Origin of the sequence: Reyranella sp., from assembly GCF_044224635.1 — a bacterium.
Classification (GTDB): domain Bacteria; phylum Pseudomonadota; class Alphaproteobacteria; order Reyranellales; family Reyranellaceae; genus Reyranella.
Window position 1 is genome coordinate 1 of the sequence record NZ_JBGAKA010000035.1, and the last position, 56,209, is coordinate 56,209.

Here is a 56,209-nt window from a genome sequence, read left to right on the forward strand (position 1 = left end):
CGGGCAAAATTGCGGTCGCCCTGGGCCATGAACTCGGCCAGGGTCACGGCACCGTCCTTGTTGGCGTCGAGCAGCAGGAAATAGGTCGATTGGCGCTGGGCCTGGCGGTCGGTCGGCAGGACGCTGTTGGCGCCACCGGGGGTGCGGGCGAACAACTCGTCCTTGGTGAGCTTGCCGTCGCCGTTGGCGTCGAGGCGGCGGAAGCGGGCTTCCTGGCCGGCCTTCCATTCGGCCCGGTCTACGGCGCCGTCCTTGTTGGTGTCGTAGCGCATCAGGCCGCTCGGCGCGCGGCCGCCACGCTCGGCCGGGCCCGTTTGCTGCGACGCCGGCGGCTGCGGCGACGCCGGTGCGGGCGTGTCGCCGGGGGCGGCGAGGGCGGCGCAGCTTGCGAGCACCAGGGCGGCGGATGCGGAGAACAGCTTCAGCATGGGACATATCCTTAAAGTTGTATCAGGAAGTGGTTCAGAAACCTCCAGTTCCCTTACTTTGGCGTCTAAGCCCCGATATAGTCCGACGCGCGACCGAATTGGGGCCGTGTTGTGGTTTTGTTCTCGAGGTTGTCCACATGGCTTATGACTACGACCTGTTCGTGATTGGCGCCGGCTCGGGCGGCGTGCGGGCGTCGCGGATTGCCGCCGGCCATGGCGCCCGGGTCGGAATCTGCGAGGATTACCGCGTTGGTGGTACGTGCGTGATCCGGGGCTGTGTCCCCAAGAAACTTCTGGTCTACGGCTCCAAGTTCGCCCACGAGTTCGAGGACGCCGCCGCCTATGGCTGGACGGTGCCGCAGCCGACGCATTCCTGGGCGACCCTGCGCGACAACGTGCAGGAGGAGGTCGACCGCCTGAACGGCGTCTACATCCGCCTGCTTGAGGGCGCCGGCGTGAAGTTGCACAAGGGCCGCGGCCGGCTGATGGATCGCCACACCATCGCCGTCGGCGAGGAGACGGTGACGGCCGGCAAGATCCTGATCGCCACCGGCGGTGCGCCGGTGATCCCCGACATCCCCGGCCGTGAGTTCGCCATCACCTCCAACGAGGCATTCCACCTCGTCGAGCTGCCTAAGCGCATCGCGATCGTGGGGGCGGGCTACATCGCCGTCGAGTTCGCCGGCATCTTCAACGGCCTCGGCGCACAGGTCGACCTGGTGCTGCGGCGCGATCGCGTGCTGCGCGGCTTCGACGAGGAATGCCGCACCGCCGTGCACGAGGCGCTGGGCCACAGCGGCATCAGGCTGCGCACCGAGACGCAGATCGCCCGCATCGAGGCGACCAACGGCGGGGCGCCGTATCGCGTGCACACCCAGCACGGCGGGATGTTCGAGGCCGACCTCGTCATGTACGCCACTGGGCGCGCGCCAAATACCCGGGACATGGGCCTCGAGAAGGCCGGCGTGCAGGTCGACAAGGTGGGCGCCATCGCCGTCGACGAATGGTCGAAGACCACGGCCGACAACATCTGGGCGGTCGGCGACGTGACCGACCGCATCAACCTGACGCCGGTGGCGATCCTCGAAGGCCATTGCTTCGCCGACACGGAGTTCGGCGACAAGCCGCGCAAGGCCGATCATCGCAACGTCCCGTCGGCCGTGTTCTGCCAGCCCGAGCTCGCCAATGTCGGCCTGACCGAGGAGGAGGCGCGCCAGACGCTGGGCGAGCTGCGCGTGTTCGCGACCTCCTTCCGGCCGATGAAGTACACGCTGTCGGGCCGCCAGCAGCGCACCTTCATGAAGCTGATCGTCGAGGCCGCGACCGACAAGGTGGTCGGCATCCACATGGTCGGCGACGACGCCGCCGAGCTGATCCAGGGCCTCGCCGTCGCCGTCAAGGCGGGCGCGACCAAGGCCCAGTTCGACGCGACGGTGGGCATCCATCCGACCGCCGGCGAGGAATTCGTCACCATGCGTACCGCCCGCGCCGAGCCGACGCCGACCCGGCGGGCGGCGGAGTAGGCGGGGTTGCCGACACTGGCCTTTTATCCACAGCGCGTATAGGTTCACGCTCCCCGACGACCGGGCCGCCCTGCCTGCTGGCTGAGGGGGCGGCGGTCGCGGGCGTTTGGAGGAAGAAATGACTGCGATTGCGGGCTCATCCCAGGCTGCCTTGCAGGCCTCGCACAGCACGAGCGCCGCCGACTGGACGCCGACGAGCTGGCGCACCCGGCCTGCCATGCAGATGCCGATCTATCCCGATGCCACCGTGTTGGCGAGCGCCGAGGCGCGGCTGCGCCGCTACCCGCCGCTGGTCTTTGCCGGCGAGGCGCGCAAGCTCAAGTCGGCGCTGGCCAAGGTCGCTGCGGGCGAGGCCTTCCTGCTGCAGGGCGGCGACTGCGCCGAGAGCTTCGTCGACTTCTCCGCCAACAACATCCGTGACACGTTCCGCGTCCTGCTGCAGATGGCCGTCGTGCTGACCTACGGCGCCGGCGTGCCCGTCGTGAAGGTCGGCCGCATGGCCGGCCAGTTTGCCAAGCCGCGCTCGTCCGACGTCGAGAAGGTGGGCGGCGTCGAGCTGCCGTCCTACCGCGGCGACAACGTGAACGGCTTCGAGTTCCTGCCCGAGGCGCGCCGGCCCGATCCCGAGCGCATGGTGCAGGCCTACAACCAGTCGGCCGCGACGCTCAACCTGCTGCGTGCCTTCGCCCAGGGCGGCTACGCCGACCTGCACGAGGTCAATCGCTGGAACCTCGACTTCGTGCGCAACTCGCCGGCGTCCGAGCGCTACCATGATCTGGCGGCGCGGCTCGACGAGACGCTGAACTTCATGGCCGCCTGCGGGCTCAATTCGCAGACCACGCCGCAGATCGCCGAGACCGATTTCTTCACCTGCCATGAAGGCCTGCTGCTGCAGTACGAGGAGGCGCTGACCCGCGTCGATTCGACCTCGGGCGACTGGTACGACTGCTCGGCCCACATGCTGTGGATCGGCGATCGCACGCGCCAGCCTGACGGCGCGCATGTCGAGTTCTTCCGCGGCGTGCGCAATCCGCTGGGCTTCAAGGCCGGCCCGTCGCTCTCGACCGACGACGTGCTGCGCCTGATCGACTCGCTGAACCCGGCCAACGAGCCCGGCCGCATCGTCGTCATCTGCCGCATGGGCGCCGACAAGGTGGCTGACAAGCTGCCGGCGTTGGTGCGCGCGGTGAAGCGTGCCGGCCGCTCCGTCGTCTGGTCGTGCGACCCCATGCACGGCAACACGGTGACCGCCGCCAACGGCAAGAAGACGCGCCACTTCGACGCCATCCTGAGCGAGGTGAAGGATTTCTTCGCCGTGCATCGCGCCGAGGGAACGCATGCCGGCGGCGTGCATTTCGAGATGACCGGCCAGGAAGTGACCGAATGCGTCGGCGGCGCCGTCGACATCACGGTCGACGGCCTCACGGCACGCTACGAGACGCAGTGCGATCCCAGGCTCAACGCCAGCCAGGCGCTCGAGCTTGCCTTCCTGCTCGCCGAGCAGCTCAAGGCCGAGCGCCTGTCGGTTGCCCGCTCGCGCCTCACGGCATGATGCCGGAGGCGATCGGCTGACGGGAAGGCCGGGGGAGGGCCGATGACGACGCATCCGAGCAGTGGCGAGATCGAACGCTACACCGACCACTATTTCAATCGCACAAAGCAGGTGATCGGACGGTTTGGCGACAGCCGCGTGACCTACGCCATCTTCATGCGCCGGCCGGTTGTGTTCGCGCCGCGCCTGGCGCTCGAATGGCTCGAGGAGCTTGGCCGCTCGCGCAACAATTCGGTCGATCTCGACCTGCGCTATGCCGAAGGAAAATGGGTGGGTGCGGGCGAGCCGATGATGTACATCACCGGCTCTTTCTTCCATCTGGTCGACCTAGAGACGATCTTCCTGCAGAAGCTCGGACCGGCCTGCGTCGCCGCCTACAACGCCTGGACGATGTGCGCCGACATGCCGAAGACGGCGTTCCTCGCCATGGATGCGCGCCATTGCGCAGGCCAGGAGATGGCCGAGATGATGGCCTATGCCGCTTCCGTGGGCTCGGCACGCGCCAAGCGCAAGGTCGGCGCCGTAGGCTTCATCGGCAACGCCACGCACGCCACGGCGCACTTCTTCGGCCGCGACCACGGGCTCGGCACCATGCCGCATGCGCTGATCGGCTATGCCGGCTCCACCGTGCGCGCCGCCGAGATGTACCATGAGACCTTCGCCGGCGAGCCGATGACGGTGCTGGTCGATTATTTCGCCCGCGAGATCTCCGACTCGCTCGAAGTGTGCCGGCGTTTTTCCGAGCTGGCATCGGCCGGCAACCTGTCGCTGCGGCTCGACACGACCGGCGGCCGCTACATCGAAGGGCTCGACCCGGCATCCTCGTATGCCGTGCTGGAGCGCTTCTCGCCCGAATCGATCCGCGGCTATCGCAGCGAGGAGGAGCTGCGCTACCTCGTCGGCACCGGCGTGTCGGCGGCGGCGATCTTCCATCTGCGCGCCGAGCTCGATCGCGCTGGCTTCGACAAGGTGAAGATCGTGGCTTCGTCCGGGTTCGGACCCGCCAAGTGCCGCGTCATGGCCTCGTGCAAGGCGCCGATCGATGTCGTGGGATCGGGCTCGTTCCTGCCGTCGAGCTGGACCGAGACCTATGCCACCGCCGACATCGTCGAGTACGACGGCGAGAAACGCGTCAAGATCGGCCGCGAGTTCCTGCACCGCACCCGCCCCAACGGCAGCGCACGGCTGCTCTGAAGCACCTCATCCTGAGGAGCGCGCTGGAGGCGCGCGTCTCGAAGGATGGCTACAATGACGGTGTATCGGGCCCTTTGAGACGCATCGCTGCGCAATGCTCCTAAGGATGAGGCTATTGTTGATGGAGGAAACGAAATGCTCAAGCTCTACTATGCGCCCGGCGCGTGCTCGACAGCATCGCACATCGGACTGGAGGAAAGCGGCGCCAAGTTCGACTCGCAGGCGCTCGCCTTCGCCAAGAACGAGCAGAAGACGCCCGAGTATCTCAAGGTCAACCCGCGCGGCCGCGTGCCGGCGCTGGTGATCGACGAGGGCACGATCGTCGAGAACACGGCGATCCTCGACTTCGTCGCGTCGAAGTACGCACCGCACCTGATGCCCAGTGATCCGGTCCAGCGGGCGCGGGCGATCTCGCTGATGGCGTGGTTCTCCAACAACGTGCATCCGTCCTTCACTCACATCAGCCGGCCCGAGCGCTTCGCCACCGATCCCGGCGTGTTCGATCACCTGAAGGCAGTGGGGCGGGAGAACTTCCACAACGCGCTGAAGGAGATCGACGGCATCATCGGCAGCAAGCAGTGGATCCTGGGCGACCAGTTTAGCGTCGTCGACGGCTATGCCCTGGTGTTCTACGGCTGGGGCAAGCGCATCGGTTTGCCGGTCGAGGAGCTGAAGAACTACACCGCCTGGAAGGACCGCATGCTGGCCCGCCCGGCTGTGCGCCGGGTGCTCGAGCGTGAGAACAACGTGCTGGTCGCGGCTGCCTGAGTTGGTCTGTCATCCTGAGCGTAGCGAAGGATCTCATTGCCAGTCGTTCCGGAGCACATTCGTGGCCGATGGTGATGAGATCCTTCGCTGCGCTCAGGATGACAAAAGAAGGGCTCGGGACAAGAAGAAGGACCCTTGCCTCAACCGGCCACGAAGCTCCTGTACAGCTCATGCAGGTCGGCAGTGTCCTGAGGCGTGATCTCGCCGTCGAGCATGCGGGCTTCCCAGCCGCGCAGCCGGTTCTTGATCTCGGGCGGCGTGCGCGGACTCAGCAGGAGCATAAAGAACTGCTCGTGCGCGGTCGGCTCGCGGTCGCGGCGGTAGCCGAACGGGCCGGCGCCGCCTGGGGCGCCCGTGACACGACTGTCCAACGGGCTGGACGACGTCTGCGAGGGTGCCTCGCCGATGGTGGGCGCGAGCACGTCGTCCCAAGTGAGACCGGCCTCACGCACCATGGTCGAGGCGAGCTTAGCGGCGGCCAGCGCTTCGTCGGCGTGGCTGCTCGCCAGGATTTCGAGCACTTTGACCAGGGTCGTTCGGTTGAGCGTCGTCATCGGCCTGCTTCTGCTTCTTTGACTACAGTGTGAGGAAGCGGCATTAACCGTTTACAAATTATAGATAGTGTATCCTTCGATCAAGACGATCCCGTGGCATCTTCCCGCAATGTCTTTGGCCTCTACTTGGCCGGCCTCACCACCTGGTTCGTGCCGCTCGGCATCCAGATGGTGCTGTTTCCGTGGCTGGTCGCGGTGGTGCTGCACATGGACGCGTTCGCGGTCGGCCTGGCGCAGACCGCGATGATGGCTCCGTCACTGCTGTTCCTGCCGATGGGCGGGCTGGTGGCAGACCGCGGCAACCCGCGCCGGCTGCTGCTGCGCTATCACGTTCTCTACGCCGTGCCTCCATTGGCGCTGGCGGCGGTGCTGTGGCAGGGCGGGCTGTCCTACGCGCTGCTGATCGTCTACGGAATCGTCGTCGGTGCCATAGGCGCCTTTGCCGTGCCGACGCGCGATGCCCTGCTGCCGGTGGTGGCCAAGGAGCGTGGCCTGCCCCGGGCGGTGGCGCTTGCGACGGCGCTGCAGTTCTTCGGCCAACTCATCGGCATAGCCTTCGCCTCGTCCGCCGATCGGTTCGGCGCCGAGCCGCTATTGATCCTGCAGGCCGCTCTGCTGCTGATCGGCTGCTTCGCCGTGCACGCGCTGCCCGATCCGCCGCCGCATCCGCCGCACCAGCAGGCGGGCTTCTGGCGCAGCATGGCCGAGGGCGTCGTGGTCGCCGCCAGATCGGAGCAGATTTGGCCGGTGCTGATGATCAATTTTGGCGTCGGCGTGTTCTATGTCGGCCCGTTCATGGCGGTGCTGCCGCTCGCCGTGCGCGATGTCTACGCCGGCGGCGCGATCGAATTATCATACCTCAATTTGGCGTTCTGGGCGGCAACCATTCTCGCCAGCATGGCATTGGTCGGCATGGCCCGCCGGCTGACCCTGCGCGGCCGGCTGATCGCCAGCGCCGTGTCGGCGGGCTTCCTCATTCTGTTTGCGCTTGCGACCTTGCCGCCATTCCCGGTGTTCTTGGCCTTGATTTTCGTCTGGGGTATCGGTGCCGGCATCACCATGACACAGAGCCGCACCGTGGTGCAGATCGTGGCGCCGGCCACCCATCGCGCGCGGCTGATGTCGCTGTTCCAGCTCGGCCTGGGCGGCGGCGGCCCGATCGGCGCCTTCCTCACCGGCACGATCTGCGCCCTGTGGGGCATTCAGGCAGCGTTGCTCGTGCCGGCAATCGCGATGGTGCTGCTGATCGGAGCGGTGCTGGTCCGCTCGCGCCTGTGGAGCATGCGGACGGTCGGGTAGAGGTTGGCTCTACTCGGCGGCGGCGCGCTGACCGATCTGCAGGGCTTGCCAGACATTCCGCAGCGCCGCGACGAGGCGCACGATCTCGTCGTCGCCATGCAGCGGCGTCGGCGTGAGCCTCAGGCGCTCGGTGCCGCGCGGCACGGTCGGATAGTTGATCGGCTGGACGTAGATGTTGTGGCGGTCGAGCAGGAGGTCGCTCGCCTGCTTGCATAGCGTGGCATCGCCCACGAACACCGGCACGATGTGAGTGGTCGACGGCATCACCGGCAAGCCTGCCGCCGCGAGCTTGCGCTTCAGCGTGGCAGCGCGTTCCTGATGTCGCACGCGCAGCTCGGGATGGCTTGTCACGTGGCGCACGCTGGCCAGCGCCGCAGCGGCGATGGCGGGCGGCAGCGAGGTGGTGAAGATGAAACCCGAGCCGCAGGAGCGCACGAAGTCGACGGTCGCCGCCGAGGCAGCGATGTAGCCGCCGATGACGCCGAACGCCTTGGCGAGCGTGGCCTGGACGATGTCGACCTTGGCCAGCACGCCGTCGCGCTCGGCGACGCCCGCGCCATTGGCGCCATACATGCCGACCGCATGCACTTCGTCGAGATAGGTCATCGCGCCGTGGCGATGGGCGACGTCGCAGATCTCGTCGATCGGCGAGACGTCGCCATCCATCGAGTACACCGACTCGAACGCCACGATCTTGGGCACCGAGGGATCGGCGCCGCCCAGAAGCTCCTCGAGATGGGCGACGTCGTTGTGGCGGAAGATGCGCCGCGTCGCGCCGGAATGACGGATGCCGGCAATCATCGAGGCGTGGTTGAAGGCGTCGGAGTAGATCTCGCAGCGCGGCAGCATCGCGCCCAAGGTCTGCAGCGTCGTCTCGTTGGCGACATAACCCGAGGTGAAGACCAGCGCCGCTTCCTTGCGGTGCAGTGCCGCCAGCTCGCGCTCGAGCGCTGCGTGCAGCCAGTTGGTGCCGGAGATGTTGCGCGTGCCGCCTGCGCCCGAGCCTTGGGCGTCGATCGCTTCGCGCATCGCCTGCACCACCACTGGGTGCTGGCCCATGGCGAGGTAGTCGTTGCTGCACCACACCGTGACGTCACGCGGCGCTTGCCCTTCGCGGTGCAACCTGGCGCGCGGAAAGGCCCCAACGATCCGTTCCAGCTCCGCGAACACCCGGTAGCGGCCTTCGGCGCGCAGCCTGTCCAAGTGCTGCGAGAAGAATCCCTGATAGTCCATTGCCTTGCTCCCGGACCGCACTTTAGTCTGATCAAGCGCCGCCAATAGGGGTATTTTGGTCGCGGCGTGCCTTGATCCGGCGCAAACGCCCCCCGATCCCGCCCCGTCACACGGATTCGTGATGGAGTGCCGGCACTCACTCCCAGCCATGATCCTTCCGCTCCGGAGCCGCCCGAAGGGCGGCGCAGTCGGGGGATCTTACTCGGCGGTTTGTAACAGAATGGCCTTCCGCTACGCCTCGCTGCGCGCCGCACTGGTCGGGACGACGGCATTCTTTCGTATGCGAATGCCCTGCCCGATGATTGGAGAGAGGAGACGCGTCCAACCCCAGCAGCTTCGCTGCGGAAGAAATGAAGAACATGCCCAAAATGTGTTGGCCGAGTTGAGCTTCTCCCTGGAGTGCCGCTTGAAGCCGGCAATGCATTCGCTATGAGTGACGGGACCCCTTGCGAGACTCATCGATGAGCGACTGGACTGAAGGCTACCTCACCGATGTGGAGTACTCCCACGCCTACAACAAAGAGCTCAATCCCCTGGTGGTGCGGCTGGCGTTGCTGGCGGCCGGCCTGTCGCCGCCCAGCTTCGGCGCCGCCTGCGAGTTGGGCTTCGGGCAGGGCCTCAGCATCAATCTCCATGCCGCGACGTCGACTACCGAATGGTGGGGCACTGACTTCAACCCGGCACAGGTGGGTTTCGCCCACGAGCTCCGCGCTGCTTCCGGCGTCGACGTGAAGCTCTTCGACGAGGCCTTCACCGACTTCGTCCACCGGACCGATCTGCCGGATTTCGATTTCATCGGCATGCACGGCATCTGGAGCTGGGTGTCGCCCGAGAACCAGGCGCTGCTCACCGATTTCATTCGCCGCAAGCTCAAGGTCCGCGGCATCCTCTACAACGGCTACAACGTCGCGCCGGGATGGGCCTCATTTGCGCCGATCCGCCAACTGATGGCCGAGCATGCCGCTCTCTCGGGCGCCGCTGGCGGCGGCAAACTGAACGTGCTCAAGGGCACGCTCGAGTTCGTCGAACGGTTCCTGGCGACCAATCCTGCCTTTCGCCGCGCCAATCCGATGGTCGTCGACCGGTTCGACGGCCTCAAGGGCAAAGATCCGCACTACCTCGTCCACGAGCTCCTGAACGGCCATTGGCAGCCGTCCTATTTCACGACCATGGTCGAGGCGCTGTCGCCGGCGCGCCTCTCGTTTGCCTGCTCGGCGAGCTATTTCGAGCACTTCGACCCGTTGAACGTCACCGCCGAGCAATGGTCGCTGCTGCAATCGGTGCCCGATGGTCCGTTTCGCCAGTCGCTGCGCGACTTCATGATCAACCAGCAGTTCCGCCGCGACTACTGGGCCAAGGGCGCGCGCCGCCTGACGCCCTTGCAGCAGGCCGAAGCGATCAGCGCCGAGCGCCTTGTCCTGATCTCGCACCGCCCGAAAGTCGAGCTGAAGATCAAGGCGCCGGTGGGTGAACTCACCCTGCATGCGCCGGTCTACGATCCCGTCCTGGACCTGTTTGCCGATCACCAGCCCAAGACGATCGGCGAGATCGCCGGGGCGATGCAGGCGCGCAATGTCAGCCTCAAGCAGGTGGTCGAGGCGGTCATGGTGCTCGCTGGCGCCGGCCATCTCGCGTCGGCGCAGGACGAGGCCATGATCGGCCGGGTACGGTCGCCGGCGAAGCGGCTGAACGACGATTTTCTCGATCGCGCGCGCAGCGCCGGCGATGCCAACTACCTCGCCAGCCCCGTGACGGGCGGCGGGATTGGCGCGACCCGCCTCGTGCAGAACTTCCTCCTCGGTCATCGCAAAGGGCGAAAGACGCCGGCTGAGCTGAGCGAGTTTGTCTGGCAGATGCTGGAAACCCAGGGGCAAAAGCTCATCAGGGAGGGTCAGACCCTCGAAACGCGCGAGGCGAGCTTCGCCGTTCTGATGCCCCAGTCGACGAGCTTCGTCGACGAGCAGCTTCCAATCCTGAAATCATTGCAGATCGAGTGAGCGCGCCGGGGCCTGCCCCGTCGACAGCAGGGCATCGCTTGGGGCAGAAAGTGTCACATGAGCAACCCGCCCCGGAGCCAGGACCCTCGCGGCGTGCGCAAGGTCGAGGGATCGTCTGCGATCGACGACTTCGTTCGGGAAGTCGAGCGTTTGCCGGCCAACCGTGGCGCCGGCAAGCGAGGACGGCTGCTGTTCGCCATGGACGCGACGGCGAGCCGCGAGCCGACATGGGATCATGCCTGCACCATCCAGGGCGAGATGTTCGTGGCCACCGAGGCGCTGGGCGGGCTCGATGTTCGCCTGGCCTTCTATCGCGGCTTCGATGAGTTCAAGGTGAGTCGCTGGACGGCCGACGGCCACGAGCTGGCGCGGTTGATGAGCCGCGTGCGCTGCCTGGCCGGCCGCACGCAGATCGGCCGGCTGCTTGCCTATGCCGGCGCGCAACGGCGCGAGAGCCGCCTCGATGCCGTGGTCTTCGTCGGCGATTGCTGCGAGGAGGATGTCGATGCGGTCGGCCACGAGGCGGGCCAGCTCGGCCTTCTGGGCCTGCCGGTGTTCGTGTTCCAGGAAGGCGAGGACCGCATCGCTTCGCGGCTGTTTCCCCAGATCGCCAAGCTTACTCGCGGCGCCTACTGCAAGTTCGACCGCTCGAGCCCCGACCAGCTCAAGCGCCTCTTGGGCGCGGTCGCCGCCTATGCCGCCGGCGGACGTCAGGCCCTGTTGAAGTACGGCCGCGAGCAGGGTGGCCCGGCGGCGCTGCTCACCAACCAGATGAAATGATTCCCGCCGCGCGAGACGTGCATGCCGCCGTCGCCTTCTCCGTGACGCGGATATCTCGGCAGATCGGAACGCCGCCGTGCGCTGGCTTCGTGTCGCCCTGATCAATCTTCTGGGCATCGTCGTCGCCCTCGCGCTCGGCGAGGGCGTGGCGCGACTGGCCGAACCCAAACTCGCCGAAAGCTCCAATCCGATCGCCCTGGTCGATCCGGAACTGGGCTGGGTGCCGCATCCCAATGCCCATTCGCATGGCGTGAGCTCGGAATTCGACATCGAGACGGTGAGCAACGAGCTCGGAAACTACGACTTCCGCGTGCCGCCGGACCTCGACGGCAGGCGGCTGTCGATCCTGGCGCTGGGCGATTCGCACACCGCGGCCGCCGGTGTCTCGACTGGGCAGGCCTGGCCCAAGGTGCTGCAGGCCGATCTCGAGAAAGCGGGCGTTTCGGTATGGGTCCACAACGGAGGCGTTCACGGCTACAGTCTCGACCAGTACCTCGTTCGCCTGCAGCGCCTGGCACCGATCGTGAAGCCGCGCGTGGTCATCATCGGCTTCTCCGCGGCGACCGATTTCTACGATGTCGGTCGCACCAGGGCCGGCAATTTCGTCTACGGCAGCGATATCGGCCGCATCTATTTCTCGCTCGACGGCAAGGGCGAGCTGCTCGAGCACCGCGAGCTGGTTGGCAGGAAGCTTGGCCGCCAGGACGGCACCACACCGCTCCTCAGCCTCGCAACGTTGCGTGGAACACTCGATCACCTGGCGCTCTATCGCCTGTTGAAGCGTAGCGCGTTCGCGATGTGGCTGGCGATGCGGCTCAGCACAGCCGACGAAGCCCTGTGGCCAGGCCTCGACACCGCGTTGAAGGTCGAGCTGGCGGGTGAGGACCGCCGACGTTTCGATCTCGCCAGCAAGCTCATTGGCCGCATCGCCGAAGAGTCTCGCAAGGCCGGCGCTGTGCCCATGCTGGTCCACATCCCCTATCTCGCGCAAGTCTACGACTCGGTGTGGCAGAGCTCGTTCGGTTCGGTAAGGGGCTATGATCGCGACCTCGCCGGCAAGCGGCTGGGCGGCATCGCCAAGCAGCACGGCCTGCTCTACGTCGACGCCTACCCGGCGATGCGCGACTACGTCGCCAGCCATGGTGGCGACTGGGTGCACTACCCGATCGACGCCCATCCCAATGTCACTGGCCAACGCCTGATCGGAGATGCGGTGTTCACCGTGCTGGGTGCCTGCCTGGAGAAGAATCCGGAGCTGAAGCCGGACGGATGCCGGTAGGACATCCCGGCTAGGCGCCCATCAAACGCGACGTCCAGCGGCCGGGCAGGCAGAGGCCGAGCCACACGGCGGCCTTGGTGCCGATGGGGAAGGCGATGCGGGCGTGGTTGCGGGCCAACCCGCGCCGGATGATGGCGGAGGCGCGCTCGGCCGTCATCAGGAAGGGCATCGGGAAGGGCGCATTGGCGGTGATGCGCGAGACGACGAATCCCGGACAGACGACGCTCACGCCGATCCCGCTCTTCTTCAGCACGAAGCGGATGCTCTCACCCCACACGCGGACCGCGGCCTTGCTGGCATTGTACGACGCCGAGTAGGGCAGGCCGATGAAGCTCGCCAGAGACGACACGATGGCGATCTGCCCGCGCCGCCGCGCCATCAGCCGCGCCAACAGCGGCTCGACCGTATTGAAGACGCCGTCGACGTTGACGTCGAAGGTCTGGCGGACGCGGGCGAAATCGTCGAGCGAGGAATTGTCCTTGTCGATCGAGATGCCGGCATTGGCCACGATCAGGTCGACCGGATGGCTGTCGTCGAACGCCGTCAGCCAGGCGGCGAACCGGTCGCGATCGACGACGTCGATCGTGTCGGCGACGACGGTGGCGCCCTTGGCGCGGCAGGCCTGGGCCACCGCCTCGAGCCGCCCGGCATCGCGGCCAGTCAGCGCAAGAGCAGCCCCCGGCCGCGCATAGTCGAGCGCCAGGGCCTCGCCGATTCCGCTCGAGGCGCCGGTAATGACGATGCTGGAGAAGTCGTTCATGGGATAACCTTAGGGCTCGGTGCGTTGTCTGCACGTCGGGCCGATACTAGAGTGCCGCGCCGCGCGGCGACCAGTGGGCGGGGCAGTGGAGTTGGACGGTTGATCGCAAGCATGACGGGATACGCCCGCGCCCAGGGCGCGGATGATCGGCGGCGTTGGGCCTGGGAGGCGCGCAGCGTCAATGGGCGCAATCTCGATATCCGCTGCCGCGTGCCCCAGGGCTTCGACCGTCTGGAAAATCCAGCGCGCAATGCGGTCGGCGCGAAATTGCGGCGCGGCAACGTTTCACTCACCCTTACCATCACCAGCGAGCGCCAAGCCAAGCCGCTGCGCATCAACCGTGCGCTTCTCGCCGAGCTCTGCACCCTGGTCGAGGAAATCCGCCGTGACACCGGTGCCGCCACGCCGGCCGCAGACGGCCTGCTGCGGGTGCGCGGCGTGATCGAGGAAGAGGACGACGGCGAGGAGACCGAGGCGGCGCTGGCCGGGCTCGACAAGGCGCTCTCGGCGACGCTCGAAGAGGTGCTGAAGGCGTTGGCCGGGGCGCGCGCCGCCGAAGGCCAGGCGCTGGCCCGCGTCATCGCCGGCCACATCGACGAGATCGAAGGATTGTGCCGGCGCGCGGCCGAGCGCGCCGTAGCGCAGACCGGCACGTTGCGTGCGCGCTTCGAGGGTCAGCTTGCCGAGCTGCTCGAGCGCGCGCCGCCGCTGTCCGAGGAGCGCTTCGCCCAGGAAGTGGCGCTGCTGGTCGGCAAGGCCGACGTGCGAGAGGAGCTCGACCGACTCGACGCCCACATTGCCCAGGCGCGCGAGCTGCTCGCCGATGCCCGGCCCGACAATCCGGTCGGCCGCAAGTTTGACTTTCTGTGCCAGGAGTTCAATCGCGAGGCCAATACGCTGTGCTCGAAATCGGCCGATATCGAGCTCACCCGCGTCGGCATTGATCTGAAGGGCGCCATCGAGCGCATGCGGGAGCAGGTCCAGAATGTCGAATGACGCGGAGGTGCCGTCTCCCCACCGGCGCGGCCTGATGCTCGTGCTGTCGTCGCCGTCGGGGGCGGGAAAGACCACCCTCTCGCGCCAGCTCCTGGAGAACGATTCACGCATAAAGCTCAGCATTTCCTGCACTACCCGCGAACGCCGGCCGGGCGAGGTCGACGGCGTTGACTACCATTTCATCGACACCGCCAGTTTCCGCGACATGCTCGAGCGCGGCGAGTTTCTCGAGCATGCCCGCGTGTTCGATCACTATTATGGGACGCCGGGGTCGCCGGTCGCCGAAGCCCTCGATGCCGGGGGCGACATGCTGTTCGACATCGACTGGCAGGGCACGCAGCAACTGAAGGAGAAGGGGCGTGACGACCTGGTGACGGTGTTCATCCTGCCGCCGTCGACGCACGACCTGGAGAAGCGGCTGATCACGCGCGCCCAGGACTCGCCCGATATCGTCGCCCGCCGCATGGCCAAGGCGGCCGACGAGATGAGCCACTGGGCGGAGTACGACTACGTCATCATCAACCGTGACATCGCCACCAGCCTGATCCAGCTCAAGTCGATCCTGACTGCCGAGCGGCTGAAACGCGAGCGCCAGTACGGCCTCGCCGATTTCGTCATGGCGCTGCGCGAGGGGCGGTGACCGGCTGACCGATGCCGGTCTGTCCCTGCGAGCGCAACACGAGCTGCGAGGACGTGTAGGGGCGGCCGGAGAACTCCGCAATCAGCCGATCGCTGTTGGTCTCGATCGTCTCCTCGAGGCGGCGCATGAATGTCTGCTTGTCGAGGCCAGTCTCGATCGACGGCAAGAACTCGATTGCCGCCCGGCCCGCATGCTTGCGCCAGTCGCGCCGATTCCACAGCAGCCCGAGCGACGTCGCCACCGGCGTCACCGGCAGCCCGAGATCACGATAGAGATAGTAGATGCCGGAGCGATAGCGCTCGCGCTCGCCAGGCGCCATCAGGTTGCCTTCGGGATAGATCGCGATGTGCCGCCCGCCGTCGTAGGCGCGCTTGGCGAACTCCGAAAGGTTCTCGCGCTCGCGCCCGCCGCCGCACGCGTCGACACGGATCATCTGCAGCCGATAGAGGATCGTGCCGATCAGCGGATAGTGGAACAGCTCTTTCATGGCGACGAAGGCGATGCCCGGGATGATGGCCGCCAGATAGATGCCGTCGCTCTCGCTGTGATGCTTGTTGGCGAACAACGCCGGGCCTCGCAGGGGCAAGTTCTCGCGTCCGCGAAACTCGACGGTCATCCCGCCGATCACCCGCGCGGCCCACACGACACCCTTGGCCCAATAATGCAGCAGCCCGCGCAGGAGCACCGGCGTGGGGATCGGCACCAGGATGATGCCTACGATCGCCGTGACGATGGTGAAACCATAGAAGAAAAGGTTGAACGCGAGGGAGCGGATCATGGTCGGGCAAGATAGTGAGTGAGCGCTCACTTGTCAAATAGGATGATCTTTCCCGAATTGTCATCGACCCCTGGATTGCCGCCAACGCCCAAGTGCAGGCAGCCTCCCGGGCAGCGCGCGTTGATGTGTTCTAGGAGACTTCTGCCGCCAACCGCATGAAGTCGCTCACGGACAGTTCCTCGGCCCGCGCCGTTGGCGACAGGCCGAGCCTTTGCAGGAGCGACGTCGGGTCCTCGAACAGGCTCGACAACGAGCCGCGCAGCATCTTGCGCCGCTGGCCGAAGGCGGCGGCGGTGACGCGCTCGAGCGGGGTCAAGTCGGCAAGGCGTCGATCGGCGGGAAGCGGGGTCAGGCGCACGACGGACGACGTCACCTTGGGCCGAGGCACGAAGGCCGACGGGGCGACGTCGAACAGAGGGCGCACGGTGCAGACGTGCTGGGCGATCACGGAAAGGCGACCATAGGCCTTGCTGCGCGGGCGGGCGACCAGGCGATCGACGACCTCCTTCTGGAACATCAACACCATGTCGGCAAGGGCGTCGGCGGCGTGCAGCCAATGGAGCAGCAGGGGCGTCGAGACGTTGTAGGGCAGGTTGGCGACGATGCGGCGGGGCGGAGGGCCGAGGCGGGCGACGTCGATCGCCAGCGCATCGGCCTCGATGATGTCCAGGCGGCCGTCGGCGGCTTGCTGCAGGTCGGCGAGGGCGGCGATGGCCCGGCGATCGACCTCGATGGCGACCACGCGGGCGGCGCCCTCCATCAGCAGGGCGCGCGTCAGGCCGCCCGGGCCCGGGCCGACCTCGATGGTCGTGCCATCGTGCAGCGGGGCGGCGCTGCGCGCAATGCGGCGTGTCAAGTTGAGATCGAGCAGGAAGTGCTGGCCGAGTTGCTTCCTGGCATCGAGCCCGTGAGCGCTGATGGTCTCGCGCAGCGGCGGCAGCCGGGCGAGCGCGTCCATAGGTGCGGCGCGCTCCGGCTAGTGGCTGCGCCGGCGCGCCATGTCGTCGGCCATGGCGATCGCGGCGAGCAGGCTGGTCGGATCGGCGCGGCCGCTGCCGGCGATGTCGAGCGCCGTGCCGTGATCCGGCGACGTCCGGACGAAGGGCAGTCCGATCGTTACGTTGACGCCGCCGGCGAAGTCCACCGTCTTGATCGGGATCAGCGCCTGATCATGGTACATGCAGATTGCTGCATCGTAGGCCCGCCGCGCCGCCGCGTGGAACAGGGTGTCGGCCGGTGCCGGCCCGGTGACGGCGATGCCATCGCGCTTCAGCGTCTCGATCGCCGGCGCGATCACGCGGATCTCCTCGTCCCCCATCGCACCCTGCTCGCCGGCATGCGGGTTGAGGCCGGCAACGGCGAGGCGCGGATGGGCGATGCCGAACAGCGTGTCCAAGCCCTTCGCCGTCAGGCGGCCGGCGCGCACGATCTTATCCACATCGAGCGCGCGTACGGCGTCGGCGAGGGAGAGGTGGATCGTCACCGGCACGACGCGCAACTCGGGGCAGGCCAGCATCATGGCGACGTCGACGCCGCCCGCCAGCTCGGCCAGGAACTCGGTGTGGCCCGGATGCCTGAAACCGCCATCCTGCAGCGTCTTCTTCTGCAAGGGGTTGGTGACCAGGCCGCCGATCTGGCCGGCGAGCGCAAGGTGGGCGCCGCGCTCGATCGCCTCTAGGGTCGCCGGTGCATTGACGGGGTCAGGATGGCCGGCGTGCGACGGTCCGCGCAGGCGGATCGGCAGGACGGGCAGGGCCGAGACGAAGACCGCTTGCGCGTCGGCCGGCCGGGCGATCTCCTTGATCGGCACCGCGAGGCCGAGCGACAGGGCAATGGCGGCGAGGCGTTGCGGATCGTCGAGGGCGAAGAACGGCCGGCCGCCCTGTCGTCGGCGCGCCAGCCAGGCCTTGAGCGTCAATTCCCCGCCGATCCCGGCCGGCTCGCCCATCGTTATGGCGAGCGCCGAGCCGTTCTCAATCATGGCTGCTTGACGTCGATCGTCGCCTGGCGCCGCAGATCGCGCATGTAGCGCCGGCCGGCAGCCTCGAGCTTTTGTATGAGAATCTGTTGCGAGATGGAGTCGCGGGTCGGCATGCCGTCGCCGCCGACCTTGCCGCACAGGGCCACGATCTGCACCCCCTCGGCGACGCGGAACGGCCCGGCTGTTCCGCCCGGATTGAGCCGCGGCAGCTCCTCGTACATTTGCCGATTGGCGGCGAGGTCGCCGACCCGCACGCCTTGCAGGTCTCCGGCCGTTGCGCCCTTGGTCTGCTGCGCCAGGGCGAACAGGTCACGACACCCGCGCACGGAACTCATCGTCTTCTGGGCGATGGTGGTTGCGCGGCTGGTCTCCTCCGCGGAGGCGTCGGGCGGTAGTGGCAGGGTCATCTGAACGAGATTCAGACGAATGTCGTCGGGCCGGGCGGTGGCGAACTGCCGGCGGTCGACGACGAAGAGAATGTGATAACCAGCGGGGCTGCGGATCGGCTCGGAGAATTGGCGCACCGGGAGCTTGTCGACAGCGGCGTCCAGCGCGGGGTCGAGCGTGCCCGGCAGGATCCAGCCAAGCTCGCCGCCGGATTGCGCCGTCGCGCCTTGCGAGAATTGCTGCGCCACCGCGGCGAAGGGTGCACCCGTCCGCAACTGGGCGATGATGCGATCGGCGCTGCGCTTGGCCTCGTCGGCGAGCTCGGGGCGGTCGACGGGGACGAAGATCTCGGCGACGCGCGCCTCGGTCTTGCCGACGTTCGACCTCATGCGGTTCAGCGCGTCGTCGATCTCGCCCTCGGAGACGTCGACCTGAGGCCGTACGCGCCGCCGCACGATCTTGGCCCAGGAAATCTGGGCGTCGATCTGCTGGGTGGCGATCTCGAACGGCACGCCGACGCTTTGCAGGTATTGCCGGAACTGTCCGCGTCCCATCCCGGCGGCGCGCTCGATGTCGGTGAATCGCTGATCCAGCTCGGCCGGGCTGGTCTTGAGACCAAGCCGCTTGGCATCCTGGATCTGCAGCTTTTCGTCGATCATCTGGCGCAGGATTTGCGGGGCCATGCGCTGGCGAATATCTGGGCTGTCGGCCAAACCGGTCGTCCGGATGGCGAAGATGACCCGCTGCGACAGGTCGAAATCGGTGATCGCGTCGTCGTTCACCCGGGCCACCACGCGCAGACCCTGGGCTGACGCGGCGAGCGGCAGCAGAACGACCATCAAGGCGACGAAAGTGCGGAGGAGCGACGCGGACATTGCACCGGCTGTTGACAGAGGGGACGACATTATAGGCTGCGGCCAACCCGCCGCAATGTACCGCGGCTCTCGTAGGGAGAGACTATGGCAAGAGTGCGGGCAAGCTTGACGCTTGCGGGCGGGTGGTTTAGCCGAACACGGCAAGTTTGCGACGTGAGGTGCGTCGCGGTTTCAACGTGTGATGGCCCGAGAAGGCGACCGATCCGCCGAATGACCACTATCCGCCGCTCGATCAGCACCCCCGGCACATGGGCCCGGATTTGTTCAGGGGTAGGCTATCATCTCGATAATCTGGGCCGGTGGCTGATCGTCAATGCGCCGGCGATCGGTTCCACCTATGCCGCCCTGCTGGCGCCGGGCGTGCCCCGGCTCAGGCCGCGGCCGGGTTGGGTGTTCGCGGAGGAATACTACGACCAGCGCCGCTGGCTGGCCTGCCGGCGCGGGGCGCTGTGGGAGGCGGCGCGGGAGAAGGAGCTCGCCGTGCCGCTCACCGTGCGCTGGCACGGCGGTACGTCGGTCGATCTGACCTTGGGCAACGACAACAGCCTTTGCCTCTACGTCTGTGGATCGTTCGAGCCGAACGAGTTCGCTTTCCTCGACCGAGTCCTGCGGGCCGGCATGGTGTTCGTCGATGTCGGCGCCAATGACGGCTACTACACGTTGTTCGCGGCACGGCGCGTCGGTGCGTCGGGCCGGGTCGTTGCCGCGGAGCCCAGTTCGCGCGAGCGCGCCCATCTGCAGCGCAATCTCGGCCGCAACGGCCTTGACAATGTCACCGTGATCCCTGCTGCGATCGGTGCCGCTCCAGGGCTCGCCGACCTCCATCTCGCGCACGGCGTCCACGCCGGCCACAACACGCTGGGCGATTTCGCCCATGACGATGTGGTGCGGGCGAGCCTCGAGCGCGTGCCCGTGGAGACGCTCGATGCCGTGGTGGCGCGGCTGGGGCTGGCCCGGATCGACTTCATCAAGGTCGACGTCGAGGGCGCCGAAGCGAGTGTCGTCGCCGGTGCCGCGGCGGTGCTGAGCGCAATGCGGCCGATCATGCTGATCGAGATCAATGACAAGGCGCTGCGCGCCCAGGGCAACTGTGCCGCCGGGCTGGTGTCGACCCTGCAGGATGAGCTGGATTACGAGATCTTCGTCTTCTCGCCGATCACCGGCCTGGTCGAGCGCGCCGAGGACAACGACCCGCTGTCGCCCAACATCGTGGCGATCCCCCGCGAGCGCGTGGCCGAGACGCTGACCCCGGTGTAGCTCCCACTCATGACCCGTCCGTCGCCGGGGACGGCGACATCTTCCCCAGCTTCGCCTGGGAAGGAGAAGCGCTAGTCCCGGCCCTCATCGCGCTCCGACAGGATCGGATCGCGGATCGGCCACCAGATGTTCAGGGCCGGATCATTCCAGAGCAGCGTGAACTGACCGGCACGATTGTACTCGGTGCTCTGCTTGTAGTGGAAGATGGCGCGCTCGCTCATCACCAGGTGGCCGTTGCCGAAGTTCGGTGGCACGAGGACCTGCAGGCGATTGCTGTCGGACAAGGTGAAGGCGGCCCATTCGCGGTATTGTGAGGAGTTCGGGTCGTTGTTCACCACCACCAGATAGAAGCTTCCCTGCAGGCAGGAGATCAGTTTCCAGGTCGTGCCGTCGCCGTGGATGCCGCGCAGCACGTGGCGGTGTGAGATCGAGACGTCGTCCTGGATGAACTCGATCGGAATGCCGGCGGCGAAATAGGCGGTGCGATTGTAGGTTTCGATATAGTGCCCGCGAAAATCCTCGAACACGGTGGGCGGCTTGATCAGCAGCACCGATTCGAGCTTGGTGGTGAACACTTCCATGGCAACTCCTCCCGATCAGGTCGCTGGCTTCGCTGCGCCGACAAGACCCTCCTTGCGGTAGACCAGCGTCGATCCGGTGAAGTCGGCGGAAACCGGAACCGTGATGAGATGCGCCAGCGCCTCGCGTACGGCGCGCTGCCGGTCGGGCGGCACGACGAACACCATGAAGCCGGTGCCGCCGGCACCCAGCAGCTTGCCGCCCAGCGCGCCGGCGCGCTGGGCATCGTCGTAGATGCGGTCGATGGTCTTGGAACTGGTGCCGTTGGCGAGCTGGCGCTTGAGCAGCCAGCTTTCGTGCAGGAGGTGGCCGAACGCCTCCATCTCCCCGGCATGCAGCAGCTCGACCGCGATCCCCACCATCTCCTGCATGCACTCGAGGTGCCGGGCGTTGGCCTCGAGCCGCCCGATCAGGCGCTTGGCGAAATCCGACGAGAGGCGGCTCGAGCCGGCGTAGAACAACATCAGCCATTGCTCGAACTTGGCCAGGCGCTCCTCGTCGAGGCCGAGCGGCGTGACGGAGAACGATTCGTCGCGCGCGAAACTGATGATGTTCACGCCGCCATAGGCGCTGGCGATCTGGTCCTGGCAGCCGACGCTTTCGCGCAGGCGGTTCTGCTCGAGATCCATGGCGGCGACAGCGAGGGCGTGCGCGTCCAGCGTCTTGCCGCGCATGGCGTTCAGCACGTTCATCAAGCCGACCGCGAAGGCCGAGCTCGAGCCGATGCCGGAACGTGCTGGCAGGTCGCCCTGGTGGAACAGCTCGACGCCTTCGCTGTCGTCGTAGCCCAGCGCCTGCAGGCCGGCCCGCACCGCCGGATGCTGGATCGCCGCCATCTCGCTCACTGCCTCGATGTGCGACCAGATGATGCGATGGCGAATGCCGAAGAAGGGCGGCAGGAAGCCGGTGCCGATGTAGCAGTACTTGTCGATCGCCATCGACAGCACGGCACCGCCGTGACGGCGGAACCAGGTTGGGTAGTCGGTACCGCCACCGAAGAAGGAAACGCGGTACGGGGTGCGGGAAATCGCCATCAACATCGCGAGATCGTCACCTCGTCAGCGGGTAAGGAACCGGTCGCCTTCGGTGGCAACGCGCTCCCGCCAATACTCCAGAAGATCGCCCAGGGTCTTCTCGTAGGGGATTTCCGGCTGCCAGCCGGTATGAGCGCGGAACTTCGCCGTGTTGGGCACCTGCAGGTCGGCATCGATCGGCCGCAGCCGGTCCGGATCGACCTCGACACGGATGGCATCCTTGCAGGGCGACAGGCCGATCAGCGTGTCGAGGATCTCCTTCACCGTGCAGGAGTGGTTGCCGCCGATATTGTAGTAGGCGCCGGGCGTCGGATTGACCGTGACGAGCATGTAGTAGGCGCGCACCGCGTCGCGCACGTCGGCCACGGTGCGCAATGATTGCAGGTTGCCGACCTTGACCATGGGCTTGATGCGGTTGTGCTCGATCATGGCGATCTGCTTGGCGAAGGTCGATTCGGCGAACACGTCGCCGCGGCGCGGCCCGGTATGGGTGAACATGCGGGTGATCATCACGGTCATGCCGTAGGCCTCGGCATAGAAGCGGCCGACCAGGTCGGTGCCGACCTTGGAGATGGCGTAGGGCGAAGCCGGATGGAACGTGCACTCCTCGTCGATCGGCAGCTTCTCCTTGGGCACCCGGCCGAACACCTCGGAAGACGAGCAGACATGGATCGTCGCCTTGGGCGCGTGCTGGCGCAGCGCGTCGAGGACACGCACAGTCCCCTGTACGTTCGTGTCCATGGTGTCGAGCGGCGCATCGAAGCTGGTGCGCGGGAAGCTCTGGGCGGCAAGGTGAAAGACGTAGTCGGGCCGGGCGCTGGCGACGACGTTCTGGATGGACATCGTGTCGCGCAGATCGCCGTAGAGAAGGGAGATGCGGTCCTTGGAATTGATGCGATGGGCGATGGTCGAAAGGTTGTCGAGCGGGCTGCGCCAGCGGCACATGCCGATCACCTCCCAGTCGGTGCGCTCAAGCAGGAACTCGGCGAGATGTGAGCCGACCATTCCCGTGATGCCGGTGATGAGGGCGCGCGGCGGGGCCATGGTCGCAAGCCTGTCCTGTCCTGCAAAATCGGCGGTCTATCTAGTCGAGACCGGACCAAAAGGCCACTGGCTCGTTTTCCCTCCTCTTTAGCGAAGCCGGGGAGGAGAATGAGAACGCTTCCGGGCGGGAAAAACTCGGGAGCAGTGAACATTGCCTTGCGAGTCGGAGGTCTCTATGGTCCGACCGACCGCGAGATAATCCCCAACAATATGATGAATTCTGACCGCAAGCCCCTGCCCAAGACGACGGCGATTCAGTTGTACAGGAGCCTGTTCCTGGCTCGTCGTTGCGAAGAATCCATCGTCAAGCACTACCCCGAGAACCTGATGCGGACCCCCATGCACATGTCGATGGGGCAGGAGTTTGTCTGCGTCGGCGTGTGCGCGGCGCTCGACGGCAAGGCCGACGTGTTCGCCTCCTATCGCAGCCATGCCGCGTTCCTGGCGCAGACCCATGATACCGACCGCTTTTTCTCCGAACTCTACGGGCGCACCTCGGGCACCGGTGAAGGCAAGGGCGGGTCGATGCATCTCGCCGCCCCCGACCAGGGCCACATTTTGTCGAGCGGCGTGGTGGCGACGCAGATCCCGGTCGCAGTTGGTGCCGCTTTCGCCAATCTGCGCCTCGCCACCGGGCGCACCGCGGTGGCCTTTTTCGGCGACGGCGCGGCCGATGCCGGCGTATTCTGGGAGAGTCTCAACTCGGCGGCGCTCTTCCGCCTACCCATGCTGTTCGTTTGCGAGGACAACGGCTACGCCGTCGACACGCCGCGGGAAGCGCGCCAGGTCGCGGCTTCGCTCATCGAGGCGGTGAAGCCGTTCGGCTGCGACACCTACGAGGACCGGAGCGGCGACGTCGAAAGCGTCTACCGCCTCGCACGCGACGCGGTGGCGCGGGCGCAGCGCGATCGCCGCCCGGCCTTCCTCAACATCAAGTGCTGCCGCTATCTCGAGCATGTCGGCATCGGCACCGACTGGAACTGGGGCTATCGCGACAAAGCGACAGTCGAACGCGAATGGATCGCGCGCGACGCCCTGAAGGTGCAGCGTGCGCGGCTCGTCTCGCACCAGGTGGGCGAGAGCGCCATCGCCGCGATGGAGCAGGAGATCGAAACGGCCATCCAGACCAGCGTGAAGCGGGCATCGCAGGCGCCGATCCCCACGCCGAACCGGCTGCATGCTGGTGTGTTCCATGCGAAAGCTTGATTACGCCGGCGCCATCCGTGAGGCGACGACGCAGGAGATGGAGCGCGATCCGCGGGTGTTCGTCTACGGCATCGGCGTGCCGACCTGGTCGTCGATCTTCGGCACCACCAAGGGATTGGTGGAGAAATTCGGCCCGGAGCGCTGCTTCGATACGCCGATTTGCGAGGATGCAATGACCGGCTTCGGCCTCGGCGCGGCGATCCGCGGACTGCGTCCGATCCACGTCCACATCCGGGTCGATTTCATGATCCTGGCCACCAATCAGCTGGTCAACATGGTGTCGAACTACATCTACTCCACCGGCGGCCGGCTCAAGGTGCCGTTGGTGGTGCGCGCCGTGATCGGCCGCGGCTGGGGCCAGGGGGCGCAGCACAGCAAGAGCCTGTTCTCCAACTTCACCCATATCCCCGGCCTCAAGGTGATTGCCCCGACCACGCCGTCCGACGTCAAGGGAATGCTGACGGCAGCGATCCGCGACGACAATCCGGTGATCTGCTTCGAGCATCGCTGGCTCTACTGGGCCGAGGAAGAAGTCCCCGAGGAGCCCTACGAGGTGCCGCTGGGTGTCGGCCGCATCTTGCGGCCGGGCCGTGATGTCACCGTGGTCGGGCTCTCGTGGATGAATGTCGAGGCGCGGCTCGCCGCCGACATCCTCGCCAAGCGTGGCGTGTCGGTCGAGATCGTCGATCCGCGCACTCTGGCGCCGCTCGACGAGGGCCTGATCCTCGAGTCCGTGCGCCGCACTGGCCGCTGCATCATCGCCGATTGCGACTGGGTCGACTCTGGTTTCAGCGCCGAGCTATCGGCGCGCATCCACGAGAAGTGCTTCGGCCAGCTCAAGGTCCCGGTCCGGCGCATCGGCTTTGCCCACACACCCTGCCCGACGGTGCGCGAGCTCGAGAACGAGTTCTATCCGAATGCGCGCAGCATCGTGCATGCGGTCGAGGATATGCTGGGGCTCGAGGCAGCCAACCTGGACGGCGAGGATTTCTTCAGCCACGAACGGCGCTTTCGCGGACCCTTCTAGGCGAGCCGGGTGAGCGGCGCCGACACTCCGCCGACGGCGGCCACAGCGCGAGCTTCTGACGTTGCCATTCGGGACCGGCTCCTTTAGCTGTCTGCGGCCCCATTCCCGTGGCGGAGCATCACTCTGTGAAGGATGAAGCGACCTATCGCCGGCTGTTCCGGACCGCGCTGCTGATCCGTCTGGTCGAGGAGCAGATCATCGCGCTCTATCCGTCCGACAAGATTCAGAGCCCGGTCCACCTGTCGATCGGCCAGGAGGCCGTGGCAGTCGGCGTGTGCGACGGTCTCAGGCCCGACGACCTGGTTTTTGCCACCTATCGCTCGCACGGCTTCTACGTCGCCAAGGGCGGCCGCCTCGATGCCATGTTTGCCGAGCTGTACGGCCGCACCGGCGGCATCTCCGGCGGCAAGGCAGGCTCCATGCATCTCGCCGCGCCGGAAGTCGGCCTGATGGGCTCGTCGGCGGTGGTCGCCAGCACCATCCCGCATGCCGTCGGCGCCGCGCTCGCCTTCAAGCGCCGCGGCACCGATCGCATCGCCGTCGCCGTGTTCGGAGATGGCGCGACGGAGGAGGGTGTCTATCACGAGAGCCTGAACTTCGCTGCGCTGATGAAGGTGCCGGTGCTGTTGCTGTGCGAGGACAACGGCCTTGCCGTGCATAGCCATCGTCCGATGCGTCAGGCCTATCGCTTGGCCGAGCATGCCGCCGCGTTTGGCATTGCCAGCCGCCGCCTGGAGGAGGGATGGGATATGCTGGCGGTGCGCGACGTCACGCTCGAGGCGGCAGCCGAGGTGCGCGCCGGCGCGCCGTTCGTGCTCGAGATCGCGACCTCGCGCTACAAGGAGCATGTCGGCGTCGGCGAGGATTTTCATTTCAACTATCGCACCAGAGACAGCATCGATTCTTTCAAGCGGCGCGATCCGCTGATCGTCGATGCCGCGCTCGCGAGCGCCCTGAAACCCGAGCTCGAACGCGAAATCGCCGCCGCCGTCGCTTTCGCCGAGGCGAGCCCGCTACCCGGCCGGCCCGACCTCCTGACCGACATCATCTAGCGCCCACTATGCCCCACCATCCAGCACGATGAGTGCCCCAACCATGAACGTCGCCATTGCAAAGTCCGCCGCGCGGGGCACGCGCATCCTATCCTACGCCGGCGCCCTGCTCGAGACCATGGATGCAGCGCTCGCCCATCACTCCAACGTCTTCATCATGGGACAGGGCGTCGACGACTTTAAGGGCATCTTCGGCTCGACCATCGGCCTCGCCGAGAAGTACGGCGCAAAGCGCGTGTTCGACGTGCCGCTGATGGAAGAGGGCATGACCGGCATCGCAATCGGCGCGGCGCTGGCCGGCGACTACCCGATCACCACCCATATCCGCGCCGACTTCTCCTTCCTTGCGATGAACCAGATCCTCAACATGGCGGCCAAGTATCGCTACATGTTCGGTGGCCTGATGAGCTGCCCGATGCTGATCCGCATCGTCGTCGGCCGGAGTTGGGGCCAGGGCGCGCAGCATTCGCAGAGCCCGCAATCGACCTTTGCGCATTTCCCCGGACTCACCGTGGTGATGCCGTCGAGCAGTCAGGCGATCCTCGACATGTACCCGGCGATCGTGGCAAGGCATCCTGGCCCGGTGATCAGCATCGAGCATCGCCTGCTCTACAATCTCGATTTCACCGTGTCGGACACGGGCAAGCACGTTCCGCTCGGCAGCTACGTGACGCGCGAGGGCAAGGACGTCACGGTCGTGGCGACCTCGGTCATGGTGCTCGAGGCGTTGCGTGCCGCCCAGTACGTGCACGAGGCGGCGGGCGTCTCGGTCGAGATCATCGATCTCAACTCGATCAGCCATCCAGACTGGGACTTGGTGGCGACGAGCATACGCAAAACCGGCCGGCTGGTCGTTGCCGACACGTCGTGGCTGGAGTACGGCGTCGCTGCCGAGGTCTGCCGCCAACTCGTGATGCGCGATCCACGTCTGCTCGAGCAACCGCCCTCGATGCTCGGCATGGCGCCCGCGCCCTGTCCAACTGCCAAAAGCCTGGAAGACATCTACTATCCAAGCCAGCGCGAGACCGTCGACGCCATCCTGACCCAGGCGAAAGGCGCCGGGCACGGCGTCCCCCTGCCGGTCGAGCGCTCGATGACCGAGGGCTACAAGCGCTTCCGCGGCCCGTTCTGATCCTCCGGCGCGCCGGCATGCCGCCCGGCTCATGACTCATGGCTGGGGTCGCGCAACTCCGATGGCGCTCATGGTCGGGGGGCGACGAAGAGGTGCCACTGGCTGGAGTGGCGCAGTCCCGGCGGTCATGAGCGGGCGGGACGCCCGCGGTCCCCCACATGATGAGCCTTGTACCAGGCGATGGTGCGGCGCAGGCCGTCGGCAAGCGATGTCCTCGCTTCGAAGCCCACAAGCCGGCGGGCGGCGCTGTTGTCCATGAGGCGCACCGGGATGGTGCTGGGGCGCGACGGGTCGTAGCGCACATCGGCGTCGTCGTAGCCGTCGACGTAGAGGATCTGCTTGAGAATCTGGCGCACCGAGTACCCCTTGCCAGAGCACAGGTTGAGGGCAAGGAAGGGCTCATCGACGGCGAAGGCGGCGAGCAGGCCCTCGATGAAATCGTCGACATAGATCAGGTCGCGGACGTCGCCGCCGGTGCCCCACACCTCGAGCGGCCGATGGCGTTCGATGACGCGGCGCACCAGCGCGGCCGTGACGTGGCTGACGGCGAAGTCGAACTTGTCGTAGGGCCCATAGACGTTGGACGGCCGAATCACTATGGTCGCCATCGGCTCGGCGATCTTCTCGGCATAGGTCCGGCATAGGATCTCGGCGTAGCGCTTCATCCAGCCTGCGGCGTAGTAGACGCTGTGCGGGTCACCGTCGAACATCTCGCCTTCGCTTACCGGCCGGTCGTCGGTCGGCGGGTAGGCGGCCCCGCTGGAGATGAAGCAGAACTTGGCGACCTTCGCGCGGTGGGCGGCTTCCAGCATCAACGTGTTGATCAGGACGTTGGGCGTGACGTGGACGAGCGGTGTGGCCCGGATCACGGCGGCGCCCGAGGTATGGGCGGCGCACAGGAAGACGTAATCCATTCCCTCGACGACCCTGGCGCAATGCTCGGGCAGGCGCAGGTCGGCCTGGACGGTCTCGGCGCCATCGATCTCGACCTGGGGGGCCTTCTGATGAGTCGTAAGCCGCAGCCGGGCGCCGCGGCCAGCGAGGGCAATGGCCAGATTGGTACCAATGAACCCGGCGCCGCCGGCGATTAGAATTTTCTTGCCCGCGACGTCCATTTTGCCCTCTCCACAATGTCGTCCGGATTCTCTAGTTCATTTGTCCATCACTTGCTTTGTGCAGAGAGTAACGGGGAGCGCAGGTCCAGGCTAATGTCGAGCGTCGTTCGACCCGAATCGGCCGTTTCAGGGCAGGCGCCGGCGGCAGAGGCGTGCCGGCCCGTCGTCGTAGGCCTGGGCCAGATCAACAATTCCTTCTCCGGCCAGAATTACCTGCCCTATTCGGTCGCCCTGCTGCAGACCTACGTGCAGAAGATGGCCGCCGACCCCGGCCGCTACCGCTTCCTGCCGCCGCTCTACAAGCGAGTGCGCATCGCCGATGCCGTCGAAGCGCTCAAGGATGCCGACCTCGTGGGCTTCAGCACCTACGTCTGGAACGGCCGCATCTCGCTGGAGATCGCCCGGCGGCTGAAAGCGCTGAAGCCCGGCATCGTGATCGTGTTCGGGGGGCCACACGTCCCGGACCAGCCGGAAGCCTTCCTGCGAACGAATCCGCAGATCGATCTGGCCGTCCATAACGAGGGCGAGCGGACCTTCCTGAAGCTGCTCGAAGCCTTCCCGGACCGCCAGGCCTGGCAGGCGCTGCCGGGCGTCAGCATGGTCACGGCCGATGGGGGCTTTGTGCGCAACCCCAACATCAATCGGGTGCGCAACCTCGATGAGATACCGTCGCCGTTTCTTGAGGGGGCGTTCGACGCCATCATGGCGGCCAACCCTCACGAGAGCTGGATCGGCCTGTGGGAGACCAATCGCGGCTGCCCGTTCCGCTGCACCTTCTGCGACTGGGGCTCGGCCACAGCGGCCAAGGTCACCAGGTTCGGCGACGAACGGCTCTATCGCGAGGTCGACTGGTTTGCCGCCAACAAGATCGAATACATCTTCTGTTGCGACGCCAACTTCGGCATCCAGAAACGCGATGTCGACATCGCCAAGTATGTCGCGTCGGTCAAGAACGGCACGGGCTACCCGGTTGCGTTGTCGGTGCAGAACACCAAGAACGCGACGGAACGCGCTTACGAGACTCAAAAAATCCTCGCCAACGCCGGCCTGAACAAGGGCGTGGCGCTGTCCATGCAGAGCGTCGACAAGGTCACTCTCGTCGCCATCAAGCGCGACAACATCGCGCTCGACGCCTATATGGAGCTGCAGCGCCGCTTCACCCGCGACAAGGTGGAGACGTATTCGGACCTGATCCTCGGACTGCCCGGCGAGACCTATGAATCCTTCGTGCAGGGCGTCGACCAGCTCATCGTGAGCGGCCAGCACAACCGTATCCAGTTCAACAACCTGTCGATCCTGCCCAATGCCGAGATGGGCGACCCGGCCTATCAGGCCAGGTACGGCATGGTCACGGTCGAGTCGAAGATCATCAACATCCACGGCGAACGTATCGAGCTCGACGACGACGTGCCCGAGGTCCAGGATCTGGTTGTCGCCACGGCGGCGATGCCGGCCGCCGACTGGCGCCGCGCCCGCGTCTTCTGCTGGATGACGGCGCTGCTGCATTTCGACAAGCTGTTCCAGCTTCCGCTGATTCTGGCGCACGGCATTTCCGGCATCTCCTACCGCGCCATGATCGAGGCCTTCATGGCCGCCGATTCGGCGCGCTACCCTCTGATCGCCGAGATCAATGCATTCTTCCACGGCGAGGCGGACTCGATCCAGCAGGGCGGCGCCGAGTACGTCTTCTCCCGGGAGTATCTCGGCATCTACTGGCCGGCCGACGAGTTCATCTTCGTCAAGCTGACGGCAGAAGGCCGCTTCGACGGTTTCTACGCCGAGGCCGGCACGCTCCTCGCCGAGACGGTGGGCGCCCGGGGCAACGGGATGCCGATGGAGATCATCGAGGAGGCTATCCGGCTCAACCATGCGCTGGTCAACCAGCCCTTCGTCAAGAACGATTTGACGCTGCGTGTGAATCACAACCTGTTAGACTATTGGCACAAGGTGCGAGGGGGCGAGCAGGCACTGCTGGTCGAGGCACCCGTGGCGGTCGACATCGACCGCACCAGCAAGCCCTACGACGACTTCCAGAAATGGTGTCGGGAGATCGTCTGGTGGGGCAACAAGAAGGGGGCCTATCTCTATGCACCCAGAGCCGTCCAGATCACGCCAGAGCTCGCCGGGCACTACTGACTTCCCATGAACTACCGCGCGCTTGGCCAGACCGGGATCAAGGTCTCGGAAATCGGCTTTGGCGCCTGGGGCATCGGAGGCCGTACGGTTAATCAGACCTCTTATGGCGATACCGACGACCGGACCTCGCTCGCCGCGCTGGCCCGGGCGCTCGACAGCGGCATCACGTTCTTCGATACTTCGGCGGCCTACGGCGACGGTCACAGCGAGAGCCTGATCGGCAGGGCCTTCTCCGGGCGCCGCCAGCAGGTCGTGATCGCCACCAAGGCGGGCTACGATTCTTGGGATCGCGAGCCTGATTTCTCTGCTGCCGCCCTCGTCGCCTCAGCCGACCGCAGCCTGCGTCGCCTGCAGACCGATACGATCGATCTTCTGATGCTGCACAGCCCATCGCGCAACGTGCTGTTGCAGGACGAGCCGCGGCGCGCCCTCGATAGCTTGATTGACAGCGGCAAGATTCGCTCCTGGGGCGCTTCGGTCAAGCGCCCGGCCGATGCGCTGGCGGCGCTCCGCGTCGGCGACATCCCGGTCATCCAGGGCAACTTCAACATGATGGATGTGCGAGCGGCGAGCGGAGGGCTGTTCGAGGAAATGCACAGGCGCGGCTCCGGCTTCATCGCACGCACGCCCCTTTGCTTCGGCTTTCTGTCCGGCACGATCACGCGAGATACGGTGTTTCCGGCCGGCGATCACCGGCGAGGCTGGTCGGCTGCCCAGCTCGCCGCCTGGATCGATGGGGCGAACCATCTGCTCGCCATGATCGGGTCAGCCCCCGGCGTTGCGGGCGTTCAGGCAGCGCTGCGATTCTGCCTGTCCTTTCCGGACGTCTCGAGCGTCATCCCCGGCATCATGACGCCGATCGAAGCCGATCAGAACGCCGCTGCCAGCGCATGCGGGCCATTGCTCCAGGTCGCGGTCGACGCGGTTCTCGAAATCAACCGGGCTCGGCAGTTCTTCGTCTCGGCAGAGACAGCGAACTGAGGAAATCGAGCAGGTTGCCGCCCGGGAAGAGATGCCCGGGAATTCCCGCCGCTTGCGCGGCTTCGACATCGGTCGTGCGATCACCGATCAGGAACGACCGCGAGGCGTCGACCGTCCAGTCGGCCATCAGCTTCCTGATCATGCCGGGGCTGGGCTTGCGCAGGTCGGAAACGCGCCGATAGCGTTCGATCGTGCCCTCGGGATGGAACGGGCAATACTCGGCACAATCGATATGCGCGCCATACCGGCCGAGTTCCGCGCCCATCCACTCGTGCAGGGCGACGACGTGGTCCTCCTGGTAGAAACCACGCGCGATGCCAGCCTGGTTGGTTACCACGAAAACGAAGTAGCCGGCGTCGTTGAGCGCCCGCACGGCGTGTTGCGCGCCGGCCACCCAGCGGATCTGGTCGGCGCGATGGATGTAGCCGGTATCCACGTTCAGCACGCCGTCGCGGTCGAGGAAAGCCGCCGGCCGGCGCATCAGGTTTGGCACGAAGGTTTGGGCGCGCTCGAAATCTTCGGGAATGCCGATGTCGATGAAAGGACCCTCGATGATGCGCCCGGCGATCACGCCGTCGCGCGCCAGATCAGGCAGCACGTCGCGTTCGAGTGAGCACGGCAATGATCTGATTTGTGTCAAGATTTGCTTGCGCATCAAATAGACGCCGGCATTGATCGGCTGGCCCGGCGGCCCCGATGGCGCGAAGCGGCGCACCTTGCCCTGTTCGACCTCGACCCGGCCGTAGCGCGTGCCGGAAATGCCGCTGGCGAGCGCCATACGGACCACGTCGGTGGTCGTATCTCCCATTCGAGGAAGAAGAGATAACCAGTTGAAATCGAAAAGAGAATCGCCATTGACGAGGAAGAAATGGTCATCGAGCCGGTCGCTCGCCAGCGCCAGTGCGCCAGCGGTTCCGGCGGGCGAGGGTTCGACCGCCGTCTCGATGCGCATGCCACGCACGGTGCGGCCGTTATAGGCGTGGCGGACATCGTCGGCCTTGTGGCCGCACAGCAGCAGGGCTCGCTTCACGCCGTGGCGTGCGGCTTCTTCCAGCAGATAGTCGAGAAAGGGACGGCCGCCGACCGGCAGCATCGGCTTGGCGGTCTGCCGGATCAGGCCCTGCAGGCGAGTTCCGAGACCGCCGACGAGGAAAACTGCCTGGTCGACGCTCACGCGACCTCTGTGCTGCTCGTCGCCGTCCAGCCGGCGCGGCACAGGATGCGCTCGTCGAGTGCTACCTCGCCGAGTCCCCAATCGGCCGGCTGGGCCAGTTCCGGCAGGGCGCCCTGCGCCCACCGCTCGGCCGGCCTCACGAAATGGCGCTCGATCGACGGCCCGAGCACACTCTCCAAGCCGCGCACCTTGCGCCTGGGATAGTTGAAGGCTCCGCGCGCCAGCGTCTGCAGGCGCCACCAGCGCAGGCTTCCCAGGCCGTTGTCGATGATCGCCTGCCACGGTGAGAAGACCTGGGTGATGCGGTTGGCGAACAGGCGGGCGTGGGCGCTCTTGTAGATGCGGCAGGCGGGAGGAAGGCAGCTCTCGCGCACGCCACGTGCCGCGGCCGCATGCATGATCATCGAATCGCAGTCGAGCGACAGCACGGTATCGTTGAGCGGGTAGCCGCGCATCGATTTCCACAGGGCGCCGCTCATCAGCAGGAAATCGCCGCAGGCATTGGTGTGCAGATCGCGGATGCGCCAGTGCGGCGGCGGCGGCCGATGTTCGTGCGGCGTGCACTCGAGGCTTTGCAGACGGTGCAGCAGGGCGATGTCGTCGGCTTCGAGAAGCTCCGACCTGCCCAGCACCACGTCATGCCGATCGCAGCGATACATGGTGTTTCCCGCCAGATCGCGGCGTGCCAGGACGGAGACGATCTCGTCGGAAAGATAGCTGTCGGCAGCTTTCGGCGACACGAATTGCCCGCGGGCACGGCGCAGGCCGACATTGGCGGCAGCGGCCGGATGCATGCCCCATTCGTGAGCGCCCCGGAATCTCTGATGGTGCTCCTTGCTGACGATGATGCCGCGCACCTGGACACAGCCGCCTTGGCGCAGTGGCCCCAGCGAGTCGATCAGCAGGGCCTCACCGGGCGGTGGGTTCCATTCGACGAGGATGATCTCCGCGTCGACGCGGAAGCGCTGCAGCTGGCGCACGAGGAACCGCGTCGCCCGGCTGACCCGCGCCTCGAAATCGTCCGTATACCTGTCGTTCCGAAAGAAAGTAACAAAAGTAACGTAGGGTTGCGCGTTCACGTCGAGCTGTCTCGGCCGGAGCTTCATATTGTTGAGAGAGTGCGAGCCGTATACGGGATTTTCCTTCTGATCGTAAGAGCCGTCGTGGCGCTTCAGCGCCTGGCGCCGCGACAGCACGGCGAGACGCCCTTCACCGCACTCGGCTGATCGATGCTGTGCTTCTCGCAATGGCGGGGCCGACGATTGGCCGGCGTTGGCCAGCAGGTCGCCCCGACTTGCGTGCGCGGATAGGCACAGCGTCGCCACCATGGGGAAAACGTGTATAGAATGCGATAATCGCATTGACAGAAATTGCGATTACCGCAATCTTGAACGGCAACTCCAACCGGATTGCCACCCATGCCCATGACCAGTTTTTCCCTGCTCGATCGTTGGACCCCGACCGTTCGGATCCTCGCCGAGATCGACTGTTCCGATGACACACCGCACGCGGCCAGGCTCGGCCAAGCCGTGTGGTGGGCGTGGCGCCGCGGCCTCGACCTCAGCGGGCTGAAGCTCAGCGGCGCCGATCTCGGTGGCGCGAGGCTGCGCGGCCGGGGGCTGCGCGAGGTCGATCTTCGGCAGGCGATCCTGCGCGGCGCCGACCTCGGCGACACCGATTTGCGCGACGCCGATCTAAGTGGCGCGGACCTCGCCGAGGCCGACCTGAGTGGTGCCGTCCTGCGTGGCGCGCTGTTGCGCGATACCGATTTGCGCTCGGTCGACCTCTACGGCGCCGATCTCAGCGGCGCCGATCTGTCGCGGGCGGCATTGGGGGACATCCCGGTCATTCCGGCCATCGACGCTGCGATCCTGGCGCGAATCGAGGCGGGCGGACGGCTCGAGATGTCCGTCTGGCACAGCTGCGAGACGACCCATTGCCGCGCGGGATGGGCCATAAAGCTCGCCGGACCAGCCGGCGAAGCGCTCGAGGAGGCATTGGGCGCCGCCATCGCCGGCACCTTCATCTATGCCGCGAGCCGCCCTGGTGTGCCGATTCCGGATTTCTACTCCAGCAACTCTGACGCGCTTGCTGATTTGACAACGGCGGCGACGCGGCGGGCGTGAACGCCGCGCCGGCGTCACTCGCGTACACCATCCGCCGGGCGCGCCGGGCGCTGCCGCTGCAAGCACCCGGCAATGCCCCCTATCGACGCTGGGCTGCAGCCGCCTGCTCGGCCGAGGTGGCTCATGCCCGCGAGGATTTTTGGGCCTGCGTCCATCGGCTCGGGCTCGCCGGCCTGTTCGATCGCGACGACGGGTTTGGCGGCCACGAGGCGCCGTTCCGCTTCCAACACGAGGCGCACGCCTTCGCCGCGGTGGGCTGGCTGGTCCACCTCCAGGCGCATGAAAGCGATCGGCGGGGGCCGTGGGCCGTGCTGCGATGGGACCTATGGGATGCCACGCGACGACGGCTCTGGTGGATCGAGCGGCGGCGCCTGTGGGCCGGTTTCGTGCGCAATGTCGAGCGTTACCGGACGGCCCGCTGGGCGCTGGAAAGCGGCTGAACGTCGTATTGCGAAATACGCATTGCGTAGTTGCACGAGTCCTGTCACATTGGGTCCATTTACGGCAGCGAGCCTCGACATGGACCACAAATGGCTGAAAGAAATGCTTGGGCGCCCCGGCTATTCGCAGGCCGGCCTTGCCGCGGCACTCGGCCGCAATCCGTCGGCCGTCAACCGCATGGTCCGAGGCGAACGCCACATCAGAGCGAGCGAGCTGCCGATCATCCTGAAATATCTCGATGAACCTGGCGGCGCGGGCGTGTCGGTCGCTGCGCCGCCGCCCAGCGACCGCGTGGCTCTCGATGCGATGCCACGCCTCAACGCGCGTTTCGCCGAGGACGCGGCGCTGCCGCCCTATCGCAGCGAGATGCCCAAGGACGTGCCGGTCTACGGCACCGTGGTTGGCGGCGACGGCAACCATCTGGTCGATTTTGAGCTGAACGGCGCGGTCGTCGACTATGTCCGCCGGCCGCCACGGCTGGCGGCGCGGGCCGATGTATTTGCGGCCTACGTGCAGGGCGATTCGATGGTGCATTGGCGCGAACCCGGCCAGCTGGTCTATGTCGAAAGCGCCAAACCGCCCCGGGTGATGGACTACGTCCTGGTCGAGCTCAAGCCGCCGGTCGGCGAGAGCACGCGGCCGGCGATGATCAAGCGCCTGCTCGCCGTCACGCCGACCAAGCTCCGGCTACGCCAGTACAATCCGGCGCGCGATTTCGACGTCGACCGCCGCGCCGTGCTACGGCTCTATCGCGTCCTCGACTGGGACGAGCTGCTCGGTGTGTAGCGCGCCTCAGGCCGTCTCGGCCAGGATGGGAAGCACACGAGAATCGTGGCCGGGCAACGAGATCCGTCGCTGTGCTCAGGATGACAAGAGGGGTGCGCGCTCGTTCGATGGATCACACGCTCCCGAAATGACAGCTACCTCAAGCCCGGGACGTCACGTCGCCGAGAAGCGGCTCATGCTGTCCTTTTCCAGGCGGGTGGCGCGGCGGTAGGCGCGGATGACGTCGGCCACGTCACCCGCTTCGCGGACGCGGCCGTTGTCGATCCACAGGGCGGTCTCGCACAGGCGGGCGAGCTCGGTGGTCGAATGGCTGACGAACAGCAGCGTGCCGGTACGGCGGAAGCGGTCGATCCAGTCGACGCATTTCTTCTGGAAGGCGAGGTCGCCGACCGCCAAGGCCTCGTCGACGATCAGGATCTCGGCGTCGATATGGGCGCAGATGGCGAAAGCCAGCCGCATGCGCATGCCGATCGAGTAGAGCTTGATCGGCTGCTCCATGAACTCGCCGATGCCGGCGAAGTCGGCAATCGAGTCGAACTTGCTGACGATTTCGGAGCGCTTGAGGCCGAGCACGGCGCCGGCGATCAAAACATTCTCCCGTCCCGTCGCCTCGAGATCGAAGGTGGCACCTAGCGCGAGGACCGGGGCGACGCGGCCCTTCACCCAGATCTCGCCCTTGGTCGGCCGGGTCATGCCGCAGACGATCTGCAGCAAGGTGGACTTGCCGCAGCCGTTGCGGCCGATGATGCCGAGGCTCTTGCCGCGCAGGACCTCGAAGCTGACGTCCTTCAGCGCCCAGAACGACTTGTAGTAGGGCTTCTTCTGGCTGCCGAACAGCTGCTGCTTCACCCAATCCTTGGGGCTGTCGTACAGCTTGTAGGCCTTGGCGAGGTGCTGCGCCCTGATCACCACGTCAGCTCTAGATGACATCGGTGATGCTATCCTGCTGGCGGCGGAAGAACCAGTAACCGAACCAGAACATGAAGACGGACAGGAACATCGTCCAGGCGACGACCAGCATATTGGGAAGCCGGCCGAACACCACCAGGTCACGGATGATCTCGATGAACCCCGTGAGGATGTTGAGGTACATCAGCCGCATCAAGTCGGGGCTGAGCGATTCGTGCGAGAAGAACACCGGCGTGGCGAACATCAGCACCGGCGAGATCGTCATCATCAGGTAGGCGGTGTCGCGCGTGAAGGCGCCCATCGCCGACAAGAGCCAAGTCAGCCCGAGCAGGAACGCCAGGAATGGGATGTACCACAAGGGCAGCAGCAGCACGGTCCAGTGCAGCGAGCCGGAGAACAAGAGCTGGCACAACAGCATCAGCACTAAGCCGATCGTGGCATAGGTCGTGGCCCGCAGGGTCGAGATGACCGGCAGCATGTGGGCCGGGAACATCGTCTGCTTCAGGTAGTGGGCATACTCATGCAACAGCGAGGGCGCGCGGTACGCCATCTCGGCGAAAAAATTGAAGGCGATCAGCCCGCCGAACACGAACAGCGCATAGTCAATGGGTGACGACGCATCGGCGTTGTTGGGCAGCTTGACCGCCCCGCTGAACACCAGCGTGTAGGTGATCAGCGACAGCAAGGGCGCCAGGATCGCCCAGACCCAGCCGGCCACCGACCCGCTGAACCGCTCCCGCAGCTCGCGGCGCAGGATCGCGGCAATCAAGTCGCGGTTGCGCCAGGCGCTGGTGAAGGGCTCGGCGAGAAAGCGACCGCACCGCGCAAGCCAGCTGTTGTCGCCGGGTATGATTTCCTTGCCGTCGACGATGTGCAGCAGGGGCACGTCGTGCGGCAGGGGAGCGGCGTGGGCCAGGGGCACATCCTGCTCCCGGGGCACATCGGTGGCGGACCGGTCTAAGTCTAGCTTAGTCATTGAGATTAAACGATATTCCTCGCTTGTGCGCGCAAGTCAATTGGTAGGAATTGCCCGCCCGACCTCTGCCGTCCCGGCCGAATTGAGGAACCTGCCCTTGCCCTGCGGGCCCGATTGCCCAGGGATTGATGAAAGGCCGGCAGCGAGGCGCCGTGGACTTCGCCGCGCTTTTCTTAGTGTGTGGCGTTGGCGCTTTCAATGCTGGGAACGCGACGTGACGCCGTCGAAATGACGCTGTTGCAGGCGGGCATCAGGGTGGTCGGCCGCGTCTACCCCCGGGCGCGGCTGGCTGGTTGGCCGTCGTTGATCGCTATCGTTGGCTTGACGCCCTCGGGGGCTTAGGCTAGCGGGACGCGCTTGATGTATTCCTATTTTGTCCACCGCCGTTACCTCCCCATGGCCAAGGCCGGAGGGATGCGTCTGTGACGGACAGCAGCATCCTGCGGGCGGCCTTCGCCCCGCTTGCCCGCCTGTGGCGGCGCCAGCCTGCGCCGATCGTGTTCGACACGCCGTCGGGCGACGCCGAGCAGGAGGCTGAGCGGCTCTATCGCGACGGTCTGTTACGGGCGCGGCGCGGCGACACCGAAGGGGCGCTTGCGCAGCTCGACAAGGCGATCTCCCACCTTCCGGGCTTGGCCGATGCGATCGAGGCGCGGGCCGAGCTGCTGGATTCGCTCGGGCAATGGGATCTGGCACGGCCGGAATACGAACGCGCGCGGCGCCTGTGGTCGGAAACCCAGGGCGGCATGCCCGACCGGCGCTATCTGTTCCGGCGCAGTGGCCATTTCGCTTTCGAGATCGAGGCCTACGAGCTGGTCCGTAACAATGTCCGCAACAAGGTGCTGCCGCAGCTCGCCCACGGCAACGCGCTCCTGATTCGCGGCCGGGCCAAGGAGGCGCTCGACAGCTACGAGCGCGCTCTCAAGGCCAAGCCCAACCTGCCCGAGATCCTGGCCCTGAAGGGCGAAGCCCTGGCCGTCCTTGGCCGCTACGACGAGGCGATCCAGGTGTTCGACGGCGTGCTGGCGGCCCGGCCGAACGACGGTGAGACGCTGAACAGCCGCGGCATTGCCCGGATGGCGCTGGGCCGCGTCGCCGAGGCCAACGACGACTGGCGCCGCCAGCTCGAGCTCCTGCCGCCGACCCAGCCTGCGGCCCGTGGCTGCGTGGCCCTGCGCCACGGCAACTACGGCGCGGCCTTCCACGAATTCGGGCTGGCCCGCGCCAAGGAGCCCCGGCAGCCCTACTGGTTGCTGTACCGGCTGGCGGCGGGACGCCTGGCCGGGGTGTCGCCCGAGCCGTTCACTGTGCCGGCCGGCAACGAATGGCTGGCGGCCGTGATCGCGCTCTATGCCGGCCAGGCGACCGAGGAAGGATTGCTCGGTCGTGCCAATTCGCTGGGCCGGCGCACCGAAGCGCTGTTCCATATCGGGGTCGTGGCGCTCGGCGCCAACCCGGCGGTGGCGCGCCGCCACTGGCGCGAGATCGCCGACCGTGGATCGCCTGCGATGATCGAGTACGCCGCCGCCCGCAACGAGCTGACCCGCCTCGGCGCCTGACGGCTCTGTCCACCTCGAGGAGCGCATGTTCTCGGTAATCCTCTACGGCCGCAACGACAGCCACGGCTACAATCTGCACAAGCGGGCGGCGATCAGCTTCAATGCGCTGGCCGAGGTGATGTCTGACCCGGACGACGAGATCCTATTCGTCGACTACAACACACCGGACGACCATCCGACCTTTCCAGAGGCGATCCACGATACGCTGACGGACAAGGCGAAGAAGGTGATGCGCATCCTGCGGGTGCGCCCCGAGCAGCACGCCCACCTGAAATCGAAGACGCACTTGGTCGCGCTCGAGGCGCAGTCGCGCAACGTGGCGCTGCGGCGCTCCAACCCGAACAACCGCTGGGTCCTCTACACCAACACCGACATGCTGCTGGTGCCGCGCAACGAAGGCGAGTCGCTCAGCACCATTCTCGGCGACCTGACTGACGGCTTCTACCAGGTGCCGCGCTTCGAGATTCCGGAAATGTTGTGGGAAGCCGCGTTTGACCGTCGCGATCCCGCCGGCAACCTCGCCAAACTGCGTGACTGGTCGGTACGCTTCCATCTCAACCAGATCGTCCACAACTATATGCCGATGAAGTACGATGCCCTGGGCGACTTCCAGGCGGCGTTGCGCGAGGACATGTTCGCCATCCATGGCTTCGACGAGGACATGATCCTGGGCTGGCACTGCGATTCGAACCTGGCCGCCCGGCTGGCGCTCTATCGCGGCCGCGTCGACACGCTGATCGACAAGCTGTTCGGCTACCATTGCGACCACACGAGGGTGGCCGCGGCCAACAACAAGGGCCGTGCGACGCGCATGAACGACCAGGACCGCTTCATCTGGAACGTCGCCTCGCCCTACGTGCCGGCGCAGGCCGAAACTTGGGGCTGGCCCGACGTCGAGATCGAGGAGGTCCGGCTCGATCGCGACACCGCCTATCAGCGCTTCACCGCAGGCCTAGACAAGGCGATCACACCGGCCACGACACCGTTCATCGGCACCAGCCTGGAATGGCAGCTGTTCGAGGACCTGACCTATGACCTGCCGCACACCCTGCCGTTCGTGTGCGATCAGGTGGTGACCTTCCCCAGGTCGACCGCCGTGCTGGTCGCCGCGACGCGTCCCGACTTTTTGAGCGGCTTCGCCAGCGCCTGGAAGGGCATGGGTTTCACCGGCCCGCTGCTCGTGCCGACCGAATGCGACGGCCTGCCGAACGATCTCGAGGGCGTCGAGCGCGCGCCCATGAACAGCCTGTTGCCGCGCGCCGACATGTTCATCTTCGAGTTCGGCCTGGCGACGCAGACCGCGACCGAGCCGGTGCGCACGGGCCGGATCATGACCCCGGTCGACAAGAAGCGCCTGCGCGTGCTCGAGAAGCTGTTCAAGCGGGCGGCGGCGACGGAGTCCCAGACGCGACCCGCCGGCCGCCGCGGGGCTCGCCGCTTCATCGGCGTGAACGTGATCTACAACAAGTTCTGGACGGCGTTCACCGACTATGTCGGCGCCAACATCAATCCGTTCTGCAGCCAGGTCCTCGCCGGCCTGCCGCGCGAGGACGATTCGCTCAAGGGCAAGGTCCTGAAGTTCCGCGGCCGCCACGCGATCTGACGACAGTCATTCTTCTCCCCAGCTTCGCTGGGGAGGTGCCCCGTCATACGGGGCGGAGGGGTCATAAGGCCCCCAGTCCCGCTGCTCATGACCCCTCCGTCCGCGATGACGCGGACACCTCCCCAACAGAGTTGGGGAGGAAAATGAGATGCTCGCTCCTTATCGAAAGGCGAGGGGGGACGAGTTTCAGAATCGCAGCCTCGTGAGCCGCGCGTCGCCCGATCGGCGCAGGAAGGCCTGCAGCCACACCAGGTCGGCGAGTTGCAGGGCGGGGAACTCGAGCCGGCCTGCCTGCACCTGCTCCACAAGCTCGCCGAGAAGCAGCTCGCGGACATGGATGATCTCGGCGGCGTCGGGGGTCGGATCGGCGGTCTTGCGCGCATCGAGGGCGAGGAAGCAGTGGATGCGATTGGCCTGGGCTGCGGGATACACCGGCGCCGACCCGATCGCATGCCAGCGCGTGCTGGCATAGCCGGTTTCCTCGAGCAGCTCGCGCTGGGCTGATGCGAGCGGCGCCTCGGCATCGTCGACCGTGCCCGCCGGAAACTCCGTGCGCCCCCGTGCCACGCCGTGCCGGTACTGGTCGACCAGCACGACGCGGTCGTCGGGCGTGAGCGCGATCACGTCGACCCAGTCGGGAAGTTCGAGGATGGGCTGGTTGCCCGGCGGTCCGGCCAGGCGCAGCCGGACCCAGCGATCGGCGAATGCGTAGGTCGAACCGCCTCGCCGATCCACGGGCGGTCAGCGGCCCGAACCGAGATAGAGCACGTCGGCCGCCTCGGCGAACTTGGCCGCCGGCAGCGTACGCCACAAATCGAGCACCGTGAGGCGTTGCCCGTTGCGCTTGCACCAGATCGGCTCGATCGTCTGGTACTCGGGCCACGCCGTGGCGACGATCAGCAGGTCGCACTCGCGCACCGCCCCTTCGATCGACGACGCGCCGACCACCTTGTCGCCCAGCGCCGCCATCGCGGCGTCCTGCGCCAGCGGATCGTGCACGGCCACGACGTAGCCCATGTCGGCGAGCCGGGTCGCCAGCTTGACGCTGTGGCTCTCCTCGACGACCGGCGTCTGCGGCTTGTACGACAGGCCCAGGATGGCGATTCGCGTGCCCGCCTTGGCGAACTTGGCGACCAGCGCGGTGAGCCGGTCGACCTGGTAGTTGTTGATCCTGTCGGTCGCCTCGGCGACGTCGGCGCGCGCCCCGATCTTGCGCGCCAGGGCGGAGAACGCAACGTTGTCGCGCGGGAAGCAGGGGCCGCCATAGCCCATCGCGCCCTTGAGGTACTTCACGCCAATGCGCGTATCGGCGCCAAGCGCCTTGGTCACGACATCGACGTCGGCGCCGGGCAGGCGATCGCAGATATCGGCCAGCATGTTGGCGTAGGAGATCTTGGTGGTGACGTAGGTGTTCACCGAGATCTTGGTGAGCTCGGCATTGATGAAATTCATGCGCTGGACCGGCGGCTTGCGGTCGCACATCTGCAGGTAGATCGTCTGCAGCATATCGCCGGCCTTGGAATCGCTCTCGCCGATCAGGATCGAATCGGGATAGAGCATGTCGCGCACGACGCTGCCCAGGGCGATGAATTCCGGGTTGTAGCAGAGGCCGAGCTCGGGGCCGACCTTGCGTCCCGACGCCGCCTCGAGGGCCGCCTTGATCTCGCCGCCGGTGGTTCCCGGCATCACCGTGCTGGTGATGACCACCATGTGGTAGCCGTTCTTGTTGCGCAGGGCCTTGCCGAGCGATTCCATCGCCTGCAGCACGAAACGGTTGCTGAAGAAGCCGGTGCTGTCGGACGGCGTCGGCACGATGACGAAGCTCGCATCGCTCTGGCGCACCGCCTCGCTGGCATCCATCGTCGCCGACAGGCGCTGCTTGTTGGCGGCGATCAGCTCGTTGAGCTGAGGTTCGACGATTGGCATTTTCCCGGCATTCAACGCGTCGACCAGGGTCTTGCTGACATCGAGGCCGACGACCGTGAAGCCGCGGCTCGCCAGAACGGCTGCCAACGGCGCTCCGAGCTTGCCGAGACCGACGACCGAAACGCGGGGCAGAGAGGCTGCAGTCATTTCCATGTCCGATTTGAGGGCCGGTACTGATACTGTCGTCACCGCCGGGACGCCACCCCGAATCGACGGGCTGCGGCTGCCAATTCACTGCTTGCGCGGTCCCGTCGCAGGGGTGAAAAGTCCACAATCAGGTCGCGCCAAATGCGGGGAAATCAATGAAAGTCGAATTTTCGGCCGTTCCGAAGGCCTTTTCGGGCAATGTCGCGGTCTTCGTGGCGGCCGACAAGCAGCTGCTGGCGGCGGCGCAGGGGATCGACGCCTCGACCGGCGGCGCGATCACGCGGGCGCTTGAGGCCGGGCGCTTCAGCGGCGCCAAGGATCAGACCGTCACCCTGCTCGGCCAATCGGGCGACGTCGCGCGCCTGCTGCTGCTGGGTGTCGGTAAGGGCCGCGACCTCGATGCCCGCGCTGCGGAAGGGCTGGGCGGCGTGATTGCCGGCGAGGCCAACGCGAGCGGCCACAAGGCGGTCACCGTGGTGGTCGATGCGGTCAAGGGCAGCCGCCTGGCCCCGGCCGAGATCGCCGCCCGCATCGCCCTCGGGGCGCGTTTGCGCACCTATCGCTTCGACCGGTACAAGACCAAGGACAAGCCTGAGCAGAAGCTCTCGCTCGAGCAGCTCACGATCCACGTCGCCGGGCCGGCCGATGCGCGCCGCGCCTACCAGCGGCTCGAGCCGACAGTCGACGCGGTGTTCTTCACGCGCGACCTGGTGAGCGAGCCCGCCAACGTTCTCTTTCCGGCCGAGTTCGCCAAGCGGGCGAAGGATCTCACCAAGCTCGGCGTCAAGGTCGAGATCATGGGCGAAGCCGAGATGAAGAAGCTCGGCATGCATGTCCTGCTGGGGGTCGGCCAGGGCAGCACGCGCGACTCGCAGCTGCTGGTGATGCACTGGATGAACGGGCCGAAGACCCAGCAGCCGATCGCGCTGATCGGCAAGGGCGTGTGCTTCGATACCGGCGGCATCTCGATCAAGCCGGCTGGCGGCATGGAAGACATGAAATGGGACATGGGCGGCGCCGGTGCCGTCGCCGGGGCGATGCACCTGCTGGCCGGCCGCAAGGCGCGGGTCAATGTGGTCGGCGTCTGCGCCCTGGTCGAGAATATGCCGGACGGCAACGCCCAGCGGCCGGGCGACGTGGTTAAGAGCATGTCCGGCCAGACCGTCGAGGTGATCAATACCGACGCCGAAGGCCGCCTGATCCTGTGCGACGCCATGTGGTACGCTCAGGAGAACTTCAAGCCGCAGGCGATGGTTGAGCTGTCGACGCTCACCGGCGCCATCATCGTGGCGCTGGGCCATGAGCGGGCCGGCCTGTTCAGCAACAACACTGCCCTGTCCAACAAGCTCCGGGCCGCCGGTTCGGCGCTGGGCGAGAAGCTGTGGCGTATGCCGCTCGGAGCGAAATACGACAAGCTGATCGACTCTGAGATCGCCGACATGAAAAACGTCGGCGGCGGGCGTGACGGCGGCTCGATCACGGCGGCGCAGTTCCTGCAGCGCTTCGTGCAGGAGGGCGTGGCGTGGGCCCATATCGACATCGCCGGCGTCGCCTGGTCGAGCAAGGGCAACAGCACGACGCCCAAGGGCGCCACCGCCTACGGCGTGCGCCTGCTCGATTCGTGGATCGAGAGCACCTACGAGCGTTGACCGGCCGATGGCGACCGAGGTCAATTTCTACCATCTGACCCGATCGTCGCTCGAGGATGCCTTGCCGCGCCTGCTGCTGAAGACGCTGCAGGCCGGCGAGCGCGCCGTGGTGATGCTGGGCTCGCCCGAACGGGTCGATGCCATCAACACGCATCTCTGGACCTTCGACCACGACAGCTTCCTGCCGCATGGCGCGGCGCGTGACGGCGAGGCCGAGCGCCAGCCGGTGTGGCTGACGCACCTCGACGAGAATCCCAACGGCGCCGCCTTTCTTTTCCTCGCCGACCGCGCGCGCTCCGGACGCGTCGCCGGTTACAAGCGCTGCTTCGAGCTGTTCGACGGTCGCGACGACACCGCCGTCGCCGAATCGCGCGAGCGCTGGAAGGCCTATCGCGCGGCGGGACACACGGTCGCCTATTGGCAGCAGGGCGCCGCCGGTGGTTGGGAGAAGAAGGGGTGATTCAGAATTCCTCCCCAGCTTCGCTGGGGAGGTGTCCGCGTCTTCGCGGACGGAGGGGTCATGAGTCATGGGGCCCGTCGTCTCTCGTGACTCATGACCCCTCCGTCGCCGAAGACGGCGACACCTCCCCGGCGAAGACGCTGGGGAGGAGCAACTCACCGCCGCCTCTCACGCGGATACCAGTAGCCGCGCCACGCCGAGGCGAGGCGCTCGCGCATCGGGATTGGGCCTTCGGGGCGATAGAAGCTTTTCGCATCGGCCTCGAAGCTCGCCATGTAGTCCCGATAGGAAAGCGGGCGCCGCGTGCGGTCGGCCTGGGTCTGGGCGGCGAGCAGGTCGAGGCCGGCCTCGATGTCGAGCAGCGGCGCCAGCGTGTCGCGCCGATTGACCAGCAGGTCGGCCGCGGCATCCGGCACGTCCCACACCGAGAATACAGCGGCAAGCTTGGCGAGCTTTGACGCGCCGAGGCTGGCATTGGCGGCGGCGCGATGCGGCGCCAGCACGTCACGGGCGTAATAGGCCTCGCCCTGGAAGGGCCGGCCCGATACCGTCTCCGCCGGCGTTGGCCAGATGTAGCGCGCCGGCAAAGCACGCGTGGAGCAGGTTCGAACGTCGAGCCGGAACAGGTCGAAGCCATGGCGCCGCATGAAGCGGTCGGTGTTGTGGAAGGTGTGCTCGTGCGCCTGCTCGGTGCCGATGAAATTGACCTCGAGCTGGGCTGCGATCACACCCAGCGCATCGAAGCAGCCCTCGACGGATTGCAGGATCTCGAAATCGCCGCCGTCAATGTCGATCTTGAGATAGTCGAGATCGCGCCAGCCGCGTTCGGCCAGCAGGTCGGGCACCACAACGGGCCGAGTCGGATCGGCGAGGCCTGTCATCTCCCAGGCGTTGTGGCGAAGCTGCTCCTCGGTCGAGGCACGCCGTAGCCGTTCGTCGCGAATCTCGCGCGTGCGCATGAAGCTCAGGCGATCGCGCAGGTGCATGATAAGGGGCGCGGCCGGTCCCTGCGAATGGTCGACCGGCACGTCGGCGGCGCGGCTGACATAAGCTGCGACATAGGCCAGCTCGGGATTGTGCTCGGCGGCCGTGAGGCGTTCGCATTCGGTGACGCTGGCATCGATGCCGATGCCGCGCAGCTTGGGCTCGAAGGCGCGCCACTGTGGATCGATGCCGCCAGAACAGCCGACATCGAGCAGGGAGAAATGGCCCGTTCCCAGCCTTCCGGCGACGAAGGCCGGGAACGAGGTCGCCATGTCTTGGCTCAGACGGTCGCCACGGGAGTCGCCGGCGAGCCGACGGCGCCGGGCAGGCGGAGCGGTGGCGCGGTCAGCAGGAAGCGCGAGCGCTTCCTGTCGCGCAGCCACAGCGCCAGGTCCTTCAGCCACCAGATCTCGCCGAGATTGAGCCCGAGCTTGAACAGGCAGTGGTTGTGGAGCGGCAGCGACGGATGCTCCGCGCCTTCCGGACCGGGACGCGCCGGCACTGCCTCGACGCCGTAATTGTCGGCGATCAAGGCCGAGATCTGGCTGTCGGTGATCCATTGCAGCAGGCTCTTGTCGCGTCCGTCGAGCACGCTGCACATGGCATGCGCGCGCGCCGGGTCGACCTTCTTGTCCATCTTCACGATCTCGTCGGTGAAGCCGGTGTAGAGCAGCAGCATGTCGCCTGGCTCGACCATCACCTTGTCGGCCTCGAGCACGCGGCGAAAGTCATCGTAGCCGACATACGTATGCGCGCGGCCGAAATGCCTCTCCAGATCGACCAGCACGGCGCGGCCCTGGATCGCCTTGGCCGCCATGTTCTCCACACCGAGCTTGTGGGCGTAGCTCAAATGCCCGCAACCGTCGCGCCCGGCGTCGGGCTGTGGGCCGACGACGTCGGAGCCAGCCTTGAAGCCGTTGTAGAAGAGGGGCTCCGCCACGCCATCGCCGTCGGCATCGAACAGGCCGCCGACATGGGCGAGCGTGTCCCATTGCGTCGAATACTGCATGGTCAGGATCACGCGGTCGTCGCACGCCACATCCTGGAACAGGGGATTGATCGTGTTGGTGAGGAAGTTGAAGCGCCAGCCATTCTCGTCACCGGTCGGTGACAGCACCGGCGGCAGGCGGCGCGCGTTCAGCACGTTGCCGCCGGGAAGATCGAGCGGCAGGCTGAGGCAGAAGGAAAGCCCTTCCTTCACCTCGGCGATTCCCTCCAGCACCTTCTTCGGCGTGATGAGGTTGAGCCGTCCAAGCTGGTCGTCATCGCCCCAATCGCCCCAGGTCGAGCCTTCGGGACGGTGCTTCCAACGCTTCATGCAACTTCTCCCTAACGTGCGCAGTGAGATTACCGTGCAGCCTCGGTGACACCAAGAGCGCATGGCTCCTGCGCGCAAACCTCGAACGTCCGCTGAGCGGATCGTCTATAAAATTCGATCCGAAGAGGTGTTCATGATTGCAGCGACGGTTCCGCTCAACAACGACTTCAAGGTCATGAGCCTGATCGGCGTGGCCCACGGCGTCAGCCATTATCATCAGCTCGCCTTCGCGACGATGCTGCTGATCGTGCGCCAGGAAGCCGGCCTCAGCTTCACCGACGTCGGCTTGCTGGCGGGCGTCTTCTATGGCGTCTCCGGCATCGCCCAGACCTTCGCGGGCTTCGCCGTCGATCGCTTCGGGGCGAGGCCGATCCTAGCCGGCGGGCTGGCCGTCATCGCCGGCGCCTTGGCGCTGGTATCGCTCGCGCATTCCTTCGCGGCGTTCGCCGCCATCGCCGTCATCGCCGGCCTGGGCAATTGCGTGTTCCATCCGGCGGATTTCGCGCTGCTCAACGCTTCGGTGAACCAAGGCCGGCTCGGCCGCGCCTACAGCATCCACGGCGTCGGCGGCTCGCTCGGCTGGGCGGCGGCGCCGGTGATGTACTTCCTCGACAGCATGTTCGGCTGGGTGGGCGCGGCGTTGATCGGCGCGACGCCGGGCCTCGTGCTCGCCGTGCTGGTGTGGTCGGAGCGTGCGACCCTGATTGATCATCGCGTCAAGGCGCGCGCCTCTGCGGCGCAGCATGGCACCCCGCCGGCATTCAACCTGTTCCTGCAGCCGGCGATCCTGCTCTGCCTCGTCTACTTCGCTCTGATCGCGGCCAACACGGTGGGCATCCAGCAATTCGCCGTGCCGGCCTGGACCAGCATGTTCGGTATTACCGAAAACTACGCGGCGCTCTGCCTGATCGTGTTCATTGTCGGCTCCGCGGCCGGCGTTCTGGTCGGCGGCTTCTTTGCCGATCGGGTGCGTCGCCACGATCTGGTGGCGACCGTGGGCATGATGACCGCTGCCGTGCTCACCGTGCCGATCGCCACCGCGAGCGTGCCGCCCGCGCTGCTGTTGCCGCTCCTCGCCCTGGCCGGCGCTGCCGGCGGGCTCACCAATCCGTCGCGCGACATGATCGTGCGCAGTGCCACGCCGCCCGGCGCGTCGGGCAAGGTCTTCGGCTTCGTCTATTCCGGCCTCGACATCGGCTCGTTCCTGGCGCCGCCGTTGTTCGGCTTCCTGATGTCGTCGGGCATGCCGAGCATCATCTTCTGGATCGCCATCGCGCTGTACATCGTCAATGCCGGGCTGGTCCTGTCGATCCACCAGAACACGGTGCGCACGGTGACAACGACGGCGCCGGCTGCTGCGGAATAGGGCGCTGCGGGCGCCACTTCAGGCCGAGTGACCTCTGTCGGCTGTGGCGCTCTTCTGGCCCGCGGTCCAGGAAAGACATGAGCGCCACTGCCATGAAAGATCACGCCGCCTCGTAGGCCTCCTGCGCGACCAGCCATTCGTGCTCGGCATGGGCGATCTCGCGTTCGAGGCGGACTTTCTCACGCTGCAGGTCGACCACGTTGACCGCCGGATCGGTGTAGCTGGCCGGGTTGGCGAGCTTGGCCTCGATCTCGCCGCGCTGCTTGCCGAGCCTGGCGATGGTCTTCTCCAGTGAATCCAGCGCCTTCTTGAGCGGCGCCCGCTTGCTGCGCGCCTCGGCCGACTGCTTGCGCTGGTCCTTGCGCGAAGCGTCAGGCGCGGGTGCGGCGGCTGGCTTCGTTGCCTCGCTGCGCTCACGCTCGCGCCCGCCGTTCTTTTCGCCACCGCGCTCGCGCAGCAGCCGTGCCTGGTAATCCTCGATGTCGCCGTCGAACGGCGTCACCTTGCCGCCGGCGACCACCCAGAGCTGGTCGGCCACCATCTTCACCAAGTGAGTGTCGTGGCTCACCAGCACGACTGCGCCGTCGAAATCGTTGATCGCGTTGACCAGCGATTCGCGCGCATCCATGTCGAGATGGTTGGTCGGCTCGTCGAGCAGCAGCATGTGCGGCGCATTGCGCGTGGCGAGCGACAGCAGCAGCCGCGTCTTCTCGCCGCCTGACAGCAGGCCCACCCTGAGATCGGCGCGATCGCGCGAGAAGCCGAAGCGGCCGAGCTGGGCGCGCACCTTGGTCTCACCGGCGGCGGGGCCGAGCGCGCTCGACATGTGCTGGAACGGCGTCGCCTCGTAGTCGAGGCCTTCCTCCTGGTCCTGCGAGAAGTAGCCGACCCGGAGCTTCGACGTGCGCCGGATCCGGCCTTCGCGCGGCTGCAGGCGGTCGGAGAGCAGCCGGATCAGGGTCGACTTGCCGTTGCCGTTCTGGCCGAGCAGGGCGATGCGATCGTCCATGTCGATGCGCAGGTCGAGGCGGCGCAGCACCGGAGGGCCGTCGCCGTAGCCGACCGCGACCTCGTCCAGGGTCTCGATCGGCGAGGCGAGCTGGTCGGGCGGCGGGAAGTTGAAAGTGATCTGCTCGTCGACCGGCACCGTCGCGATCGGTCCCAGCTTCTCGATCATCTTGAGGCGCGACTGGGCCTGACGCGCCTTGCTGGCCTTGGCGCGGAAGCGATCGACGAACGCCTGCATGTGCTTGCGCTGGGCGGCGATCTTGGCCTGCTGCGCGGCATCGTGCTCGAGGCGCTCGGCACGCGTGCGCTCGAAACGGTCGTAGTTGCCGGCGTAGGTGACGAGCTTCTGGTTGTCGATGTGGACGATGTGGTCGCACACGTCGTTCAGCAGGTCGCGGTCGTGGCTGACCATCAGCAGCGTATGGTGGAAGCGCAGCAGGTGCTCGGTCAGCCACATCTGCGCCTCGAGGTCGAGATGGTTGGACGGCTCATCGAGGATCAGCAGGTCGGGATTGCTGAACAGCGTGCCAGCCAGCGCCACGCGCATGCGCCAGCCGCCGGAGAACTCGCCGCACGGCCGCGCCTGCGCCGCGTTGTCGAAGCCGAGGCCATGCAGGATGGCGGCGGCGCGCGCCGGCCCCGAGGCAGCGCCGATCTCGTCGAGCCGGGCATGGATGTCGGCCAGCCTGATGCCGTCGTGGCAGGTCTCGGCCTCGGCCAGCAGCGCCGTGCGCTCGACGTCGGCCGCCAGCACGGCATCGATCACCTTGATATCACCGCCCGGCGGGTCCTGCGGCACCGAGCCCACACGCATGCGGCCGGTCATGCCGATCGAGCCGCCGTCGGCCTCGATCAGGCCCTGGATCAGGCGCAGCAGCGTGGATTTGCCCGCGCCGTTGCGTCCCACCAGGCCGACCTTCCAGCCGTCGGAAATGGCCGCCGACGCGCGATCGAACAGGACGCGCTCGCCGTGGCGGAAAGACAGGTCGTTGACGTGGAGCATGGGGCGGCGGCGTTTAGCATGCCAGGCCCGGTCATCCAACCGGCTTGCCGGCCTCCGACCCCCCGTCTATAAGGCGCGCCCACGCGAAAAAGCACCGGGAAACGAGGATCTGATGGCCGTCGAACGCACCTTTTCAATCATCAAGCCGGACGCGACCCGTCGTAACCTGACCGGCAAGATCAACGCCCGGTTCGAGGACAACGGCCTGCGCATCGTTGCCCAGAAGCGCATCTGGATGACCCGCGCTCAGGCCGAGCAGTTCTATGGCGTGCACAAGGCGCGGCCGTTCTTCAACGACCTTTGCACTTTCATGACGTCCGGGCCGGTCGTGATCCAGGTCCTCGAAGGCGAGAACGCCATCACGAAGAATCGCGACATCATGGGCGCCACCAATCCCGCCAACGCCGCCGCCGGCACGATCCGCAAGGACTTCGCCGAATCGATCGAGGCCAACTCGGTGCACGGCTCGGACTCGGTCGAGAACGCCGCGATCGAGATCGCCTTCTTCTTCGCTGGCGCCGAGATCGTAGGGTAAAGCTACGAATCAAGGGTCCGTCGCTGAGCTCGGGATGACAACAAAACTGTCACCCCGAGCGCAGCGAGGGACCTTTGTCTTTTGACACCCGCGAGGGGCGTCAGCCCAAGACGGCGAAGGCAATCAGCAGGGCGATGGTGCCGCCGATGCCGAGCACCAGCGAGAGCAGGCCGAGATTGCCGACCAAGCCCAGCGCCATGCAGGACAGCAGCAGCACAAGGAACAGGATCGAGAACAGGACCAGCTTGCTGAACGCCTCGAAGGTCTGCACGTGGGCGGGATATTCGTCGCTCTGGTCGGCCATTGATGTCCTCGTGGAAGATGCGGCCGTTATAGCCAACTAAGGCTCCGGCGAGAAGAGCAGGGTGGCGCCGGCTGGCAGCCCTGCGACCCTGACGCGGCCTTTCTCGATCGAGACGCGCCGCTCGGCGAGCCAGCGCACCACCAGGGGATAGAGCCGGTGCTCCTGGCGCAGGATGCGCGCCGCCAGGCTGTCGGCCGTATCGTCCGCCAGCACCGGCACGGCGGCCTGGGCGATGATCGGGCCGCCGTCGAGATCCTCGGTCACCAGATGCACCGTGCAGCCGCTCACCCGCACGCCGGCGTCGATCGCCTGCTGCTGGACGTGCAGGCCCTTGAAGGCGGGCAGCAGCGAGGGGTGGATGTTGATGATCCGACCCTTCCAGCGCTGCGGAAACCACAGGCTGAAGATGCGCATGAAGCCTGCGAGAACCACCAGCTCGACGCCGTGCCGCTCGAGCTCGGCCGACACGGCGCGATCGAACGTCTCGCGATCCGGCTGGCCGCGATGGGAGACGATCGCCGTCGCAATCCCTTGCCCCTGGGCGATCGCCACGCCCGGCGCGTCGGCGACATTGCTCACGACCAGGGCGATCTCGGCCGGATAGTCGTCCGCCTTCGCCGCCTCGATCAACGCCGCCATGTTGCTGCCGCGCCCCGAGATCAGGACGCCGACCTTCAGCTTCGCCATAGGCTCTCGGCGTGATCGATCACGCAATCGGCCTCGCCGTCCGGCCCGCGCTCGACGACGCCGACCTCGCGCACCGTCTCGCCGGCATCCGACAGGCTCGCGGCCACGGCGGCGGCGTCGGCCGGCGACGTCACGACGATCATGCCGAGCCCGCAGTTGAATGTCTTTAGCATGTCGTCGGTCGGCACGTTGCCCGACTCGCGGAGCCAGCGGAACACCGCCGGCAGGGCCCAACGCCGCGCATCGAGACGCGCCCGCAAGCCGTCGGGCAGGCAGCGCGGCACGTTGCCGGGCAGGCCGCCGCCGGTGATGTGAGCAAGCCCCTTGACCGCGGCGGTGCCGCGAATCGCCGAAAGCAGTGGCTTCACGTAGATGCGCGTCGGCTCGAGCAGGGTCCGGCTCAGGGGTGCGTCGGCAAACGGCGCCGTCGCCCGGTAGTCGAGGCCGCTGAGCTCGACGATGCGGCGGACCAGCGAAAAGCCGTTGGAATGGAGGCCATCCGACGCCAAACCCAGCACGACGTCGCCGAGCGCGATGTCGGCGCGCGGCAGCAAGTGGTCACGCTCGGCTGCGCCTACGGCGAACCCTGCGAGATCGTAGTCGCCTTGGGCATAGAGGCCCGGCATCTCGGCGGTTTCGCCGCCGACCAGCGCGCAGCCGGCGCGCCGGCAGCCCTCCGCCACCCCGGCCACAATGCGCCGCCCGGTATCGACCTCGAGGTGGCCGCTTGCATAGTAGTCTAGGAAAAACAGCGGTTCGGCGCCCTGAACGACGATGTCGTTGACGCACATCGCCACCAGATCGATGCCCACCGTGTCGGGGACGCCCGCGTCGATCGCCACCTTGAGCTTGGTGCCTACACCGTCGGTGCCGGAGACCAGGATCGGATCGCGGAAGCCGGCCGCCTTGAGATCGAACAGCCCGCCGAAGCCGCCCAGGCCGCCCATCACACCGGGGCGGTTGGTGCTGCGCGCGAGCGGCTTGATGTGCTCGACCAACGTGTCGCCGGCATCGATGTCGACGCCGGCGTCCTTGTAAGTGAGGGGCGGCCGGTTGTGGCCGGGGGCGTCGGGCTTCAAGCCGGGCTCGTTCGCATGCTAGAAGAAGAAGGCGCGAACATAGCCAAAAACCGGAACCCCGCAATGCTGTCAAACCGCTGGTTTTCCACGACGGCCCTTGTCCTGCTCGTGGCCGTCGCCGCCTGCGTCGAGGCCTTTGCCCAGGGTGGAACCGCGAATTTCACGGTGAATGACGTCACTATCGACGTCTCGGCCTCCGATGCCGTGCAGGCGCGCGAGCAGGGCATCCAGGAGGCGCGCCGCAAGGCAGCCGCCATGCTGGTCGAGCGCATGGTGCCGGCGGAGGACCGCGCCAGGATCCCGGCGCCGGACGACGTCCGGCTGCAAAGCATGGTGCGCGCCGTCGAATTCGTGCGCGAGCGATCCGCCCCCGGTCGCTATATCGCCACGCTGAACGTGGTCTTCTCTCCGGGGCTGGTGAAGGCTTGGCTGGGTGAGGGCGGCGTCAGGACCACCGAGACGGTGCAGCGACCTGCTCTGGTGATTCCGCTGTGGAAAGGTCCTGCCGGGGTCGAGCCGCTCGACGACCGCAACGCCTGGCGCGAGGCCTGGCGGACGCTCGACACGGCGAGCAGCGCGGTGCCGGTGACGCTGATCCGCGGCGACCAGCTCGACCAGAATGCGGTCTCGGCGGAGCAGGCCTATGTCGGCGACGTCTCCGCGCTGGCACGGCTCACCGAGCGCTACCGCACGCCGGTCATCGTCGTGGCGATCGTCGAGGGCGACAAGGAGTCAGGCCCGCTCACCGTCGGCGGCCTGCGCTACGACGCCCAGACCGGTGCGCGCAGCGAGATCGCCAAGGAGACGGTGCCCGCCGCCGCCCAGCTACCTGACGCGGCGAAGAGGATCCATGCCCGCCTCGACGAGCAGTGGCGCAGCATGGCCACCGTGCGCCGCGATTCGCAGGATTCTCTCGACGTGATCGTACCGATCCGCGCCCTGGGCGACTGGGTTCAGATCCGCCAGCGTCTGGGCGCGGTGCCGGCGGTCAGGAGCGTCGTCGTGCGTACCCTGGAGGCTGACCGCGCCGATCTGCGGCTGGAATATTTCGGTACGCCGGAGGAGCTCCAGCGCATCCTGGCGCTGGCCGGCCTGACCCTCGATCGCGATGCCGACAAGTGGCGGCTGCAAGCGCGGTGACCGCCCCTTGCAAAGCCATGACGTGATGGATATCGCGCGGGCAACGCGCTGGCGCTTCTGGGTTGCTGCGGCCGTCGTCTTCCTGATGCTGCTGTGGCTGCTGAACAACATCCTGTTGCCGTTCGTCGTCGGCATCGTCGTCGCCTATTTCCTCGACCCCGTGGTGACTCGCCTCGAGCGCCTTGGCCTGTCGCGGACCTTGGCGACCACCGCCGTCACCATCGTCGCCGCCCTGCTGGCGGTCGGCGTCGCCATGGCGATCCTGCCGCCGCTGTTCAGCCAGGTGCAGGGACTGATCGTCAATGCGCCGCAATACACGGTGAAGCTTGCCACGCGCGTCATGCCGTTGATCGAGCCGGTGCGCGAGAAGCTCGACCTGCCGCCGCTCAGCCTGCAGGAAATCCAGACCGAGGTCGCGCAGCGCGCCGGCCAGGTGCTCGCCCTGCTCGGGTCGATCGCGGGGCAAGTGGCGCAGCGCAGCCTCGCTCTGGTCAACCTGCTCAGCCTCCTGTTCCTGACGCCGGTCGTGACTTTCTACCTGCTGCGCGACTGGAAACGGGTCGTGGACTCTCTCGACAGTGCACTGCCGCTCGATCACGCCGACACGATTCGCCGTCTTGCCCGCGAATCGAACGCCGCCATTGCCGGCTATCTGCGCGGCCAGGCTCTGGTCTGCATCTCGCTGGGCGCGATCTACGCCATCGGCCTGTCGCTGGTCGGCCTGCAGTTCGGCCTGGTGATCGGCCTGATCGCCGGCGCCATCTCGTTCATCCCGTTCGTCGGCACCTTCGTCGGCGCCGTCATGGCGCTCGGCATGGCGCTGGTCCAGTTCCCGCCCGACTGGCTGGGCGTGGTCAAGGTTGCCGCCATCTTCCTGTTCGGCCAGGCGATGGAAGGCAACGTGCTGTCGCCCAAGCTGGTCGGCGATCGCGTTGGTCTGCATCCGGTCTGGATCATGTTCGCGTTGCTCGCTGGCGGATCGTTGCTGGGCTTCGTCGGCGTGCTGATCGCGGTGCCGGTAGCCGCGGTGATCGGCGTCATCGTCCGCCATCTTCTGCGCCGCTATCGCGAGAGCGCGATCTATCGCGGCAGTGGTGCGGCCTGAGGTTCCGGTGGCCAAGCAGCTCACGTTCGATCTCTCCCTGCCACCGCCCACCTATGCCCGCAGCGATTTCGTCCTGTCGCCGGGCAACCGCGAGGCCTTGGCCTGGATCGACCGCTGGCCTGATTGGCCGGCGCCTGTGCTGGCGCTATCGGGACCGCCGGGCTGCGGCAAGACTCACCTCGGACGCATCTGGGCGGCGCGCGCCAACGCGCCCGTGATGGCGGCGGCCGCTTTCGAGCACTTGAACGTGGCCGACCTCACGGAGCTCTCGACCGCGTCAGCAGCGATAGCCATCGAGGACGCGGATCGTGCGCGCGAACACGCCCTGTTCCATCTC

General features: G+C 66.6%; 53 protein-coding genes (1 of these 53 cut by a window edge). 29 read left to right on the forward strand and 24 right to left on the reverse strand.

Going from position 1 to position 56,209, the window contains the following annotated elements; translation table 11 throughout:
• Positions 1–428, reverse strand: a 428-nt coding sequence (locus tag ACILR9_RS25660) for an EF-hand domain-containing protein (RefSeq protein ID WP_395712815.1), incomplete at its 3' end; no start/stop codon positions are given.
• 137 nt (positions 429–565) lie between these two features.
• Here ACILR9_RS25660 and gor point away from each other — a divergent pair.
• The 4 genes from gor to ACILR9_RS25680 all read left to right on the forward strand — a co-directional run bounded on the left by gor (position 566) and on the right by ACILR9_RS25680 (position 5,465).
• The gene (gene gor, locus ACILR9_RS25665; RefSeq protein WP_395712816.1) at positions 566–1,951 is read left to right on the forward strand and encodes a glutathione-disulfide reductase; all 1,386 of its coding nucleotides are present in this window, start codon (positions 566–568) and stop codon (positions 1,949–1,951) included.
• 118 nt (positions 1,952–2,069) lie between these two features.
• The gene (locus ACILR9_RS25670) at positions 2,070–3,503 is read left to right on the forward strand and encodes a class II 3-deoxy-7-phosphoheptulonate synthase (RefSeq protein WP_395712817.1); all 1,434 of its coding nucleotides are present in this window, start codon (positions 2,070–2,072) and stop codon (positions 3,501–3,503) included.
• A 42-nt stretch (positions 3,504–3,545) separates the two neighbouring features.
• The gene (locus ACILR9_RS25675) at positions 3,546–4,697 is read left to right on the forward strand and encodes a hypothetical protein (RefSeq protein ID WP_395712818.1); all 1,152 of its coding nucleotides are present in this window, start codon (positions 3,546–3,548) and stop codon (positions 4,695–4,697) included.
• A 135-nt stretch (positions 4,698–4,832) separates the two neighbouring features.
• Positions 4,833–5,465: a glutathione S-transferase family protein gene (locus ACILR9_RS25680; protein WP_395712819.1), complete on the forward strand. Its 633-nt coding sequence runs from the start codon at positions 4,833–4,835 to the stop codon at positions 5,463–5,465.
• Positions 5,466–5,605: 140 nt separating this feature from the next.
• On the opposite strand, the gene ACILR9_RS25685 is transcribed toward ACILR9_RS25680, so the two are convergent.
• Complete coding sequence (locus ACILR9_RS25685) at positions 5,606–6,019, reverse strand: hypothetical protein (RefSeq protein WP_395712820.1); 414 nt, start codon at positions 6,017–6,019, stop codon at positions 5,606–5,608.
• A gap of 93 nt (positions 6,020–6,112) precedes the next feature.
• Between ACILR9_RS25685 and ACILR9_RS25690 the strand changes: the two genes are divergently transcribed.
• Positions 6,113–7,318 carry an MFS transporter gene (locus ACILR9_RS25690; protein WP_395712821.1) on the forward strand — a complete coding sequence of 402 codons (1,206 nt, stop codon included), beginning with the start codon at positions 6,113–6,115 and terminating at the stop codon, positions 7,316–7,318.
• 9 nt (positions 7,319–7,327) lie between these two features.
• Here ACILR9_RS25690 and hemA read toward each other — a convergent pair whose 3' ends face one another.
• Entirely contained in the window at positions 7,328–8,551 is a 1,224-nt protein-coding gene (hemA, locus tag ACILR9_RS25695) for a 5-aminolevulinate synthase (protein ID WP_395712822.1), read from the reverse strand.
• A 461-nt stretch (positions 8,552–9,012) separates the two neighbouring features.
• Between hemA and ACILR9_RS25700 the strand changes: the two genes are divergently transcribed.
• The 3 genes from ACILR9_RS25700 to ACILR9_RS25710 all read left to right on the forward strand — a co-directional run bounded on the left by ACILR9_RS25700 (position 9,013) and on the right by ACILR9_RS25710 (position 12,607).
• Positions 9,013–10,548: a class I SAM-dependent methyltransferase gene (locus ACILR9_RS25700; protein WP_395712823.1), complete on the forward strand. Its 1,536-nt coding sequence runs from the start codon at positions 9,013–9,015 to the stop codon at positions 10,546–10,548.
• Positions 10,549–10,605: 57 nt separating this feature from the next.
• Positions 10,606–11,328 carry a VWA domain-containing protein gene (locus ACILR9_RS25705; protein ID WP_395712824.1) on the forward strand — a complete coding sequence of 241 codons (723 nt, stop codon included), beginning with the start codon at positions 10,606–10,608 and terminating at the stop codon, positions 11,326–11,328.
• A 76-nt stretch (positions 11,329–11,404) separates the two neighbouring features.
• A complete protein-coding gene (locus ACILR9_RS25710; protein WP_395712825.1) occupies positions 11,405–12,607 on the forward strand; it encodes an SGNH/GDSL hydrolase family protein in 1,203 nt (400 codons plus the stop codon).
• 10 nt (positions 12,608–12,617) lie between these two features.
• Here the strand turns inward: ACILR9_RS25710 and ACILR9_RS25715 are convergent, their stop codons facing one another.
• The gene (locus tag ACILR9_RS25715; protein ID WP_395712826.1) at positions 12,618–13,367 is read right to left on the reverse strand and encodes an SDR family NAD(P)-dependent oxidoreductase; all 750 of its coding nucleotides are present in this window, start codon (positions 13,365–13,367) and stop codon (positions 12,618–12,620) included.
• Positions 13,368–13,478: 111 nt separating this feature from the next.
• Here ACILR9_RS25715 and ACILR9_RS25720 point away from each other — a divergent pair, with 111 nt between their 5' ends.
• Both ACILR9_RS25720 and gmk read left to right on the forward strand, forming a co-directional pair.
• Positions 13,479–14,363: a YicC/YloC family endoribonuclease gene (locus ACILR9_RS25720; RefSeq protein ID WP_395712827.1), complete on the forward strand. Its 885-nt coding sequence runs from the start codon at positions 13,479–13,481 to the stop codon at positions 14,361–14,363.
• Entirely contained in the window at positions 14,353–15,003 is a 651-nt protein-coding gene (gene gmk / locus ACILR9_RS25725) for a guanylate kinase (RefSeq protein WP_395712828.1), read from the forward strand. The genes ACILR9_RS25720 and gmk overlap by 11 nt, the downstream gene beginning before the upstream one ends.
• Here gmk and ACILR9_RS25730 read toward each other — a convergent pair.
• From ACILR9_RS25730 to ACILR9_RS25745, 4 genes are all read right to left on the reverse strand, one after another.
• The gene (locus tag ACILR9_RS25730; protein WP_395712829.1) at positions 14,978–15,781 is read right to left on the reverse strand and encodes a lysophospholipid acyltransferase family protein; all 804 of its coding nucleotides are present in this window, start codon (positions 15,779–15,781) and stop codon (positions 14,978–14,980) included. The genes gmk and ACILR9_RS25730 overlap by 26 nt on opposite strands.
• Positions 15,782–15,911: 130 nt before the next feature.
• Positions 15,912–16,739, reverse strand: coding sequence for a 16S rRNA (adenine(1518)-N(6)/adenine(1519)-N(6))-dimethyltransferase RsmA (gene rsmA / locus ACILR9_RS25735; protein WP_395712830.1), 828 nt, complete (start codon positions 16,737–16,739; stop codon positions 15,912–15,914).
• A gap of 18 nt (positions 16,740–16,757) precedes the next feature.
• A complete protein-coding gene (gene pdxA / locus ACILR9_RS25740; RefSeq protein ID WP_395712831.1) occupies positions 16,758–17,762 on the reverse strand; it encodes a 4-hydroxythreonine-4-phosphate dehydrogenase PdxA in 1,005 nt (334 codons plus the stop codon).
• The gene (locus tag ACILR9_RS25745; protein WP_395712832.1) at positions 17,759–19,024 is read right to left on the reverse strand and encodes a peptidylprolyl isomerase; all 1,266 of its coding nucleotides are present in this window, start codon (positions 19,022–19,024) and stop codon (positions 17,759–17,761) included. The genes pdxA and ACILR9_RS25745 overlap by 4 nt, the downstream gene beginning before the upstream one ends.
• Before the next feature lie 210 nt (positions 19,025–19,234).
• Between ACILR9_RS25745 and ACILR9_RS25750 the strand changes: the two genes are divergently transcribed.
• Entirely contained in the window at positions 19,235–20,281 is a 1,047-nt protein-coding gene (locus tag ACILR9_RS25750; protein WP_395712833.1) for an FkbM family methyltransferase, read from the forward strand.
• Positions 20,282–20,352: 71 nt separating this feature from the next.
• Here ACILR9_RS25750 and ACILR9_RS25755 read toward each other — a convergent pair whose 3' ends face one another.
• Genes ACILR9_RS25755 through ACILR9_RS25765 form a run of 3 tightly spaced genes read right to left on the reverse strand, consistent with a single transcriptional unit; the run spans position 20,353 to position 22,938 of the window.
• Positions 20,353–20,862: a dTDP-4-dehydrorhamnose 3,5-epimerase family protein gene (locus ACILR9_RS25755; protein ID WP_395712834.1), complete on the reverse strand. Its 510-nt coding sequence runs from the start codon at positions 20,860–20,862 to the stop codon at positions 20,353–20,355.
• A 15-nt stretch (positions 20,863–20,877) separates the two neighbouring features.
• Entirely contained in the window at positions 20,878–21,894 is a 1,017-nt protein-coding gene (locus ACILR9_RS25760) for a galactokinase (protein ID WP_395712835.1), read from the reverse strand.
• A 24-nt stretch (positions 21,895–21,918) separates the two neighbouring features.
• The gene (locus ACILR9_RS25765; protein ID WP_395712836.1) at positions 21,919–22,938 is read right to left on the reverse strand and encodes a GDP-mannose 4,6-dehydratase; all 1,020 of its coding nucleotides are present in this window, start codon (positions 22,936–22,938) and stop codon (positions 21,919–21,921) included.
• A 213-nt stretch (positions 22,939–23,151) separates the two neighbouring features.
• Between ACILR9_RS25765 and ACILR9_RS25770 the strand changes: the two genes are divergently transcribed.
• The 4 genes from ACILR9_RS25770 (at position 23,152) to ACILR9_RS25785 (ending at position 27,355) form a co-directional block, all read left to right on the forward strand.
• On the forward strand, positions 23,152–24,144 hold the full coding sequence (locus ACILR9_RS25770; RefSeq protein ID WP_395712890.1) for a thiamine pyrophosphate-dependent dehydrogenase E1 component subunit alpha: 993 nt from the start codon (positions 23,152–23,154) through the stop codon (positions 24,142–24,144).
• Entirely contained in the window at positions 24,131–25,171 is a 1,041-nt protein-coding gene (locus ACILR9_RS25775; RefSeq protein ID WP_395712837.1) for an alpha-ketoacid dehydrogenase subunit beta, read from the forward strand. Before ACILR9_RS25770 ends, ACILR9_RS25775 begins: the two co-directional genes overlap by 14 nt.
• Positions 25,172–25,296: 125 nt before the next feature.
• Positions 25,297–26,223: a thiamine pyrophosphate-dependent dehydrogenase E1 component subunit alpha gene (locus tag ACILR9_RS25780; RefSeq protein ID WP_395712838.1), complete on the forward strand. Its 927-nt coding sequence runs from the start codon at positions 25,297–25,299 to the stop codon at positions 26,221–26,223.
• 43 nt (positions 26,224–26,266) lie between these two features.
• Entirely contained in the window at positions 26,267–27,355 is a 1,089-nt protein-coding gene (locus tag ACILR9_RS25785) for an alpha-ketoacid dehydrogenase subunit beta (protein WP_395712839.1), read from the forward strand.
• Between the two features lie 125 nt (positions 27,356–27,480).
• On the opposite strand, the gene ACILR9_RS25790 is transcribed toward ACILR9_RS25785, so the two are convergent.
• Positions 27,481–28,470, reverse strand: coding sequence for an NAD-dependent epimerase/dehydratase family protein (locus ACILR9_RS25790; RefSeq protein WP_395712840.1), 990 nt, complete (start codon positions 28,468–28,470; stop codon positions 27,481–27,483).
• Between the two features lie 93 nt (positions 28,471–28,563).
• On the opposite strand from ACILR9_RS25790, the gene ACILR9_RS25795 reads away from it, so the two are divergent.
• Positions 28,564–30,606 carry a B12-binding domain-containing radical SAM protein gene (locus tag ACILR9_RS25795; protein ID WP_395712841.1) on the forward strand — a complete coding sequence of 681 codons (2,043 nt, stop codon included), beginning with the start codon at positions 28,564–28,566 and terminating at the stop codon, positions 30,604–30,606.
• Positions 30,607–30,612: 6 nt separating this feature from the next.
• A complete protein-coding gene (locus ACILR9_RS25800) occupies positions 30,613–31,587 on the forward strand; it encodes an aldo/keto reductase (protein ID WP_395712842.1) in 975 nt (324 codons plus the stop codon).
• Here the strand turns inward: ACILR9_RS25800 and ACILR9_RS25805 are convergent.
• Positions 31,541–32,761 (reverse strand): HAD-IIIA family hydrolase, encoded by a 1,221-nt coding sequence (locus ACILR9_RS25805; protein WP_395712843.1) that lies wholly within the window; start codon positions 32,759–32,761, stop codon positions 31,541–31,543. The genes ACILR9_RS25800 and ACILR9_RS25805 overlap by 47 nt on opposite strands.
• A complete protein-coding gene (locus ACILR9_RS25810) occupies positions 32,758–33,957 on the reverse strand; it encodes a hypothetical protein (protein ID WP_395712844.1) in 1,200 nt (399 codons plus the stop codon). Before ACILR9_RS25810 ends, ACILR9_RS25805 begins: the two co-directional genes overlap by 4 nt.
• A gap of 222 nt (positions 33,958–34,179) precedes the next feature.
• On the opposite strand from ACILR9_RS25810, the gene ACILR9_RS25815 reads away from it, so the two are divergent.
• The 3 genes from ACILR9_RS25815 (at position 34,180) to ACILR9_RS25825 (ending at position 36,114) form a co-directional block, all read left to right on the forward strand.
• The gene (locus ACILR9_RS25815) at positions 34,180–34,887 is read left to right on the forward strand and encodes a pentapeptide repeat-containing protein (protein ID WP_395712845.1); all 708 of its coding nucleotides are present in this window, start codon (positions 34,180–34,182) and stop codon (positions 34,885–34,887) included.
• Positions 34,884–35,327, forward strand: a complete 444-nt coding sequence (locus ACILR9_RS25820) for a hypothetical protein (RefSeq protein WP_395712846.1) — start codon at positions 34,884–34,886, stop codon at positions 35,325–35,327. Before ACILR9_RS25815 ends, ACILR9_RS25820 begins: the two co-directional genes overlap by 4 nt.
• Positions 35,328–35,406: 79 nt before the next feature.
• Entirely contained in the window at positions 35,407–36,114 is a 708-nt protein-coding gene (locus tag ACILR9_RS25825; protein ID WP_395712847.1) for a helix-turn-helix transcriptional regulator, read from the forward strand.
• Between the two features lie 153 nt (positions 36,115–36,267).
• On the opposite strand, the gene ACILR9_RS25830 is transcribed toward ACILR9_RS25825, so the two are convergent.
• Together ACILR9_RS25830 and ACILR9_RS25835 are read right to left on the reverse strand one after the other, a co-directional pair.
• Positions 36,268–37,044 carry an ABC transporter ATP-binding protein gene (locus tag ACILR9_RS25830; protein WP_395712848.1) on the reverse strand — a complete coding sequence of 259 codons (777 nt, stop codon included), beginning with the start codon at positions 37,042–37,044 and terminating at the stop codon, positions 36,268–36,270.
• On the reverse strand, positions 37,034–37,945 hold the full coding sequence (locus ACILR9_RS25835) for an ABC transporter permease (protein ID WP_395712849.1): 912 nt from the start codon (positions 37,943–37,945) through the stop codon (positions 37,034–37,036). The genes ACILR9_RS25830 and ACILR9_RS25835 overlap by 11 nt, the downstream gene beginning before the upstream one ends.
• Positions 37,946–38,421: 476 nt before the next feature.
• On the opposite strand from ACILR9_RS25835, the gene ACILR9_RS25840 reads away from it, so the two are divergent.
• Both ACILR9_RS25840 and ACILR9_RS25845 read left to right on the forward strand, forming a co-directional pair.
• Positions 38,422–39,558 carry a tetratricopeptide repeat protein gene (locus ACILR9_RS25840; RefSeq protein WP_395712850.1) on the forward strand — a complete coding sequence of 379 codons (1,137 nt, stop codon included), beginning with the start codon at positions 38,422–38,424 and terminating at the stop codon, positions 39,556–39,558.
• A 25-nt stretch (positions 39,559–39,583) separates the two neighbouring features.
• Positions 39,584–41,161, forward strand: a complete 1,578-nt coding sequence (locus ACILR9_RS25845) for a hypothetical protein (protein ID WP_395712851.1) — start codon at positions 39,584–39,586, stop codon at positions 41,159–41,161.
• A 186-nt stretch (positions 41,162–41,347) separates the two neighbouring features.
• Here ACILR9_RS25845 and ACILR9_RS25850 read toward each other — a convergent pair whose 3' ends face one another.
• The gene (locus tag ACILR9_RS25850; RefSeq protein ID WP_395712852.1) at positions 41,348–41,896 is read right to left on the reverse strand and encodes an NUDIX hydrolase; all 549 of its coding nucleotides are present in this window, start codon (positions 41,894–41,896) and stop codon (positions 41,348–41,350) included.
• A gap of 6 nt (positions 41,897–41,902) precedes the next feature.
• Positions 41,903–43,234 carry a UDP-glucose dehydrogenase family protein gene (locus ACILR9_RS25855; RefSeq protein WP_395712853.1) on the reverse strand — a complete coding sequence of 444 codons (1,332 nt, stop codon included), beginning with the start codon at positions 43,232–43,234 and terminating at the stop codon, positions 41,903–41,905.
• Between the two features lie 155 nt (positions 43,235–43,389).
• Between ACILR9_RS25855 and ACILR9_RS25860 the strand changes: the two genes are divergently transcribed.
• Both ACILR9_RS25860 and ACILR9_RS25865 read left to right on the forward strand, forming a co-directional pair.
• Positions 43,390–44,883 carry a leucyl aminopeptidase gene (locus ACILR9_RS25860; RefSeq protein WP_395712854.1) on the forward strand — a complete coding sequence of 498 codons (1,494 nt, stop codon included), beginning with the start codon at positions 43,390–43,392 and terminating at the stop codon, positions 44,881–44,883.
• Positions 44,884–44,890: 7 nt separating this feature from the next.
• Entirely contained in the window at positions 44,891–45,343 is a 453-nt protein-coding gene (locus tag ACILR9_RS25865; RefSeq protein WP_395712855.1) for a DNA polymerase III subunit chi, read from the forward strand.
• A gap of 155 nt (positions 45,344–45,498) precedes the next feature.
• On the opposite strand, the gene ACILR9_RS25870 is transcribed toward ACILR9_RS25865, so the two are convergent.
• Positions 45,499–46,599 carry an FkbM family methyltransferase gene (locus ACILR9_RS25870; protein ID WP_395712856.1) on the reverse strand — a complete coding sequence of 367 codons (1,101 nt, stop codon included), beginning with the start codon at positions 46,597–46,599 and terminating at the stop codon, positions 45,499–45,501.
• An 8-nt stretch (positions 46,600–46,607) separates the two neighbouring features.
• A complete protein-coding gene (locus ACILR9_RS25875) occupies positions 46,608–47,645 on the reverse strand; it encodes a cyclase family protein (RefSeq protein ID WP_395712857.1) in 1,038 nt (345 codons plus the stop codon).
• Between the two features lie 133 nt (positions 47,646–47,778).
• On the opposite strand from ACILR9_RS25875, the gene ACILR9_RS25880 reads away from it, so the two are divergent.
• Positions 47,779–49,011 (forward strand): MFS transporter, encoded by a 1,233-nt coding sequence (locus tag ACILR9_RS25880; protein WP_395712858.1) that lies wholly within the window; start codon positions 47,779–47,781, stop codon positions 49,009–49,011.
• A gap of 100 nt (positions 49,012–49,111) precedes the next feature.
• On the opposite strand, the gene ACILR9_RS25885 is transcribed toward ACILR9_RS25880, so the two are convergent.
• Complete coding sequence (locus ACILR9_RS25885; RefSeq protein ID WP_395712859.1) at positions 49,112–51,022, reverse strand: ABC-F family ATP-binding cassette domain-containing protein; 1,911 nt, start codon at positions 51,020–51,022, stop codon at positions 49,112–49,114.
• Between the two features lie 112 nt (positions 51,023–51,134).
• Here ACILR9_RS25885 and ndk point away from each other — a divergent pair, with 112 nt between their 5' ends.
• On the forward strand, positions 51,135–51,557 hold the full coding sequence (ndk, locus tag ACILR9_RS25890; RefSeq protein ID WP_395712860.1) for a nucleoside-diphosphate kinase: 423 nt from the start codon (positions 51,135–51,137) through the stop codon (positions 51,555–51,557).
• A 100-nt stretch (positions 51,558–51,657) separates the two neighbouring features.
• Here the strand turns inward: ndk and ACILR9_RS25895 are convergent, their stop codons facing one another.
• The 3 genes from ACILR9_RS25895 to purM are packed head-to-tail and all read right to left on the reverse strand — an operon-like array spanning position 51,658 to position 53,627.
• A complete protein-coding gene (locus ACILR9_RS25895; protein WP_395712861.1) occupies positions 51,658–51,861 on the reverse strand; it encodes an aa3-type cytochrome c oxidase subunit IV in 204 nt (67 codons plus the stop codon).
• A gap of 36 nt (positions 51,862–51,897) precedes the next feature.
• Positions 51,898–52,548 carry a phosphoribosylglycinamide formyltransferase gene (gene purN / locus ACILR9_RS25900; RefSeq protein WP_395712862.1) on the reverse strand — a complete coding sequence of 217 codons (651 nt, stop codon included), beginning with the start codon at positions 52,546–52,548 and terminating at the stop codon, positions 51,898–51,900.
• Positions 52,536–53,627, reverse strand: coding sequence for a phosphoribosylformylglycinamidine cyclo-ligase (gene purM / locus ACILR9_RS25905; RefSeq protein ID WP_395712863.1), 1,092 nt, complete (start codon positions 53,625–53,627; stop codon positions 52,536–52,538). The genes purN and purM overlap by 13 nt, the downstream gene beginning before the upstream one ends.
• Positions 53,628–53,690: 63 nt before the next feature.
• Here purM and ACILR9_RS25910 point away from each other — a divergent pair, with 63 nt between their 5' ends.
• The 3 genes in view from ACILR9_RS25910 to ACILR9_RS25920 are tightly spaced (at most 7 nt apart) and all read left to right on the forward strand, a layout consistent with a single transcriptional unit that may run on beyond the window.
• The gene (locus ACILR9_RS25910) at positions 53,691–54,767 is read left to right on the forward strand and encodes a DUF2066 domain-containing protein (protein WP_395712864.1); all 1,077 of its coding nucleotides are present in this window, start codon (positions 53,691–53,693) and stop codon (positions 54,765–54,767) included.
• Between the two features lie 7 nt (positions 54,768–54,774).
• Positions 54,775–55,872, forward strand: a complete 1,098-nt coding sequence (locus ACILR9_RS25915; protein WP_395712865.1) for an AI-2E family transporter — start codon at positions 54,775–54,777, stop codon at positions 55,870–55,872.
• A gap of 7 nt (positions 55,873–55,879) precedes the next feature.
• Positions 55,880–56,209 carry the beginning of an AAA family ATPase gene (locus ACILR9_RS25920; RefSeq protein ID WP_395712866.1) on the forward strand. The gene runs 354 nt beyond the window's last position, so only the first 330 of its 684 coding nucleotides appear in the window; it begins with the start codon at positions 55,880–55,882; the stop codon falls past the right edge of the window.

Coding starts and splice junctions, on each gene's coding strand:
- ACILR9_RS25745 (WP_395712832.1), bottom strand. CDS start 19,024: ATGTCCGCGTCGCTCCTCCGCACTTTCGTCGCCTTGATGGTCGTTCTG.
- ACILR9_RS25770 (WP_395712890.1), top strand. CDS start 23,152: ATGAATTCTGACCGCAAGCCCCTGCCCAAGACGACGGCGATTCAGTTG.
- ACILR9_RS25730 (WP_395712829.1), bottom strand. CDS start 15,781: ATGATCCGCTCCCTCGCGTTCAACCTTTTCTTCTATGGTTTCACCATC.
- ACILR9_RS25860 (WP_395712854.1), top strand. CDS start 43,390: ATGAAAGTCGAATTTTCGGCCGTTCCGAAGGCCTTTTCGGGCAATGTC.
- ACILR9_RS25720 (WP_395712827.1), top strand. CDS start 13,479: ATGACGGGATACGCCCGCGCCCAGGGCGCGGATGATCGGCGGCGTTGG.
- purN (WP_395712862.1), bottom strand. CDS start 52,548: ATGGCGAAGCTGAAGGTCGGCGTCCTGATCTCGGGGCGCGGCAGCAAC.
- ACILR9_RS25750 (WP_395712833.1), top strand. CDS start 19,235: ATGACCACTATCCGCCGCTCGATCAGCACCCCCGGCACATGGGCCCGG.
- hemA (WP_395712822.1), bottom strand. CDS start 8,551: ATGGACTATCAGGGATTCTTCTCGCAGCACTTGGACAGGCTGCGCGCC.
- ndk (WP_395712860.1), top strand. CDS start 51,135: ATGGCCGTCGAACGCACCTTTTCAATCATCAAGCCGGACGCGACCCGT.
- ACILR9_RS25855 (WP_395712853.1), bottom strand. CDS start 43,234: ATGACTGCAGCCTCTCTGCCCCGCGTTTCGGTCGTCGGTCTCGGCAAG.
- ACILR9_RS25760 (WP_395712835.1), bottom strand. CDS start 21,894: ATGGCGATTTCCCGCACCCCGTACCGCGTTTCCTTCTTCGGTGGCGGT.
- ACILR9_RS25910 (WP_395712864.1), top strand. CDS start 53,691: ATGCTGTCAAACCGCTGGTTTTCCACGACGGCCCTTGTCCTGCTCGTG.
- ACILR9_RS25670 (WP_395712817.1), top strand. CDS start 2,070: ATGACTGCGATTGCGGGCTCATCCCAGGCTGCCTTGCAGGCCTCGCAC.
- ACILR9_RS25785 (WP_395712839.1), top strand. CDS start 26,267: ATGAACGTCGCCATTGCAAAGTCCGCCGCGCGGGGCACGCGCATCCTA.
- ACILR9_RS25790 (WP_395712840.1), bottom strand. CDS start 28,470: ATGGACGTCGCGGGCAAGAAAATTCTAATCGCCGGCGGCGCCGGGTTC.
- ACILR9_RS25680 (WP_395712819.1), top strand. CDS start 4,833: ATGCTCAAGCTCTACTATGCGCCCGGCGCGTGCTCGACAGCATCGCAC.
- pdxA (WP_395712831.1), bottom strand. CDS start 17,762: ATGATTGAGAACGGCTCGGCGCTCGCCATAACGATGGGCGAGCCGGCC.
- ACILR9_RS25715 (WP_395712826.1), bottom strand. CDS start 13,367: ATGAACGACTTCTCCAGCATCGTCATTACCGGCGCCTCGAGCGGAATC.
- ACILR9_RS25675 (WP_395712818.1), top strand. CDS start 3,546: ATGACGACGCATCCGAGCAGTGGCGAGATCGAACGCTACACCGACCAC.
- ACILR9_RS25895 (WP_395712861.1), bottom strand. CDS start 51,861: ATGGCCGACCAGAGCGACGAATATCCCGCCCACGTGCAGACCTTCGAG.
- gmk (WP_395712828.1), top strand. CDS start 14,353: ATGTCGAATGACGCGGAGGTGCCGTCTCCCCACCGGCGCGGCCTGATG.
- ACILR9_RS25795 (WP_395712841.1), top strand. CDS start 28,564: ATGTCGAGCGTCGTTCGACCCGAATCGGCCGTTTCAGGGCAGGCGCCG.
- ACILR9_RS25765 (WP_395712836.1), bottom strand. CDS start 22,938: ATGGCCCCGCCGCGCGCCCTCATCACCGGCATCACGGGAATGGTCGGC.
- ACILR9_RS25700 (WP_395712823.1), top strand. CDS start 9,013: ATGAGCGACTGGACTGAAGGCTACCTCACCGATGTGGAGTACTCCCAC.
- ACILR9_RS25830 (WP_395712848.1), bottom strand. CDS start 37,044: ATGTCATCTAGAGCTGACGTGGTGATCAGGGCGCAGCACCTCGCCAAG.
- ACILR9_RS25870 (WP_395712856.1), bottom strand. CDS start 46,599: ATGGCGACCTCGTTCCCGGCCTTCGTCGCCGGAAGGCTGGGAACGGGC.
- ACILR9_RS25815 (WP_395712845.1), top strand. CDS start 34,180: ATGCCCATGACCAGTTTTTCCCTGCTCGATCGTTGGACCCCGACCGTT.
- ACILR9_RS25685 (WP_395712820.1), bottom strand. CDS start 6,019: ATGACGACGCTCAACCGAACGACCCTGGTCAAAGTGCTCGAAATCCTG.
- ACILR9_RS25705 (WP_395712824.1), top strand. CDS start 10,606: ATGAGCAACCCGCCCCGGAGCCAGGACCCTCGCGGCGTGCGCAAGGTC.
- ACILR9_RS25885 (WP_395712859.1), bottom strand. CDS start 51,022: ATGCTCCACGTCAACGACCTGTCTTTCCGCCACGGCGAGCGCGTCCTG.
- ACILR9_RS25845 (WP_395712851.1), top strand. CDS start 39,584: ATGTTCTCGGTAATCCTCTACGGCCGCAACGACAGCCACGGCTACAAT.
- ACILR9_RS25825 (WP_395712847.1), top strand. CDS start 35,407: ATGGACCACAAATGGCTGAAAGAAATGCTTGGGCGCCCCGGCTATTCG.
- ACILR9_RS25880 (WP_395712858.1), top strand. CDS start 47,779: ATGATTGCAGCGACGGTTCCGCTCAACAACGACTTCAAGGTCATGAGC.
- ACILR9_RS25755 (WP_395712834.1), bottom strand. CDS start 20,862: ATGGAAGTGTTCACCACCAAGCTCGAATCGGTGCTGCTGATCAAGCCG.
- ACILR9_RS25865 (WP_395712855.1), top strand. CDS start 44,891: ATGGCGACCGAGGTCAATTTCTACCATCTGACCCGATCGTCGCTCGAG.
- ACILR9_RS25800 (WP_395712842.1), top strand. CDS start 30,613: ATGAACTACCGCGCGCTTGGCCAGACCGGGATCAAGGTCTCGGAAATC.
- ACILR9_RS25875 (WP_395712857.1), bottom strand. CDS start 47,645: ATGAAGCGTTGGAAGCACCGTCCCGAAGGCTCGACCTGGGGCGATTGG.
- gor (WP_395712816.1), top strand. CDS start 566: ATGGCTTATGACTACGACCTGTTCGTGATTGGCGCCGGCTCGGGCGGC.
- ACILR9_RS25775 (WP_395712837.1), top strand. CDS start 24,131: ATGCGAAAGCTTGATTACGCCGGCGCCATCCGTGAGGCGACGACGCAG.
- rsmA (WP_395712830.1), bottom strand. CDS start 16,739: ATGGACGCGCTCGCCCGGCTGCCGCCGCTGCGCGAGACCATCAGCGCT.